Genomic DNA, 41,530 nt, shown 5'->3' with positions numbered 1-41,530 from the left:
AGCTGATTTGTAATCAGCAGGTCGTGGGTTCGAGTCCCTCCATCGGCTCAAAAGTCTCCCCTTAAAGGGAGACTTTTTTGTTTTCAAATACTTTGTGTACTAAATGCTCTTCTAACTGCTTTTTATTTTTTACTTTTAGATAACCTAAATCTAACTTATATAGAAAGGTTATTATTAAAAATACGCTGAAGTATGTTTTTGAGAGTTCAAGCAGATTGGTTTATCTATTTGGAGATAGTATATTTTATTATAGCTATTGCTGTGGCTGTACGCATTATCTATGATACAGACTCTATCTCGAAGACATTAGCTTATCTGTTGTTAGTTTTCTTTGTGCCTATCTTTGGTATTTTATTTTATTTTTCTTTTGGGATCAATTATCGACGAAGAAAGATGTATTCTAAGAAGCTTAAGGTAAATGATGAGTATAGCACTAAATTAACAAAACGTCTAAATGACATTCACCTAGATCAGAGACAACAAGGAAACCCTATTGTACAAAGGAATCGTTCTTTCATTAAGATGTTGTCTAGTGCGACTATGGGAGAAGGTCCATTATTAGTGGATAATAAAGCCGAAATATTAGAGAATGGAGAAGAGTTCTTTCCAAGACTAATAGAAGACTTAAAAGCAGCTAAAAGTACGATTCATATCGAGTATTATATTTATGAGAATAATGATATCGGTAAGGAGATAGAAAGTATCCTGATCAATAAAGTAAAGGAGGGGGTTAAGGTACGTTTTATCTATGATGACTTTGGGTGTAAAAGCATTCGAAAGAATATTGTCCGCAATCTTCGTGCGAATGGAGTCGAAGCCTATCCCTTTAATAAGATTATTCTATTAGCTTTTGCTAACCGTATGAATTATCGAAATCACCGCAAAATAGTGGTGATAGATGGAACGATAGCTTATACAGGGGGGATAAATATCTCTGATCGCTACGATAACCGTAAGAAAGATTCTAATCAGTATTTTTGGAGGGATACGCATATTAGAATAAAAGGTTCGGGAGCTTATGGGTTACAATATATCTTTTTGGCAGATTGGAATTTCTGTAGTAAGCAAGACTTAGCCTTTGATGAGAAGTATTTTCCTATTCATGATAATGATGAGATAGGAGTGCCGTTACAGGTTATTTCGTCTGGACCTGACTCAGATGTACCTTCTATTCTATATAGTGTCTTAAAAGCGATACAAACTGCTGAAAAAGAGATCTGCATCACTACGCCATATTATATACCTGACGAATCATTACAACTAGCTATCAAAATGGCTGCATTAAGTGGTAAGCGCGTTAGAATGATACTGCCTGGAATTACAGATTCTAATATCGTGAAATGGGCTTCGGAGTCCTATTTTCAAGAGTTATTAGAGTTTGGTGTAGAGATTTATTTATATAAGAAAGGATTTATCCACGCGAAGACCTTTGTTACAGATGCAGGAGTGAGTTCTATAGGTACATGTAATTTAGATCATCGTAGCTTTGACTTGAATTTCGAGGTGAATGTTGTGGTTTATGATGAAGCGTTTGCACGTAAAATGAAAAAAATGTTTGATAGAGATTGTAGAGATTCTATTAAACTAGAGTTACACAGGTGGAATAAGAGATCTTGGAAACAACGTCTTAAAAACAGTTTTATTCGTTTGTTCTCTCCTTTATTATAGCATGTGTAGACATCAAATAAAGTGAGTAATGAAGGATAAGTAAACTTTAAATAAGGATACTATGAATTTACATTTGACATTTGATAAATATATAACACATCAACATCCCTTTGAGAATGATTATGAAGGGAAAGTAATCACCACATTAATAGAATCAAGAGGAAATAAGAAAGAGCATAAGCAGACTATTCTGTATATACACGGATTTTGTGATTACTTCTTTCAGATACACTTGATGGATTATTTTAATGAGCATGGAGTAAACTTCTATGCAATAGATTTGCGTAAGTATGGTCGTTCGTTATTGCCTCATCAGCATCCGAATTATTGTAAGTCGATGCGAGAGTACTTTCCTGATATTGATTATGGAATAGAGTATATTCTAAAGGAAAATAGAGATACCCAACTATTTTTATTAGGGCATAGTACTGGGGGACTATTAGCAACGTATTATGCTATGTTTGGGTTGTTAAAAGAAAGGTTATCAGGACTAATATTAAATTCTCCTTTCTTTGATTTTAATGTACCTTTCTATGTAAAGCCTTTTATGGGGAGTGTTGCTAGGAGTAAAGTGAGTAAGGATATCTTTGCTAATGCAGAGCAGATGCCTGAGTTATATGGTAAGACATTGCATAAAGATCATGAAGGAGAATGGGAGTACAAGAAAGAGTGGAAACCAATAAATCCTTTTGCTGTATACTATAGTTGGATATTAGCAGTGCAACATACACAGGAGTTAATTCAGGAGGTAGTATTGCATGAAGACTTTCCTATTCTACTAATGTATAGCGATAAGTCTGGAAGTACTTCAAAATGGACTGCTATTTCTATGACATCAGATATCGTCTTGAATGTAAAAGATATTGAGAAGATAGGTAGTAAGATAGGACATCGTGTAGAGAAAGCTGTAATAGAGGATGGAATGCATGACTTATTTCTCTCGAAAAAAGAAGTTAGAAATAAAGCAATGTTTAGTGTATTACAGTTCTTAGAGAAGCACAGATAGATATTAAAAGTAAAAAGCTGTTACCATTTAAGGTAACAGCTTTTTTAGCAATAATTGAAAAAAGTTGTTGTTGATTGGTTGGTAGGGGAGCTTTTTAGAATAATCCTCCAGCACCTCCACTTTCTTTTGTATTCGAATCTCTGTTCTTTCTTTGTAATGCACGTCCTTTTCCTCCTCCGAACATATAGTTTACTCCGATGTAAACTGATCTACTTTCCCATGTAAATTGTCCATTAGAAGCATAAGGGTACTGAGAACTGTATTTGAACTTCATAGTATTGAAGATATCATTGAATCTTGCACTGATACTTAATTTGTTTTCAAGTAAAGAGTATCTAGCTCCAGCATCTATTTTATACATCTCTTTAGAGTCCATTGTGATACCATCTACGGGACCTCTATAGAATCCGAATAAGTTAAATCTTAAGTTTTTAGTCGCTTTGAAGTTACTGTTTAAACGAGCATTGAATGCACTAGCAGTAATATCGCGTTCGATAAAATCCATTTGATTTGTCGTACTGTTTAACTGAGATACAAAACCAGTCTGTTTAATACTAGAGAAATCAATACCAGGTTGCATATCCCACCATGGAGTTAATTTGATATTAGCAGAAAGTTCAAATCCATAAGCATCATTAGACTTATAGTTATCAAAAGTCATTAATAAAGCATTTGGGTTATCATTGTCTGGGTCATCGTAGATAACGTGGTTGATTTCTTTATTGATCTTTCTATAGTACACTCCAGCAGTCACACTACTTTTGTTATTAAACATTCTTGTGTAATTTAATTCTACAGAGTTCGTAAACTGTGGTTTTAATTCAGGATTACCTACCATTGTCATTAATGGAGTAGAGAATTGTCTAACAGGGTTAGTCTGAGAAATACTAGGTCTATCTACACGTCTACTATAACTTAAGTTGAACATATCATTATCTGTCATAGAATACCCTAAGTATACAGACGGATATAAGGTAACGTAATCATCTTTAAAAGTAGTTGTTCCTCCTAATTTAGATTCTACTTTATAGCTTTCTAATCTTGTTCCTACTTGGTAGTTAAACTTACCATAAGTTTGACCAAAAGTTACATAAGCAGAGAAGATATCTTGGTTGTATTCATTGTTAATCTTTTTATTCTTCTCAGGAATCAAAGGATTATTAGAATCAAAGTTGTTATCCGCTCTAGAGATTCTAGCTTCAGCTCCTACTTCTAGTTTAGTATGATCGTTTAAAGGATTCACATAATCAATGTTGATTGTTGTTAAATCACTTTTATCATTGTTTCTATCTTGATAAACTTGGTTAGGATTTTTACCTATAATCGTATTGTAATCTCCGTCATTCGTAGATTTGTTACGACTAAAGTTTCCTTCGATATCTAAAGTATGACCTTTTTTCTCAAATAGATGTTTATAAGCTAAGTTATACGCACTATATCTATTATCTCCATCATAAACAGTTTTTTGGAAGATATCTTCGAATAAGTTCTTAGGATATGTAGTCGCGTTATCCATATCTGTTGTTCTATCATTTGTACTTTGGTTAGTATAGAATGACAATGTATTGTTATCGTTGATATAATAATCCATACCTACTTTATAGAAGTAGTTCTTGTTCTTATTATTCATACGAATCTCTGTAGGAGACATAATATCCGTACGTAGCATATCTCCGTCATTTTTATATTTTCCATACGAGTAGCTACCATTAGCGAAGAAGTTTAACTTACCTTGTCTATAGTTAGCATTGATAGAGTTAGTATTCTTAACAGTATGAGCAAATGTAACTCCTGTGTCTACAGAACCATTAAAGCCGTCCATTGTATTTTTGTGTAACACGATATTGATAATACCTGACATTCCTTCAGGATTATACTTAGCACTTGGGTTAGTGATTAACTCAATGCTCTTAATAGAAGTAGAAGGAATTTGTTTTAATACCTGTTCAGAAGACATATTAGTAGGACGCCCATCGATAAGGATACGTACATTCTCATTTCCTCTTAGAGATATCTTACCATCTTTATCTACATTTACAGAAGGAATATTATTCATAATCTCACCAGCAGTAGCACCAGCAGTAGTTAAGTCTTTACCTACATTGATTACTTTTCTATCTATCTTTTGTTCTATTGTAGATGATTCAGCGATAATATTAACTCCTTCTAAAGTTGTCGCCTCAGGAGATAAGTTAATCGTACCGAAGTTATAAGTAGCCTCAGTTAACTCAAATTCTTTAGTATATGTTTGGTAACCGATAAACTGTACTTCTAAAGTATATTTTTTTTGAGGAACAGTTAATTCGAATTTTCCATTGTCATCAGACATAGCACCTGTTACAATAGTCTCTCCATCTTTAATAGAGACAGTTGCATAAGGAACGGATTGATTAATTGATTTGTCAAAAATCGCTCCTGTGATTTTTCCTTTTTGTTGCGCATAAATAGAGCAAACCATGGTAAGGAAAAGGATAACACTTAATTTGAATTTCATAATAGTTCTTTCGTTAAGTTTATTTCTAATAATTGATTAAGGTTTATATAATAGTCATACTTTTGAGTAAATTGTTACAACAAAAAATGTTTGATTTTATATAAAATTTTTATTTTTATTTGTAATTTATTGATATTCAGTTTTTTATTTTGCTATTTAAAATTATTATAAATGAGATATACAGTGTTTTGTGGTTCTAGTTCAGGTACTAAGGATATTTATTATGAACAAGCTTTTACATTAGGAGAACAATTAGCTAAACATCATATCGGGCTTGTATACGGAGGCGCTAAAGTGGGATTAATGGGAGCAGTAGCTGATGGTGTTCTTAAAGGAAATGGTGAAGTTATCGGTGTATTACCTAGTTTTTTGGCAGATGTAGAGTTAGGCCATAAGGGATTAACAGAGTTAATTATGGTTGAAACTATGCATGAACGCAAAGCTAAAATGGACGAATTATCTGATGGTGTAATCACAATGCCTGGTGGATATGGTACCTTAGAAGAATTCTTTGAAATGCTAACATGGGCTCAATTAGGATTACACAAAAAGCCTGTAGCCTTATTAAACATAGATGGATTCTATAATCCTCTATTAGAAATGATAGATACGATGGTAGTTATGGGGTTCTTAAAAGAGATTAATAAAGATATGATTGTGGTAGCTGATGAGGTAGAAGAGCTTTTAGAAAAGATGAAAGCTTATGAAGCGCCTAAAGAAGGTAAATGGATTCAAAAATAAATAATATGAATAAAGCCTCATTAATAGATAATTTTGAACGCAAAGGCGTTACATTAACACAACAAGAGAAGGAATTAATACTTTCTTCTTTTCAGACTGTTTATGTAAAGAAGAAAGACTATCTATTAACAGCAGGTGCTGTATGTGACTTCGAAGCCTTTGTAGTACAAGGATGTTTTAAAGAATACTGTTTGGACGAAAAAGGAGAAGAACACATCATACATTTTTCTATAGAAGATTGGTGGTTAGCAGATTTAGAAAGTTATAATTATGAACGACCATCTAAGATATTTATACAAGCATTAGAAGATAGTGAAGTATTACTCATAAAGAAAGAACGCAAAGAAGCGCTCTATGATGAAATACCTGTCTTAGAAAAGATCTATAGAAGAATGACTCAACAAGAGTGTATCGCTCTTCAGCGACGTATTGTAAATAAGTTGTCAATGGATGCTACTGCAGAGTATGAAGACTTTTGTAAGCGTTATCCGTCCTTGGTACAGCGTCTAACTAATATTCAGATAGCTTCTTATCTAGGTATTTCCCAAGAGTTTTTGAGTAAAATACGCAGTAAGAAAAAATAATAATTATTGAACTAGTTCAATGTTTTTGATCTTAGAGCAATTTAATTTTGCTTTAAAATTATAGAATAATGAACAACAAAATAATAATAGCTTCATTGGCAATAGCCTTGTCAGCAGGAGCATGTCAGTCAAAAACAGAGAAAGAATCTACTCCATCAGAAATAGCAGAAAGTACTAGTGCTAGCCACACTAGTACCTTAATTGGGCATAAAGCAGAAATACAGTTCCCAGAGATGAAAGCTACTATTGAGTATACGAGTACAGATACCTTACACTGGAGTACAGTAGGGGAGAATGGAGCAGTAAATGAAGGCGATGAGAAAATGAACTACAAAGCACTTGGCGAGGACTTACACTTTCTGAACTGGATAGAACAAGATGGCTTTACAGTTAGTCAAATCATCAATACGAAGACAGGAGAAGTAACTGCTTTTTGGTCTTATAACGGAGCTGATCACAAACGTGAAAGTCAGTTTGTAACAGGAACTTTTAGAGTAATTGATTAAAGAAATCAATTATTAACAGATGTTTTGGACATCAATGCCCTTTACGTAGTTCTATTTTTTGTATTTTAGAGCTTTCGAAAAGGAAAATATGATGGAAAAACAAAATAACAACATTGCAATCTTAGTGGATGGGGACAATGCTCAAGCTAAGTTGTTGGATAAGATTTTAGAAGAAGTTTCTAAATATGGGAAGGTGACTGTCCGTCGTATTTATGGAGATTGGACAACACCGCAAATGAATAGCTGGAAGGAATTACTAAATGACTTGTCATTTTCGCCTATACAGAAGTTTAATTATACTAGTGGAAAGAACTCTACAGATAGTTCTCTAATCATAGATGCTATGGATATTCTGCATGCTAAGATGGTAGATGGATTCTGTATCGTATCTAGTGATAGTGACTATACTGGTTTAGCTAAGCGTATCAGAGAAGAAGGTATCTTTGTGATGGGAGTAGGAGAGAAGAAGACTCCGAATGCTTTCGTTCAGTCATGTGAGATATTTACTTATTGTGAGACCTTAATGCCTAAAGCAACTACAGCAGTTAAAGAAGCGAATGGTAATGCTAAAAAGGTAGAGACCACAGATGATGACGATACTAAATCATTGACTAAAAAAGAGTATAGACTGATAGATAAAGCGTTCGATATGTCTGTAGATGAAGAGGTAGAAGCTTATATCGCTACAGTAGGAGGTAACCTTCGTAAGCTTAATCCAAGTTTTGATGCGAGAGACTATGGTTTTAGAAACTTGACAGAGCTTTTCAAACATCTAAAGACATACGATGTAATTAACAATAATGTTAAGGGGTTAAATCATCCCTTAGTAAAGAAAAAATAACCTTCGGGTTATTTTTTTTGCTCATAAACGAATGGTATGGTCTATAAACTTTAAATTGCAAATGGTCAAATATTGACTATAACAAAAAATACTAACTCAATACAATTTATATTATGACTATACAAGAATTAGAGGGTATTCGCAAGCAATTCGAGTACTATAGAATGATCGTAGATAAAACGGTTTTAGTTCTATCCCAAGATGAATTAAATCAAAAGGTCAATGTAGAGAGTAACTCTATAGCGATGTTAATGCGTCATATTACGGGTAATCTGCTTTCTCGTTTTACTAACTTTTTTACTGAAGATGGAGAGAAGCCATGGAGAAACAGAGATGATGAGTTCACAGATGGGATTTATGACAGACATGAACTTATAACGAATTGGGACAAGGCATGGAATGTTCTCTTCAGTACCATAGATAGTATTAATGAAGAGAACATTAATACAGTAGTAAAAATCAGAAACCAAGACCATACGGTAGCAGAAGCTTTATATCGACAGTTAGCACATTACCCTTACCATATAGGGCAGATCGTATTTATCGGAAAGATGATACGCAATGAAGAGTGGAAGTCTTTAACCATTCCTAAAAATAAATCAAAAGAATACAATCAAGATAAATTTGAAAATCCTAATTCAGAGACTCATTTTGTAGATGATTATCTAAAGAAGTAAGAGATAATTTTTTAGATTCCTAATTTTGAATGAGAATTAGTAGAGTCGTTCAGTGCAATATTTTATATATTTGTCAAAAGACGGTAAAAAACTACAATATGAAATTAAATACAATGGCCTGTATCGTATTGGCTTCCGCTATGTTATTATCATGTGGAGACAAGAAAGAGACAGAAAAAGGAGCAAGCGAAGTGACTACAACAGAAAAGTTTGATTACAGTGTGGATCAGTTTGGAGATATCGAAGTATTGAGATATCAAGTACCTGGATGGGACGATCTAACATTAAAAGAAAAAGAATTAGTGTATTATCTAAGTCAGGCAGGGTATGCTGGACGTGATATTATCTGGGATCAGAATTATAAACACAATTTGACTATTCGTAAAGCATTAGAGAATATTTACGAAAACTATAAAGGAGACAAAGAGTCAGAGGATTGGAAAGAATTCGTGACGTATGTGAAGAGAGTATGGTTCTCTAATGGTATTCACCACCATTATTCTAACGAAAAGATAAAACCTGGATTCTCTCAAGCTTATTTCTCTATTTTATTAAAAGAGACTAACACTACATTAGATCAGAATGTAGCGAATGTACTATTTAATAATGTAGATAGTAAAAAAGTAAATCTTGATTTAGCGAAAGGTCTTGTAAAAGGATCTGCAGTCAACTTCTATGGAGAAGGGATTACAGAAGATGAGATAGAGGCATTCTATAATGCGATGAAGAGTCCAGACCCACACCGTCCATTATCTACAGGACTAAACTCTAAAGTAGTAAAAGAGAATGGTAAGTTAGTAGAGAAAGTATGGAAGAGTGGTGGAATGTATGGAGCAGCTATTGATCAAATCATCTTTTGGTTAGAAAAAGCTGTTACAGTTGCAGAGAACCAAGAGCAAGCAGATGCGCTTAAGTTATTAATCAAATATTACCAAACTGGAGATCTTCAACTTTGGGATGATTATAACGTTGCATGGGTGAAAGCTACTAAAGGAAACATTGATTACAACAGTGGATTTATCGAAGTATATGCAGACCCATTAGGACATAAAGGATCTTACGAAAGCGTTGTTCAAATCAACGACTTTGATATGTCTAAGAAGATGGCTGTTCTTTCTAAAGAAGCTCAGTGGTTCGAGGATAACTCTCCATTAATGGCAGAGCATAAAAAGAAAAATGTAACAGGAGTATCGTATAAGACAGTGATCGTAGCGTCTGAGTCTGGTGATGCATCGCCAAGTACACCTATCGGAGTGAATTTACCGAATGCGGACTGGATTAGAGCAGAGCACGGTTCTAAGTCTATCTCTTTAGGTAATATTATCGATGCATATAATCATGCAGGTGGTTCGGATAAATTAAAAGAGTTCGTTCACGATGAGGAAGAATTACAATTAGAGGAGAAATATGGTGAGTTAGCAGATAAGCTACACACAGCTCTTCACGAGGTAATCGGACATGCATCTGGACAAATCAACAAAGGAGTAGGACAACCAAAAGAAACATTGAAGAGTTATGCTTCTACATTAGAAGAAGGACGTGCTGACTTAGTGGGTCTATTCTATTTATACAATCCTAAGTTACAAGAGTTAGGATTAGTTGACGATTGGAAGTCAGTAGGTAAAGCAGCTTATGATGGATATATTCGTAACGGATTAATGACGCAGTTAGTGCGCTTAGAGCCAGGTGCTGATATCGAAGAAGCTCATATGCGTAACCGTCAATGGGTGAGTGCTTGGGTATTCGAAAAAGGGAAAAAAGATAATGTAATTGAGAAAGTAGTTCGCGATGGTAAGACATATTATAATATTACGGATTATGATAAATTACACGATCTATTCGGACAACTTTTAAAAGAGACTCAACGTATCAAATCTGAAGGTGATTATAAAGCAGGACAAGCGTTAGTAGAGACTTATGGTGTGAAAGTAGATCAAGCTATCCACAAAGAAGTTTTAGAGCGTAATGCTAAGTTTAACTCTGCTCCATATAGAGGATTTGTAAACCCATACATTGTACCAGTGAAGAATGATAAAGGAGAGGTGACTGATTATGCAATCGAACAACCTAAATCATTTGAAGAACAAATGTTGCGTTATGCTAAAGAATATGGTTTCTTACCACTTGTAAACTAATTACAAGAAGATTATACAAGAAAGTCGGTTTGTTATAAACCGACTTTTTTTATTTTTTGACTATAATGATATCTCCCATACACATCTCTATAGGACGATTATGAGGAGTATATTCTACCCAATCCACAGGATCACTACTTTCACAGTCTATCATCAGGTGATAATAAGACATACCATGAGTGGTATCAGGTAGAGCGTGTATATCATAGTGATTAACCGTGTCTAACTGATGATCTTCTACCATCGTTAGCCAAGAGATAGACTTGTCTAATTGGGCTATTAGGTATTGATTAGTAGTATCACCTTGTTTTAGCTCTACGATTATGTCTTGTTTCTGTTTTTGTAGTAGAGAGATAATATCTTTCATAGACGATAGGATATAGGTTATAGCGTGAATGTATGTTGTATAAATTCAGTCGGGCGTTGTCCCATCAGTTTAGTGAATACATTACTGTAAGACTGGGCACTGTTATATCCTACGAGTAACGCTATCTCATTGATAGTATATTGTCCTTCACTTAGCAGTTCTATAGACTTGATGATACGTGCCATCTGTATATATTTAGCGATACTGATACCTGTTTCTTTCTTGAACTGACGTTCTAAAGTACGAATACTCATAAAAGACAGTTGAGCTAACTCATCTATAGTGATAGTAGATCGATAATGTTTATGTATATAAGCAGTTACTTCTAGCAGTGCATTGGTACGTGGTACGGGAGTGATAAGAGGTACAGCATTTTGTACAAAAGAAGGTAATTCTAATAAGATAGCTCTTAAGAACGTCTGTTCACTCTCCTCATATTCCATATTCATAGACCATTTCTCAGTGTACATAATCATTTCTCTTAATACACTAGGTATAGAGAATAGGTATAACTCATCATAAAACGGAGGTAAGTCATCCACATCGAAGTATAGTGTATGTAGAGAGATATGCTCAGACGCATGCGTAGTCTTATGTGGCATATTGGATGGGATATAGGCCACGTGATTCTGAGGTAATAAGAATTGGCAAGACTCTACGTGTAGATGTTGATATCCTGATTCTACATAGACGAGTTGAGCTTTCTTATGATGGTGAAACTCATTGTTGTGCTTCCAAAGCTCAGCATGCCAAGAAAAACCTTTCTTTCCAACTTGATCGACTAATTGTGATGTATCCATTCTTGTCGTTTTAGTTATGATTTATGGCGAATATAAACATTTATAATCATTTAATTTTGCACCTAGAAATAACAATGTGTAAATAATAAATTAAATAACAATGGAAAATAAGATAGAAGAGATATCTAAAATGAAGAAATTACTGATGTTGTTAGGTATCATATTTATTGCTTCTAATCTAAGAGCTCCACTTACATCTGTAGGTCCTGTTATATCAGAGATAAGTAAATCACTAGCTCTGTCTAACACTACAGCAGGATTAGTAACGACGATACCCTTAATGGCATTCGGATTCTTATCTAGTATGGTGCCAAAGATCTCACGTAGATACGGTATGGAGCTTGTATTATTAGGATCATTAATTCTATTGAGTATAGGATTAGTCATTAGACCTTATGGTAGTTTAGTTACTTTGTTTTTAGGAGCTGCCTTAGTAGGGATAGCGATTACAGTAGGTAATGTATTGATGCCAGCTTATATCAAAAGTAATTATCAGAAGAATGTAGGGACCATGATGGGAATATATTCAGTAGCTATGAACCTAACAGCAGCGTTAGCAGCAGGGTTTAGTATTAGCTTGGGTAAATTCACAGAGATGGGATGGAAAGGTTCGATAGGAGTATGGTTAGTACTGAGTATCGCGACTATATTGATTTGGCTTCCTCAAGTAAAAAAGAAACAAGCAATCGAAGGAAGTAATAGAGGCTTCACAGAAGATAAAAAAGTAAATATGTACTCATCTAAGCTAGCATGGGCAGTTACAGTATTTATGGGAGTACAGTCTCTACTGTTCTACTGTTTAGCAGCATGGTTACCTAAAGTGGCTATCACATGGGGTATACCTAAAGAAGATGCAGGATGGTTATTGTCTTATATGCAGTTCGCACAGTTGCCTATGACATTCATCGGAGCTATTATAGCGAGTAAGTTATCTAATCAGAAACTGCTAGCTATCGGTACAGGAGTATTGTTTGCTATTGGTATAGCAGGTTTATTGATCTTTAAGGTAAATATGATCGCACTATGGTGTGTATTAATTGGTACAGCGAGTGGATTAGCCTTTAGTTTATCGATGCTATTCTTCGTATTGCGTACAAGTAGCACTACCCAAGCAGCAGAATTATCAGGTATGGCACAGTCTATCGGATACCTAATCGCAGCATGTGGTCCACCAGTATTTGGAGCATTATTCGATGTGACACAGTCTTGGTCTATGTCCTTGATATTTTTATTAGTTATGTCTATTACTTTGATTGTATCAGGAGGTATCGCAGGTAAGAACGACTGGGTGAAATAAACCTTTATCAGCTAAAGAACTTTCTGTATAACCATAGTAATCCTGTGCCTACTACAGATACAATAATCATAGAGGTAATCGGCATAAAGAATGAAAAACCTGGGCGCTGGATACGGATATCACCAGGCAATTTGCCAAACCAATCCAGATTAAACGAAGTGAACTGTATCAAGATACCTATGATGACGATGATACAACCGATAAAGATGACTGTTTTTCCCATAAGAGTAAAGGTATAAAAATACATGCACTTCCCTTTAGGAAACTATTTAATTATTGTTAAGGAGACAGGTATTAGGGTGTTTTAATAGTATCTTTGAGTATAGAGTTATTGAGGTAACTCCTCATTTAAAAAGATAAGATATGAAAGTAGAGATATGGTCGGACATTATGTGTCCGTTTTGTTACGTCGGAAAGAAGAATTTTGAGAATGCATTGGTACAGTTGCCTTTCGCAGATAAGATAGAAGTAGAGTGGAAGAGTTTTCAGCTAGATCCAGACTTACCAGTAGAAGGGTTAGATATGTCTACTAAAGAATACCTAGCTAAACGCAAAGGTATGCCAGAGCAACAGATACAAGGAATGCTAGAGAACTTAAAACAAGCAGGACAGGCAGTTGGAATTGATTTTAAACAAGACCAGTCTATTCCTGTAAATACAATCAGAGCTCATCGTTTTATACACTTTGCACAACTACAAGGGAAAGGGAATGAGGCTAAAGAAGTAGTGTTTAAAGCTTATTTTACAGATGGAAAAAATGTAGGTGATATTGAGGTGTTAGCTGCTTTAGGTACTGAAATAGGACTGAGTGCTGAGGAAATCAAAACATTCTTAGCTACTGATGGACAACTAGAAGAAGTGAATGCAGATATTACAGAAGCACGTGCTCTAGGAATATCAGGAGTGCCATTCTTCGTATTAGATAGAAAATACGGTGTATCAGGAGCTCAACCTACAGAGTCTTTTGTAGAAGCACTGACACAAGCATTCCAAGAAAGCCAACCTAAATTCGAAATGAAAGGTGGTAGTGATGCAGCAGCATGTGGCCCAGAAGGATGCGAGATATAAGTACCTATAGTTGATTTATAAATATGAACAGCCCATTTATACAGTGTATGAATGGGCTGTTTTGTATTATATGGGTAGAGAATTACGCTAGTTGGCATGGAACACAAAACTGAGTATGAATGTCTTTTTACTGCCATTTTAGATAGGGTGGTCGGCATGTGGTCGGCTAGTGATGGGCATTTGGTCGGCTTAAAAGTGCCAAAAATAGCCCATCACTATCCTATCACAAGGTTAGCAATATGGAATCACGTGGAAGAAAGTCGCTATAATTCTTTTGTATCATCGGTTTTGAGACAAAAAAAATGAGGAAGCTAATCCTAAAATAGACTGAGAAACCTCTATATAGTTAGTATCTTTGAGGCACTAGAAAACAAAGAAAGATACATGGGATTGAAGATTCTACATACAGCCGACTGGCACTTAGGGAAGAGATTAGATAACTTTAACCGCCTAGACGAACAGCGTATAGTGCTAGACGAAATCTGCGAGATAGCAGAACGCGAAGCAGTGGATGTAGTCTTAGTAGCAGGAGATTTATTTGATACGTTTAACCCTCCAGTAGAAGCTGTAGAATTATTTTATAAAACACTTAAACGCTTAGCGAAGAACGGAGAGAGACCTGTCATCGCTATAGCTGGTAACCACGATAGCCCTGAGCGTATAGACGCACCAGATCCGTTAGCACGAGAGTGCGGGATTATCTTAGTCGGACTGCCTCATGCTGAGGTTACTCCTTTTGAGATCGAAAATCAGTTTAAAATATCGAAGTCAACAAATGGTTTTTTTGAATTGAGATTAGATCGATTTAAACAACCGATACGCATATTACACACTCCTTATGCGAATGAGGTAAGGCTAAAGAAAGCATTAGACACAGAAGATAAAGGAGCAGCTCTTAATGAGGTGTTAGGAGAGAGTTGGCAAGCTTTAGCAGATAAGTATTGTAAGACTAAAGGGGTGAATCTATTGATCTCGCATCTGTATATGATGAACCGAAATGGAGAGTTATTAGAAGAACCTGATGGAGAGAAGCCTCTGAAGGTAGGTAATGCAGATATTATATACAGTGACATTATTCCAGAGCAAGTGCAGTACACGGCACTTGGGCATTTACATAGAGCACATCAGGTGGGGGTAGAAGATAGACCTGTGGTTTATTCGGGGAGCCCATTGAGTTATAGTTTTAGTGAAGCAGGTCAGCAGAAGTATGTGATGATCTTAGAGGCAGAAGCGGGCAAACCTATTACCTATACGAAGGTGGCACTAGAGAGTGGAAGACAACTGTCACGAGTGAAGTTTAATAGTGTAGATGATGCTGTGGAGTGGTTAGTAGCAAATCCGTATCATCTAGTGGAGTTAACCATAGTAAGTGATACCTTCTTAAATGGAGATGATATCAAGAGGTTATACACTGCGCATGATGGTATTATTACGATTATCCCACAAGTAACATTGGGGGATAAAGGAGAACAAGCGAATGTAAAACAGGTGAACTTAGAGCAAGATATGCAAGGACTGTTTAGAGATTACTTTAAACAGCGCAATAAGGGGCAAGAGCCTAATGAGGAGTTGATGGATTTGTTTAACGAGATTTTAGATTAGAGCAGTATGATACCAATTAAGTTAACGATAGAAGGACTGTATTCTTATCAAGAAAAACAAGTTATTGACTTCACCAGTCTGATAGAAGCAGGGTTATTCGGTATATTCGGTAAGGTCGGATCGGGAAAGTCTTCTATTTTGGAAGCTATTTCTTTTGGGCTTTATGGAGAGACAGAGCGTATGAACTCTCGCGATAACCGTGCATATAATATGATGAACCTAAAGTCTGACCGTTCGGTAATAGACTTTGAGTTTTATAATTTTAAGGATGAGAAATACCGCATCTATAGAGAGTTTAGAAGAAACTCTAAGCGCTTCGATGATGTAAAGAGAGGTGAGGCAACACTGTATAAAGATGAAGATGGTATCTGGGTACCTCAGAAAGAGTTGAATATACAGGAAGTAGTGGGGCTGAGCTATGAGAACTTTAAGCGCACTATCATTATTCCTCAAGGGAAATTCAGAGAGTTTATAGAATTAGGAGGGAAGGACAGAACGAAGATGATGCAAGAGATATTCGGCTTAGACCGTTTTGATCTCGCTGATAAGACTAAACGATTATATAGCTCGACTAAGGAGAGTCTGAATTTAGTAGAAGGAGAGCTAAAGAGCTTTAGCCAAGTCACAACGGAGCAGATAGCAGAGCAGAAGGCTCTACACCTACAGGAGACGGAGAAGTTTAATGTGCTAAGTAAGACTTTTAAGGAAGAGAACGACAGTTATCAAAAGGTCAAAGCAGTGAAGGATGACTTCGAAGCCTTGGCAATAAAGAAAGTAGAGTTAGGTTCATTAGAAGTGAAGTTACCTGAAATAACTGCTCAAAAGAATGAATTGTCTCAGTATGAGCAACTAGATAAAGCATTCTCTACTGTACTGTTAGAACAACAAAAGACAGCAGATAAGGCAGTGAATCGAGAGGCTCGATTAGCTATATTAACAAAAGAAACTACAGAGCTACAAAGCCAGTTTAAGAAAGTGACAGATGAGCTCAAAGTAGCAGAACAACAGTATGCAGGTTTAGAACACCTCAAAGCAGAGTTGTATGAGTTGAATTTGATCAAAGAAATCAAGAAAGCTAATCTCGCTAAGGAGGCCTTATTAGAGCGTTATCACAAAGGAAAGTCTTTTGTAGTAGATGCTGAGAAGGCATTAGAAGGGAGCAAACTTGCTTTAGCACAAAAGGAGATAGAACTAAATACTGCCAAAACAGCTAGAGTAGATACAACGATGCTGATGGCTATAGAGGCATGGTTCGGTCAGCAATCTTTTATTCACAAAGGGATTCAAGATGTGCAACAGCATATGAATGCACTACAGACAGAGTTACAAATAGTAGAAAAGGATATCTTAGGTCTAAAGTTAAAGGATATCAATCATTGGGAACAAGAGATAGAGAAGTATAGAAATCACTTTGAACAAGAGATTAATACGATAGAAGTAGAGTTGCGCAATCATAGAGTAGCACAACAGTTAGTACAGTACGCTAATGAGCTTCACGAGGGGCAACCTTGTCCTTTATGTGGTTCTGCACATCACCCTCATATTCTTCAGGGAGACGATGTGTCTTCTGCTATACAGCAGTGTGAACTTCGTCTAAGTGATATAAAGGATAAACAAGAGCGCTTAAAGAAGTATGAAAGAAAAGCTACTGGTCTTTTTGATAAGAAGAAACTCTTAACAACACAATGGCAAGAAAGCCAGCAGAGAGAACAACACTTCCAACAGGAGTTAGTCTCTCATCAGCAGAACTTTGTTTGGACTGTGATAGAAAAGGGGAATGAAGCACAGTTTATTGAGTTAAAACAAAGAGCTGAGTTAGCGAATAAGCAAGTAGAATCTCTGGAAGCACAGTTTGCTACAGTAGGAAAAGAAGTAGAACAGCACAGAGGACATGTAGATAAGTTTACCAAAGAACTAAATGCGATAGAAGTAGAAGGTGCAAGTCTAGAGAGTGAGATCAAGTCTAAGAGTACACAGATTATAAGATTGCAGATAGAGACCTATCTAAGTTTAGAGGAGACTTTATTAGTACAACAAGTACAACAACGAGAAGCTAATGTAACCTTAGTAGAACAACGCTATAAAGATCTAACGAACCAATATCAGATGATGTCTCCTAAGTTGGCAAGCTTACAGACAGAGAGCAATAGTGTACAGGTAGAATTAAATGAACTGAAAGTAGCTGTTGATCAGTTTAACGAGCAGATTAAAGCTTTATTAGTCAATCATCAAGTACAATCTGTAGAGGAAGTGCGTAGTGTGTTGGATAAGCAGATTAATGTTGTAGAACGTAGAGAACAAATACAAGCATTCGAAGTACAACTAGAGGTAGTCCGTAATGCAGTGAGTACTTTAGAAGTGAAGTTAGAAGGTGTTTCTTTTGATCAAGAGAAGTTTGCTAAACAGCAAGAAGTAATAACGAAGTTAGAACTACAGGTCAAAGAAGCGACAGAGGCTGTGGCTAAATTGGCAGGAGAAATAGACCGTTTAGAAAAAGACTATGCGAAGAAGCAGAACTTACAGAAGCAGTATGATGCAATAGAAAAACGAGTGAAGAATCTGAATACACTATTGACGATGTTTAGTGGAGCTGGTTTTGTAAACTATGTGTCAGCTATCTATTTAAAGAACTTATGCGATATGGCGAATGCTCGTTTCCATCGATTGACGAATAACCAATTGAGCTTACAGTTAAATGAAGCGAATGAGTTTGAGATCATAGATTATTTGAACAATGGGAAAGCGAGAAGTGTGAAGACCTTATCAGGAGGACAGAGTTTTCAGGTGTCTTTATCTCTAGCGTTAGCATTAGCAGAGAGTGTACAGAGTCTGTCTAAGTCAGATAGAAACTTCTTCTTTATAGATGAGGGGTTCGGTACGCAGGATAGTGAGTCAGTTAATATTGTATTCGAGACGTTGAGCAATCTGCATAAAGAGAATAGGATAGTAGGTATTATCTCTCACGTAGACGAACTACAAGAGCGTATCCCTATGTCTCTATCCGTTGTAAAAGATGAAGAACGAGGTAGTGAAGTAGTGATAAATTATTAGTAAATCTTATTAGATACTACAGCCCAGTCAGCGATGATTGGGCTTTTTTATGGTATAGTTTTAGTGGCTTAATACATTGATTTATAGTTTGTATTGTTTTTAAGTAACTTTTAAATTACCTTTGAAGTGTTAAAATAAATTAATAGCACCATGAAAGAAAATAGAGATGTGAAGACTTGGTCACAAGTAAAAGATGAGGTGTTTGGTGTAGTTGGCGAACCGAAAAGAGATGAGATAGAGAGAGAAGTAGAGACTTTTAAAGTAGGATTATTGCTTAGAAAGGCAAGAGAAGAGAAAAAACTAACTCAAGCAGAACTAGCTAGTTTAGTGAATAAGAAGAGAGAATATATCTCTCGAGTAGAAAATAATGGAAGTAATATGACATTAAAGACGTTATATGATATTGTAGAAAAAGGATTAGGCGGAAAGGTGACAATATCCATTGAACTATAAATATACAGCCCAGTCAGCGATGATTGGGCTTTTTGTTTATTTTGATGAGGTAGATTCGATAACTATAAATCTACTCAGTAGAGAGATAGCTAACCCAAAAAAGGCTACTATAGCAAAGGCGGTCTTAAGAGAAGAGTGCTGTGCAATAAACCCTATAACTGGTGGCCCTAAAAAGAAACCGATAAAACCGATACTAGTAATTAACGTTAAGGCCTGCTGAGGTGGCATTGTTTTAGTATGTCCTGCTAAGTTATAACACATGGGTACTACTGCGGATACACCTAAACCTACAATCATAAAAGAGATAATAGTAGTATATACTCCAGGAAATAATACTGAGGCTCCTAATCCTATAAAAAGGAGGATACCACAGAAGAGTAAAGTTCTCTGCTCTCCAAATCGCCTTACTGTGAAGTCTGATATAAAACGACCACTAGCCATCGCAAACATATAAGCGGTCAGCCCATACCCGATAAGCTGTATAGGAGCATGCGTAACATGCTTCATATATTCACTTGACCAATCTGTCATCATTCCTTCTGCTACCATAGCGAAGAAAGCTAATAGCCCTAAAAGGACTAAGTTCTTATCAGGTAATTGAAAGCCTTTCTTTTCTGTTAGTATAGGATTATCACTAGTAGTGTCGTTCGTCTCAGGAATAAGGTATTTAAAAAGTAGAAGAGAAATAATAATCCCTACGGTAGAGTAATAGATAAAATGTTCTAAAGGTGGGACATAGCTACTGATCATTTCTGCGCCTAACCATGAAGCAACAAAGCCTCCTATACTCCAAGTGCCATGTAAAGAGCCTATGATTTGCCCTTTATATAGTTTAGAGACCTTAATAGCCTGTGTATTGATAGAAATATTAGTGATATTACTAATCGCTCCAAATAAGACTAAGTTTACTTTTAATTGCCATAATACCTCCCAATATCCAATACCTACTAACAGTACTAAATAAGTTAATAGAAAGAGTAGAGTTGCTTTTTTACTGCCTAATTTCTCTATTATTCTACCAGCTATAGGAAGAGTTATTAAAGTTCCTATAGAGATGTATAATAAGACAAATCCCCAAGCAGAGTCATTTACTCCGAAAGCTTCTTTAATAGTAGGAATACGCGATGCCCATGAGGCAGATATCCCTCCAAAGATGAAGAATAGTGCAGTAACGGCTATGCGGGCTAAGTGTTTTGACATAAGGTTTTAGATTGAAGGCAGTAAATGTATAAATAAAAAAACGGTCTGTTGTTTAGACAGACCGTTTAGGTGATTATTATTTTTTGATTGCTTTAGCAATGCTTTCTAAGTTTTGGTTGAAGTCCATCAGCTGACCTAATACTTGAGCCACTTGATTGTCTTTACCTGCCATACCTAATTTGTTTTGTTTAACAAAGATATCTTTAATATCCTCCCAACGTTTGCGCTCTACATCTGTCAGTCGGTTAGCTAGTTCTTTTAGTTTAAGTAAGTTTGCTTCTGTATCAGATGTCAAGGTCTGTGATTCGTTCTCATAGTGTGTTAAGATTAACTCATCTATTTCACTATCGTTCATCAGTGGAACTATCCTACTCATCATCTTATTCATATCACGGTAAGAACCTTGTAGCTTAAAGGCAGGCTCTGTTCTATAAGCATTGTCCATACTTGCACTTAAGATATATTGCTGATTTACCTTTAGTACAATATCTCTTACTGTGATTGATTTCTTTAATACAGCAGTAAACTCTTCTATCTCCTGCCCACTAAAGTTCCCTTCTAATGATAAAGATTCTTCTGATTTTGTTTCGATGTGGTTAATCAGTTTATAGAAATCATCTAAAGAGTTACTACTTAACTTTTGTAAATAGGTATTCTCAGCAATAGCGTTTTCTAATAAACTTAGCTTAAACAAATGCTCTGTACTACCAATCACATCTCCTAAGTTATAGGTGTCAGCACGGTTAGCTAACATATCAGGTATCTGAAACTTCTCTCCTGATTCTGTGTATGGGTTACCTGCCATAATGATACAGAATCGCTTACCTCTTAAGTCATAAGTCTTACTCTCTCCTTCGAAGATACCATCCATCTTACGCTGTCCATCGGCTAGAGATATAAACTTCTGTAGAAATTCAGAACTACAGTGCTGTATATCGTCTAAGTACAGCATTACGTTGTCCGCCATCTCAAAAGATAAGTTTATTTTCTTTAGTTCTTCTCTTGCACCAGAAGTCTTAGCTTCTGTAGGGTCAATAGAGGTAATAGAGTGTCCAATAGTAGGTCCGTTAATCTTAACGAAGTGAAGACCTAAAGCATTGGCTAAGTATTCCATTAGAGTAGTCTTACCATATCCAGGAGGCGATACTAATAATAACATTCCCATACGTGCTGTACGTTTGTTATCACCATAAACTCCTATCTGTTTGGCTAAGTTGTTTCCAATTAAAGGAAAGTAAACTTCATTAATCAGTTTATTACGAACAAAAGAAGTCAGTACACGAGGTTTCAGTTCGTTTACTTTTAATGATTTCTTGTATTCGCTTAGTAACATATCTTTAGTAGCAATAAAGTCTGTAAACATAGGGACACGCTCAGTCTCGAATACTTCAAGCTTGTGCATATATTCGTGATAGTCTAATGTATAAGTATCTTGTACTATTAAAGTGTGGTTTCCTTTTAAGTTGTTTAAGACTATAGTGTCAGTACTCTCTTTTAAAGTATAGTTATATTGCTTTTCAAATAACAATAAACAACATGCTTCATCAATATACTTTTTATATATAGCAGCTTTAGGTTCATTATCTATATAAGAATACAACCAGTTCTGTATTAAATAAAAAGCATCTAATGTAGATAAGGTAGTATCGTTAATATCATTCTCAAAGGTTACACTAGCATTCTTTTGTTGTAAGAAAGTAACAAACTGTTTCTTTAATAGAGAAGCTTGTTCTGCTTTTGTAAAGAATACTCCTGATGAGAACTCTTCAAAAATATAATGTGCTATGTCTTTCTTGTATGTTAATTCACGCAATGGAGATTGCCATTGTGTATATAACTCCTCTAATTGACTAATTATATATTGATAGTTAGTACTGTTAGGGAATACCTTTTGTACAGCGGCAGCACTATTGATATTCTTCAATAAAGATTCTCTTACTTCCGCTTCTAATTTATACCAGAATACTTGTGCCGAAACACGAACAGCAGGAGCATACGTCAATATTCCTAATTCTGCTTTTAGTTTCAGTAAGGCTTGTGTAATCTCTAATCCGTCAAAGTCGTGTACTCCTTTTAGATATCCTTCAGAGTAGTTCTGTTCTGTTCTAAACTTAACTGCTTCATTAATATCTAATGAAGGATTAGTACGTAGTTCTTGTATTATTTGATAAGCTAAGTACTCTGCTCTATATACTTCGTTGTTTTCAGAGATGATGTCTTGATTCCATATCTCCTTATAGGCATAGATCTTATCATTATGAATAGGATAAGTAAAGCTAGTACCTGTTAAGTGATAATACAGAATATCATTACGTCTAACGATAGTAAGGTCTAATGGCTGTTTGTTGACTAAGAATTTATGAGTACCTAAACTGATTACATTTTCTCCATCAGCGAATAGGTCTTGTTTATCTCTCAGTGTACGCAGTGCATCTTCTTGACTCGTCTTAACGCTGTTCTCTAAATTCTCAGCTTTAGATACATCTCCTAAGTCATTTAATTCAATAACTAATTGACGTACCTTATCGACCATAAGGTCAGTAGAGAAAAAAGCAAGTATCTCCTCTTTCGTTTTGAAAGAAGAAGACTTATTCTCTATATTTTTTAATATACGTAGACCTATCTGTTCTAACGAACTTGTACGTCTATTGATCTGTTCAACTAATTGAGTCTTGCGCGTATCAAAAGCTTTAGAAACTTCTTCTCGCTTATCGGCTATCTTTAAGATGAAATCATCGAAGTCAGCAAACTTACTCTCCAGTTCTTCTACTTGAACACTTACTTTAGAATGGTATTCGTCACATTTCTCAGGAGAATTAGATAATTCTAAGAAGTTGATAATACTTTGGTCAAGTAAGGTTAATTGAGCATGAAACTCAGCTATAGACTCATTCGTACGTAGAGAGTCTATCTTTCTCTTCAGTTGAGAGCGCACCTCATTAAGCGAAGCAAATATTACAGATATCTTCTCTATAATCTTTGTCGCTTGAGTAGTGTCTTCTATTTTTAAACTGTTCAGAATGTCTATCAGCAGTTCTAATTCAGCTGATATTGCTTTACAGTTTTCATCTATTGCATTAGCATCGATTACCTTGACTACCTCATTTACTTTAGCCTTTTGATCTACTACTTTTTGCTCATAAGGAACGAGTGCTTGTTCTTTTAGTAAGAAAGCGATTGTTTTATCAGATAGTGATTCATTGGTCTTACCCAATTGCTCTTGATAATTCTCTAAGATAGATAAGTCAACATATTTAGTCTGACGAGTACTGATGACTTCACCTAATAGCTTTCTGTTTTCAGCTAATAGATGTACTAATCCTTCCAGCGTATCACCTTTAGCATTCTTAACATTAAAGAGCTGTTTATCTACTTTTGCTTTTAAGTCAGTTAATAGACCAGCGGCTCTCTTGCGTTGCTCTTGTACTTTTTCAAACTCATCTATAGCAGTATTAGCAATACTTCTAATCTGTTCTAAAGGTTCGTCTAAGCTTTTAGTTTCTTTGGTTCTTATCCAGAAGTAGGAATCTATAATGTCATTTGCTTTCTTAGCTATATCACCATACAGTCCTTCATACGAATCTTCTTTATCGATGAGGTGGATGATCTCTTGACATTCAGCCATCGCTTTTACGATGTCCTTATTCCCTATTTTGTATAAGTGATTCTCTTTTTGTTCCTTATTCTCTATTAATGTAGCAGCATAAGGAGTTTCCCATATCTGTACTACGTGATGTCTTACTGCTTCATTCTCTGAGCGAAAGTAGATTAACTTACCATCGTTAAACAAAGTGAAACCACTACATACGATAGGAGTTTCTACTTGTTGTTTGATGATGTTATAAGACATCAAGGTATAGATATTGTTCTCTGCTTGATAGAATAGATATAAGTAGTCCTCCCCATTATGAGAAGGAATAGTTCTTACAAACTCTAAATTGTGAACACTGTTATCAAATATTTTATAATCTCCATTCTGTAAGTAGTATCCATTAGAGAATAAGATACCTTGTCCATCAGGAAGTAGAATACCTGTCTCGTTTAAAGCAGGTACATTGATAACTTGTTTTGTTCTATTATTAAAGATAAAAGCACGGAAATCCTCTTGGTAAGGTTTAATGCGTATAGCGATAAAGTTACCTAAGTCAGCGTAGAAGTAATCAGCATCATCTAACTGCTGATCGGCATTCTTTACAGGTTCAGAGTATATTCCTTGTCCATTATCTGTGTTGTCTTCTATTTTAAAAGTAATATCACCACCTACTGCTTCTATAAATACCTTGTCTTGTATAGATACGTGAGGGTGTACTCCTAAGCGTCTGTTCTCAAGATTAGTCTTAATCCAATTGAACTCAAACTGAGGACTCTTTACTACTTCGTGAATGCTACGGTCATCCTGATAAATCAATTGATTATCTTTGATTAACCACTTAAATGCTTTTAAGTTATCTGCATTCTTACTTGTTTGGAATACCATATAGAGGTAATTCTCTGTCTTCTTAAATCTGCTGAAGATAGAGTCTCTATAGTATTTATATAAGTTTTTATAATCACTGATGAAGTTCTCATCATAGATAAAATCTAAAGGTTGAGGTAAGAACTGATCATTTTCAAAGCGGTATATACTAAATACATCACTTAACTGAATATCAGTCTTTAGCCCAAAGTGTACGTTATAGGCAAAAATACAAGTTGTATCAAAGGCAATAATACCTCTAGCAGTACAGTTGTTTTCTGTCGTAATACGTTGATTAGCGATAAGTTTTAGATCAACAGAAGTAAAGATTTCTTTACGATCGTCATTCAGTGCATTTAATCGTTGGATTAAATCGCTCTTCTGACTTTGTAGTCTCTTCTGTATAATCTCATAAGTGTTAGAATCTAATGATTCTATATTTTGGTTTTCTAATTCAGCCATATATAAAGGATACTTTGTATTAGAACGATAAGACTAATACGTAGGTAAATTAAAAATAGAGTAGGGGTAAATAGGAGAAAAATCACTCTTCTCTACAGAGAAGAGTGATTAGTATACATTAAGATAACTTTCTATTCCCTATACCGAAACTCTGAACAGCATCAGCTATATTGCTAAGTAAGCCCATATTGTCCTCAGTTGCGTTTTGTTGCATCTTAAGTACTAATGATGCAATACTAAGATTCTTTAAATCTTCAGTTGTGATATTAAACTGACTTGCATAGTGCTTAATATTATTAAATAACTCACCTTGACTGATAGTAGAACCATCACCTAATAAAGCAAGTTTAATATCTTGAGCATTCTGACTCTTATCGATTAATTGGTCAAATCCTTTTGCACGACTTACTTGGTTGATAATGTTTTCGAAGAACATTGTTTCTCCACCTACGATATCAATCTTAGCAGTCTGAAGTGCAGAAGATAATACGTTAGCTTGTGATTGAGCAATATCTTTTTGGATTGTGATAGCAGCCAATTCCACTTCTTTTTCTTTCTGAAGTTGAAGTTTGAACTCTTCGTGTTCTTTACCAACACCATCCATTTGTTTCATAGCATTTGCTTTCTCTTTTAATCCTTCAGCATCAGCTATTGCTTTTTCTTTCATCACTTCAGCTTCCGCTAATCCTTCTTTTCTCTTCGCTTCTGCTTTCGCTTCGATACCAGCTGCCTCAGCAGTTGCTATACGTTGTATTTTAGCAGCATCTACGATACTTTGTTGTTCTACAGCCTCTGCTTTTGCTTTGATTACTTCTGCCTCAGCTAATCCGATAGTAGCATCTTCACGAGCTTTTGCATCTGCCAATATCTTACGTGCCTCAGCTTGTTTAATAGAAGCTTCTTTCTCTGCTTCTGCTTCGATCAGCATTTGTTGAGAGATTTGCTCTTGAGCAGATTTTTTAGCTTCTGCTTCTTTCACTGTTCTGATTAAGTTCTCTTCTGCTTGTCTACTTGCTTGAGTGATACCTACTTGTTTCTCTCTTTCTACAGCGCGAAGTGCTTCAACGTCTTTGATATTTTGTTGTTCTTCCACAACACCTTTTTCAAGCTGTACTCTTTCGCGAATAACATCTTGTATCGTCTTTTTTTCTTCCTCAACAGCACGCTCTTTATTAATCTGAGCTAGTGTTACGATACGTTCTCTTTCTGTTTGTTCTAACGCTCTGTCTTTTTCTACTCTTTCTGTTTCTACAGCATCAGTACGCTCTTTATTTTTAGCAGCGATGATTACTTGACGTAGTTTATTCTCTTCTAATACAGCCAGACTCTCTTCTGTAGAGATGCGTACACTCTCAGATTTAAGACGTTCTTCTTCGCGTACCTTTTGAATCTCAGCTTCTTCACGAGCGCGGATATTATCCACTTCTCTGCGTTGTTTCTCTTCTTTTTCTGATAACTGTCTTTCAAGTTCTAAGATAGCTTCACGAGCTTCTACGTCTTGCTTCTTGATTACCTTTTGCTCATCTCTACGGATAAGGTTAGCATTGATGTTTTGTAATGCAGTAAGTTCAGTAATCTTTTTAATACCTTCAGAGTCAAGAATGTTCTGAGGATCTAAGTAAGAGATATTTGTTTGTTCTAAGTAGTCGATAGCACAGTCATCTAAGATGTACCCGTTTAAGTCTCTACCTATGATATTAATAATCTCTTCTCTAAACTCTCTACGAGCTTCGTATAATTCGATAAATTCAAATTTCTTACCTACTGTTTTTAAAGCTTCAGAAAACTTCGCTTCGAATATATTTCTTAGCGTTTCTACATCACTTGCACGCTCACAACCTAATGTTTGTGCCACATTAATTACGTCTTCTATAGACTTGTTAACTCTAATAAAGAAAGCTACTTTAATATCTGCACGAATATTGTCTTTACAAATAAGACCTTCGTTTTGCATTCTATCGATTTGTAGTTTTTTTACAGAGATATCCATAATCTCCATTTTATGGAATACAGGGATCACATAAATACCTTTGTTAAAAGCTACTTTAGTCCCTCCAACCCCAGTTCTTACTATAGATTTACCTTGTGGTATCTTCTTATAGAAAGATGCAAGTATTGCAAAAAATAATAATACTAATAGAAAAAGTGCGCCTATAATAATAGCTATTAATGTCCCTAGACCAAACTCACCCATAGATTTTAGTGTTTATAGTTAATAATTAATGTATTCTTCTTACTTGGAAGATATTTTCTTTATCACATTTTTTAATGATAATGACTTTCTCTCCATATTTTATTTGGTTACCATCTGTACTCTGTACCAATATCTTGATTGGATCTTGATCGATGACTACCTCCATATTTCCTTGTTTATCTGCAGTGATACTTGATAACATAACACCTTCTTTTCCGATAAAGTCTATTGCCTTCTCACCGTGATAACCAGTGTTCTTTAAAAACTTAACTAGTGGAAGTGTAGCATAGTGTGTTAAGATAATCGCTATAAAAGAAAGTGGAATTAATATCACAACAGACCAAAAGCCTAGATTCACTACTTTAGGAATTGTAGTAGTTAATAATGTACCTGCCCAAGTAAAGAATTTAAAGATGGTTAATACAATCATGAAAGGGATCTTCCCTACATTCATAAACTCAAGTATCTGCATAAAGATACTTGGCTGACGTACATCTACATGATCTGCTACATCCACTTCTTTGTCATGAGTAATGTCTACATGACTTTGTTGTAAGTCAAAGTCTGTATCTACATCAGCATCAATGTCTATGTCAACATCTATTTCAGGATTGACATCCATATCAATATCAAAACCATCAAAACCTCCTAATAAAGCCGAGAATATCCAATAGATAAAGGTTATCCCCATTAATACACTCATAATAGCGTTCGGAAGTGGATTGAATAAATGATGAATTATTTCTGTCATTTATGAGTAAGGTATTATATTAATATGTGTTTAAAATTTACCAAATATAACTTAATTTTAAGAAAGTGTTCTGCTTTATTTTGACAATATTATAACATGAACGAACAATTTATCCTTTTAGGATACCTCTTTTGAGAAATAGGACTTGGATACATTTGTTTTTAAGATTTCAAATAGGATATAAAGAACTTTATGAGTAATTATTGCTCTACTTTATTAAAAGGAATATGTTGCATTAAAGGACATTGTAGTTCCAACTCCTCTAGTATAATCAGCGTGAATACCTCTGTATTGGCTTACTGGTGGGTAGTAGGTTTTATTGAATAGATTGTCTATACCAAGAGAGAGTGACCAATGGTCGTTAGGTTTATAATTAGCATTAAGGTTAAATAGATTAACTTCACTTATGGGACCTTGTCCGTTTTTATATTTTCCATTGTTATTTGGGCTGAAGTGTTTTCTATTTCCTGTATTTATCCAAAATAAGGATAGAGTAGCCTTATTGAATGGAGTATATGTAATAAATGCAGTTGCTTTATTAGGCGGTATTCTATCTTCTCCTAGATATTCTAAGATGCCTTTTTTATTCTCTGTTTTTCCTTCTATAGTGGTGAAAGTACCACCCATTTTTAAGCTCTTCATTACTCTAGCCTCTAAAGCTATTTCGAAACCTTTAATCTTTTCAGGTTCTCTACTAGGCATCAGATATCCTCCGACATCTATAAGGTTAATACCATATTTAGAAGTGCTGATATAATATGAGGTTTGTAGTGAGAAAATGCTGTATTTACTAGAGAAACCTATTTCGTAATTATTAGTAATCACAGGGGAAGTCTCTAAATTATTCAGCGTATTAGCATCTGCTCTTCTCAATATTTTTCCTACTTCATTGAGGGAAAAACCTTGTGAGTAACTGATAAATGGATTGAAGTAATCATATTTAGTGTATCGGATACCTGCGTTAAATACTGTTGCCCTATAAGTTAGTTTACCTCCATTGACAGCTATAGAGCCTTCGTTATTAGGGCCTGTTGATATAGTGGTGTAATCATTGATTTTTACATTCGAATTTTCATAACGAATCCCTCCTTTAAAGATAAAGTCATCTAATATATCTATCTTTAACTGTGCATAAGGGGCTATGCTTAGCATTTTCATTTGGGGAGTTAATATTCTACCATCTGTGAGGTCTTGCATAGTCATATCACTGAGTAGATCAAAACCATAAGTAATTTCAATAGGAGTATTATAAAGCGTAAAAGGAGTATTAAAGTTAGTTCTCATTCCTTTCTTTTTTGATATTATCCTAGTTTGACCTGGACCATACCAGACGGTTCCTTTCGGTACATAACGATTCATCGATTGAAAGGAAGTGATGTAAGCACTAATGTCTAATCGGGTATTAGCATAAAGTGCATCGTTAGTATAGGTCAGCATAGCATTGTGATTGTATGGTGTACCTACTGGTTTTCCACCTTCACTACCTCTTATGCCTATAGCAGGCTCTTGTCCATAACGTCCTGGTTTAGTTTTGTACTTCTCATCTTGTACGGTAGTGTAATAATTGTAGAGTAGTTGTAATGATGAGGAATCGTTGAGCTGATAAGATAGTTTTGTAAAGATGTTTCGCTCATAAGAATTAGACAGACCACCTAGTTGCCCTAGTGGTAAGCCTTCACCATCTCTTTGTAAGCCATTGTATTTAAGATGCCCACCTATAGCGTAGCTGAAGTTATTTATTCTACCAGAGAAGTACTGTCCTATTTGATAGTCTAAGGTTCCACTACTGTGATAAGGGTTAAAGGTAGTACCTATTTTAGTTTGCCCACTTAGTGGTTTGTTGCCTACATCTTTTCTAGTAATATAATTGATAATACCACCCGCAGATCCATTGCCATAGATAGACGTTGCTCCTTTTATTACTTCTATTTTTTCGATAACATAAGGATCTAGAGAACGTATACTCCGGGCTCCATTCATTAAAGGGAGAGATTGTGGAATACCATCTATTAAAACTAGAAGAGGTCTTCCTCTCAGTGTCTGCCCTGTATTGGCTACTTTATTAGTAGCTGTAGCGAGTCCAGGTACTGTATTACCTAAGATATAGCTGATATTACTATTAATATCACTCTGTGTTTCTATTTCTTGTTTGGTAAGTATCGTTACAGAAGAGGGGACTGTAGAGATGTGTTCTGGTTTTCGGCCAGCAGTAATGATAATTTCATTTATAGTCTCAGGATTAACAGTAAGTGTAATTGTAAAGTTGTTAATCGTATCTTTTTGTAACTCAAGTGTCATATAGTAATCAGCGTAATCAAAGGCTTTTAACCTTAAGTCAACAGTAGAGGAATAAGTGTCTGCTAGGGAGAATACACCAGTATCATCAGTGATACCTACATTTTGATTATTTATCTCTACAACTACATTAGGAACAGCATGACCAGAAGAGTTTTTTACTCGAAGATTTAAATGCTGTGCTTGTGAGAGTATTGATAATGAATAGAATAGTGTGATGTACAGTTTCTCTTTTCGGGAGGATAGTAATTTCATAGTGTATTTATTTAGAATTATTCTAAACAAATTTATACAAAAGCATCACTTTATTTAAAAAAATAGGCCGTAAAATGAAAGGGATATGTAGTTAAAGTTTTGAATAGTAGCTATTTAATTTTGATTATTTCACAGTTGTTATAAAATGAATAGGGCCACCTTTATAAGGCGACCCTACTGTTATAGTATATGGTATCAGTGATTAGCTCAATCCTTCAACCAATCCATCCACTAAGTCAATTCTTAGTGCTTGTGGTGATTTTGGCAATCCAGGCATACGCATAATATCTCCTGCTATAGCCACGATGAACTCAGAACCTCTATTGATCACTAAATCATTGATTACAATGTCAAAATCTTTAGCTACACCGTATGCTGTTGCGTCTGCAGAGAATGAATATTGTGTTTTGGCAATACATACTGGATATTGATCCATATCTGTGTTTTTTAGTTGGGCTAATTTCTTTTTAGCAGCAGAGGAGAACTCTACTTTATTAGCTCCATATATCTTCTTAGTGATATTCTCTATTTTTACAGCTATTGTTTCACTGTCTTGATAAGGGAACTGAAGAGGTTTACTTGGGTTGTTTGCTATTGTGTTTACAACTACTTCAGCTAGGGCTTTAGCGCCTTCACCACCTTCTACGAATGCATTGTTAATCGCAAATCCAATGTGGTTATCCTTACAGTATTGTTCTACGATTTGTAGTTCCTCTGCATCATCAGTTGCATATTTATTGAAAGCAACTACTATGCTTTGTCCATAAGATTTAATATTCTCTACATGCTTAGCTAAGTTCTCTAAGCCTTTGCGGATGCCATCTGTATTTTTAGCTTTAATATCTTCGATAGCTACACCACCGTGCATTTTTAATCCTTGTGCAGTAGCTACTACCACTGTCAGTTTTGGTTGTAAACCAGATTTACGACACTTGATATCAAAGAATTTTTCGGCACCTAAGTCTGCACCAAAACCTGCTTCAGTGATGACATAGTCTCCATAGCTCATAGCCATTTTAGTAGCGATAACAGAGTTACATCCATGTGCAATATTAGCGAATGGTCCACCGTGAATAAAGGCAGCAGTGTTTTCCGTAGTTTGTACTAAGTTAGGATTAAGTGCATCTTTTAATAGTACCGTAATAGCTCCAGCTACACCTAGATCTTTTACTGTAAACATACTTCCGTCATAGCGATATCCTAATAAGATATTTTCGATTCTGCGTCTAAGATCTTCTATGTCTGTCGCCAGACACATAATAGCCATAATCTCAGAGGCTGGAGTAATGTCAAATCCTGATTCTTGTGGTACTCCATTAGCACTACCTCTTAGCCCAGTGTTGATATAGCGCAAGCTACGGTCATTCACATCCAATACTCTTTTCCACAATATTTCTTTAATTCCGTTTTCATTAGCTCTATTCTGATAGATATAGTTATCAAATAAAGCGCTTATCGTATTATGAGCTGATGTGATAGCGTGAAAATCTCCTGTGAAGTGTAGGTTGATATTCTCCATAGGCAATACCTGAGCATATCCACCTCCTGCAGCTCCACCTTTCATCCCAAAGCATGGACCTAATGAAGGCTCGCGTAGAGCTACTACAGCTTTCTTACCTATTTTATTTAACCCCAACGCTAGACCTATAGACACAGTGGTCTTACCGATACCTGCTTTAGTAGGAGTGATTGAAGTAACTAATATTAAATTTGACTTATTGATGTTCTCTGTATTCATAGCATCTAGAGGAACCTTAGCCATATACTTTCCGTAAGGGATAAGCTCTTCTTCATTTACACCGATAGAGTGTGCTACATCTTGTATTCTCTTTAACTCACATTCACGAGCAATTTCGATATCTGTTTTCATTTATAATGATAGTTTGTGTTATTGAAGAGTAAAGATAAGGTTTTTTGTAAGGGCAATTATCGCTATTGTGCTTAATTAAAGAAGGGATAGGTATTATGGCGAATTGTGTAATGAAAACCAAGATATATAAGTCGAAACCATAATTCTAGGATTCAATTTTTAGAAGCAATCTAAAAAATTAAGTGTTTTGTTAAATTCATATCTGTGTAGTGCAAATGGTTTAATTACTGAAGTGTTTTATTGTTTTTTATATCTAAATAATAACATATATCTTTACAACTTTAATAATATATTGTTTTATAAATGAAGACTGAAGCACAATTAATAGAAAGAAGTGGTAATAAATGCGAACTATGTGAGGCAACTGGACATTTAAATGTATATGAAGTACCACCTGCAGCAGCTAATGAAGCAGATAGAGAAATCTATATTTGTGATACTTGTTTAGAGCAAGTAGAGAAGAAAGCTGAATTAGATGCTAATCACTGGCAATGTCTTACTACATCAATGTGGAGTGAATTTCCAGCTGTACAAGTAGTAGCTTGGCGTATGCTGAACCGTTTCCGTAACGAAAGTTGGGCAGCAGATAGTTTAGAGATGATGTATTTAGACGATGAACTTTTAGAGTTTGCTAAACTTACAGGAGATCATACAGGGGATGGAAGTGTAGATCTTCATAAAGACTGTAATGGTAATGTATTAGTAGGAGGAGATACTGTGACATTAATTAAAGATCTTGATGTAAAAGGATCTACTATTAATGCTAAGATTGGTACTGCTGTTAGAAATATCCGTTTAGTACACGATAATACAGAACAAATCGAAGGAAAGATAGATGGTCAACAAATCGTTATCTTAACCAAGTTCGTAAAGAAACAAGCATAATTAGCATATACTGATATAACAGCCTCTTTGTTTTAGACTTAGAGGCTTTTTTATTGGCTTTTGGTAGCGGTGAGTCCGTAGTGAGCCCGTTATGAGTCCGTAGTGACTCCGTTAATTCTCGATAAATAACGCAGTCATTACTTAGGTGTTATAGTAAGGTAATGCTGATATTGCAAAGGAAATAGGTACGGTACTAGATGAAACTAGAAGCCTGAGAGGGGCTTGGTAATTATGTTGAGAGTATATTTTAGTAGCATGAGAGGATTAGAATAAACTTAACCAAATAGGAACACTAAATTCTTCTAATAGATGTGCAAGTTTAGTTTCTTTATAAGTTTCTCTTGTGAGCCACTTGGCTTCCGCTATTTCTGAAGCTACTTCTAGCGTTTGATGATTGATTATAATATGATAGATATGAGCTTTCACTATAGTATTCTTTTCATTCACAGCTTCTGTACTATGTGTACCCAGTAGGGTTAGTTCATTTGTGTTTACTGTTAAGTTTAGCTCTTCTTTTAACTCTCTTACTAAGGCTTGTTCAGGAGTTTCTCCTTTTTCGATTTTACCACCTGCCATCATATAATAGGTAGACGTTTTTTTGCGTACAGTCAGTAATCGGTTATCTTGATCTGTTATTAATGCTGATGCTAAATATAGAATAGTAGGAGTTGTCATATTAGACAGTTTTTTAAAATGTAAAGATAGTATTATTAAAAATAACTGTTCAATCATGTTTTGCGAAACTTTATCTTGAGTAAAACAGTACAAAAAGGTTAATTAAAGAAGAATAAGTACTAAAATTAAATGGTTAATATTTAAATAATTAGTCGTCCATTTAGTAAAGTTTATTACTTTTACCAACGAAATAAATGAATTACATATATCAATCGACTTAAATGATAAAAAAAATATAAGTTTGTTGTGGAAATATGTTTTTCAATAAAAAAATATTTTATCTTTATTCTATCAAAGTAATTACTAATATAGAATAAGATTTAGTGTATTACATTAGTTTTAATTTTTAAAATCCGTAAGCCTGATAAGAGGCGAAAATGAACATCACAATGGTAAAAGAAGAATTTACTGCATTATTTAAAGGGTATAAAGTACCTAATGAAATTAAAAGTTTATTGGAATTTCAGACATCTGAGAATATTCCATCTTATTATTCTAACGCTATCTATTTAATAGACGAGGATCCAGGAATCATCGAATCTATTTCAGAAGAAGAAGAATTTGTAAATTCGTTTGTTCCTTTTGCAGAGGCTAATAGTACTGGTAGTATTTTTGCTTTTTGGGTACAGGATAAAGCGGTAAAAAGTTTGGATAACTGTCCTATCGTTGTTTTTGGTGATGAAGGTGGAGTTTTTATCGTTGCTAAGAATATCAAAGAGCTATTACAGATATCAGCTTATGATGTGGAAGCAGTTGTGTTTATGGAAGAATTCTATTTCCCTGATAAAGAGGAACTGATAGAAGAAGGAGAATTCGATGCTGCAGAGTTCAATAAAGAATTCTTAGATTGGCTTCGTACTGATGCGAAATTAAAACCAATTCTTACAATAGAAGCTATAGATGAAGTGATTGCAAATGCACAAGATCAATTTGCTGATGAGTTAGAGCAATTTATAGCAAAGTTTGCATAAGTATAAAAGAAATAAGATAAGTATAATGAAAAGAGAGGAATTTCCTCTCTTTTTTGTTATAGATATGTTAATAAAAATAACTATCTTGCTCAACAAAATAAAAAAATATGGAATTTAATCAATTTGAAAATCAAGTTACAGAACAACGTGAGAAGCCTAATAACTATATGGGGCTGTCTATTACTTCTACAGTATTAGGTATGTGTTCTTTCTGGTGTATTGGGTTAATATTAGGTATTATCGCTATCGTAATGTCTAGTCAGTCTACTAGTAAATATAATAATGGTGAGTATGAGGCTTCTGTTAAAGCAGCTAGTACAGCGAAGAAATTAGCTTTAGTAGCTATTTTATTATTTGTAATCGCTATTGGTAAAGCTGTTTTTGATATTGTGAATGCAGGAGGTATTAATGCATACTTCGAAACAATTATGGAGCAAGTGAGAGCAGCTCAAAATATGTAATAGACTATAATGAAGAATTGGATACTTAGAATCATATTTCTAATAATTCCTCTTTTTGGATTATATTATTACTATCAGTTTTTTGGGAGTGGTGATAATGGTGGTCTATCGTGTATGTTCTATCGTGAGACAGGATGGTTATGCCCTGGATGTGGAGGACAGCGTGCCTTGCATGCATTACTACATGGACATTTTAGAGAGGCTATAGAATATAATGTAATGATATTAGTATACTTTCCTCTACTTGCTTTTTTATATATAGCATTAGTGGAAGTGTATATTGTAAAGAATGATAAGTTTTTGCAGAAATATGCTATTCCGAATTGGTTTGCCTATTCTTTTCTAGCACTTATTATTGTATTCTTTATAGTCAGAAATATATGGTAAAGTAAAAAGCCCCTTAGTTAATCTAAGGGGCTTTTGTATTTATAAGAAGATTAGGTTCTTATTTATCTTTAAAAGTGCGTAGTTCATTTTTATATACATAGTATATACTACTTGTGATAGGGTCTATTTCGTATAGAGGTCTATTGTTATCAATAGCTATTTTATCTACTTCTTTACCGTCTTTCTTTCTCACTTTGACTAGTTGTGTAGTTTCTCCTTCAGTACCTCTAGCGAATACATAAGCGTATTCAGCAGTTTGTTTAAGAGCATTAAATCTACTTTGTACCAATGGAGTGATAGTACTATTCAGGTCATTCATAAGGGACTGTTGAGTATTTAGTGTTTTTTGTGCTTTAGCACGATCTTTCTCACTGAATACATAGTCTTTGCTTTCTATTACTTGACCATTAGCATTGCGATAAGATACAGAATAGGTCGCACTTGTTATGGCTTGGTTTTTAGCATTCATAGCCCCCATATAAGCATTACCAGCTATAGACGCTGATTTTAGTAAACGTCTTCCTGCTTCTCCTGGTTCTTTATACGTGTTGTGGTATATAACATTTCCATCTTGACCAACTCCGATAACATCGTTTTGCCCAATGATACAGATTACACCATCGATGACTTCTAGACTAGTAATTAAATTGTTGTTATATATAGTTAATAGATGTTGTCATTAAAACTGTATGGAGTAAAGTTTTATTATGTTTTTTTTAACAGAATTGATTCAAAAAAATGATTGTATTATTTTTTATCTAAAATTTTACTATTTATCGAATAAAAGAGACGAAATAATAGGCTCTTATAGTTACAGTTTTTTTTATTATATTGAAATATGTTTAAAAAAAAGCTGTAGTTTGGAATATTATTGCTGAATATTTATTTATTCTTTTTTACTTTTACTTATTTGATATTGTTAATTATTGTCGTAGTTTTATATATTATTTAGATCAGTGTTGTGTTAAAGTGACTTTATTTGGCATTTTTTTGATTATATTTTTCTGTTTTAAAACAATGGCAAAATAAAAAATATAGAAGTTTAGTGCTCTGAGGTAAAAGTGTGAAAAAATAAAGTGATGTAGGGTATTGATATATTTTTAAGAGAAATTATTTTTAGGAAATAGGAGATTTTATTATTCGTTTTTTTAAAAAAAATAAGAAAAGGGAATGAAAGTTGTGGTGTGTAGTTTAGAACGATATGAGTTATCTATCTCTGATATAGAATAGAAGATTGGTTTAAAAAAGTAGAAGTTGATTAATTATAATTATAGTAACCATGAAAAAGGTATTTAGTTTAATGTTCGGTGTATTGTTAGCATTTCAAATGCAAGCTCAGACTAAAGGAGCTTCAAATACATCAAAGGATGAACCTCGTGTGATTATCCTTGCAACAGGAGGAACAATAGCAGGGTCAGGAGAGTCGGCAACGAAGGCAGCTTATACTGCAGGTAAAATTCCGATTGAGAATCTTCTAAATGCTGTACCTGAGATGCATAAGTTTGGCAAAGTTAAAGGGGAACAGATTGCTCAGATTGGTAGTCAAGATATGAATATTGAAACTTGGTTGAAATTAAGTAATCGTATTAATGAGATATTCGAGAAAGACGAGGCTGATGGAGTAGTGATCACTCATGGAACGGATACCCAAGAGGAGACTGCTTATTTTTTAGAATTGACTATTAATTCTAATAAGCCTGTGGTATTAGTGGGAGCGATGAGACCTGCGACAGCGATGAGTCAAGATGGGAATAGAAACTTATTAGATGCTGTGATGGTGGCTGCATCTCCTGAAAGTAAAGAAGCAGGGGTGGTGATTGCAATGAATGAAGCAGTATTTGCAGCTAGAGATGTCACAAAAACAGTGACAACTAATATGGCTACATTTCAATCTAGAAATTTTGGACCAATAGGATTGATCTTTGATGGGAAAGTGAGTTACTACTATAAAACATTGAGATCTCCAGAGAAGAAGTTTAATGTAAAGGGATTAACTAAACTTCCTCAGGTAGAAATCGTTTACGGTTATGCTGATGCTAGTCCTAGAGCAGTGACTGCTGCCAAAGAAGAAGGTGTAGCTGGTATAGTATACGCTGGTATGGGGAATGGTAACTTTAATGCTCCTGTAGGAGATGCTTTAATAGCAGCTGCAAAATCAGGTATTATAGTTTGTCGTTCAGCAAGAGCTGGAGCAGGTAGAGTGACTTTATTTAATGAGGTGGATGATAATGCGCTTGGTTTTGTGGTAGCAGATGATTTAAGTCCTCAGAAAGCTAGAATCTTATTAATGTTAGCACTTACTGAGACCAAAGATAGAGCTGTGATTCAAGATATGTTCTTCAAATATTAAAAGAGATAAGTTATAACCATTAATATAAGAGGAGCGCCTACTGAATGTATATACAGTGTAGCGCTCCTTTTATATAGAATCTATACTAAAGGTATAATTAAAATTTTGTGGCTATGTTACTATTACAGTTCTGCATCTTGATAGGAATGATTCTTATCGGATCGCAAATGAAAGGAATTGGTCTTGGTGTTATGGGAATGGTTGGCTTAAGTATATTCGTATTTGTATTCGGTATGCGTCCTGGCGACCCTCCTATAGATGTAATGCTTGTGATTATGGCAATTGTGTCTACAGCTGCTACACTTCAAGCCTGTGGTGGACTTGATTACTTAGTACAATTAGCGGAAAAAGTGATTCGAAGTAACCCTTCTAATATTGTGTTTATCGCACCATTTACGGTTTATTTCTTTTGCCTTTTTGCTGGTACAGCGCACTTACTATATTCTTTATTACCTATTATTTCTGAGGTAGCAGCTAAAAAGAGAATTAGACCTGAGCGCCCTTTAAGTATATCAGTTATCGCTTCTCACTTAGCTATAACAGGAAGTCCGATGAGTGCCGCGACAGCTGCTTTTGCAGGAGCTAGTATTTTAGCTTATCAAGGAGCTTTGATAGATATTATGAAGGTGTGTATACCAGCTTGTCTTATTGGTATTTTAATAGGTTGTTTATCTGTTCTTAAGAAAGGGAAAGAGTTAGAAGATGATCCTATATTTATTGAGAAGATGAGAGACCCTGAGTTTGCTAAAAGTCTTGATGCAGACGAGGTAGGAGAGAAAAAAGAGTTAAAAAAAGGAGCGAAGAGTTCTGTTGTTATATTTTCTATAGCAGTGTTATTAATTGTTCTAGCGGGTGCTTTTCCTCAATTACTTCCTGTGTTTGAACCTGGGGCTGTAAGCTTAGTGCTTAAGGCTAATGGAGAACTACAGATGGTAGCAGTGATAAGTATGATTACATTGACTGCGTCTGCTCTAATGATGATTACGACCAAGACAAGTGCTATAGCAGTGACAAAGGTTAGTCTCTTTAGTTCTATGGCTACTGCGGTAGTCTCTGTGTTTGGGGTAGTATGGATGAGCTCTACTTTTATGGCGCATAATGAGGTGGTGATAAAAGCATTTATGACCGATGTGGTTTCTGCATATCCGTGGACTTTTGCTATTGCTGTATTTATTTTAGGTGCCTTGATGTTTAGTCAAGCAGCTACAACTAAAACGATGATGCCTCTAGGGGTGTCTTTAGGATTGTCTAATCCAGCGTTGATTGCAATTTTCCCAGCAGTAAATGCGGATTTCGTATTACCAGGTTATCCAACATTGCTAGCAGCAATTAATTTTGATAGAACAGGAAGTACTAAAATCGGGAAGTTTGTAGTGAATCACAGTTTTATGATTCCAGGGTTAGTTGCTATAGGTGTTGCAGTAACAGCCGGTTTCTTATTAGGAGCTATATTATTATAAAAAATGAAGAATTAAATAAAAAAAATGAAAATGAAAAAGGCATTATTATTAATGACGATGTTTGTAAGTGCGGGAGCAATGGCTCAGGAACCGCAATCTTCTACAGACACAATAGTAAAACCTATTATCCCCGTCGAGAAAGTAGGATTGTTAAAAAATATAGACGTTCTATTTCATACTAGAGTAGGGTTTGAGAGTTATTTTGATAACGGAACTTTTACAAACTCTGAGTTTGATAATAATCAAGCACGTATTGAGATAAAGGGGAAAATACATGATCGAGTGTATTTTAGATTTAGGAATAGATATACTCAGAAATCTGAAATAGGAACTAAAGATCATATCGAAAGAGGGGTTGATATGGCATTTGTTGGAATTTACCTTGATCCTAAGACTAGATTAGACATTGGTAAGATGAGTACTGACTGGGGAGGATTTGAGTTTGATTTAAATCCAATCGAGATTTTACAGTATAATGATATATTGCAACATGCTGATAATTTCTTGACAGGAGTTGGGGTTACACATACTCTGGATAATGGGCATTCTTTTGGATTGCAAGTGCTAAATTCTAGAACACAGCATTTTGAAGACCAGTATCAGGATTTTGATATTACTAATATAGAAAAAGCAAAAATGCCTTTAGCTTTTGTTACGAATTGGAGAGGTAATTTCTTTGGTGGTAAGTTCCAAACAAATTATAGTTATAGTTACTTTCAAGAAGCCAAAAGTAAAGTGATGAACTATGTGTCCCTTGGTCATAAGTATCAAGATGATAAATTAACCATTATGTATGACTTCCAGTATAGCAAGGAAGATCTAGATCGTAAAGGGATGGTTAGTTATATGGTGAATAATACCTTAGCAGATGGTGTTAAAGGACATGTGAGTGAAAATGTAGCTTATATGGATAACTGGATTAAGGCAGATTACTTAGTTACTCCTAAGTTAAATTTATCATTAACATTGATGACTAGTAACGCTTATGGTAAGAATATAGAGAGTACTACAAGTGGTACAGATCGCTTGAGAACAAGTTATGGTTTTATACCAACAGTACAGTATATACCATTTAAGGATATTAATGTGAGGTTCTTTGTGTCTTATGTAGGAAGATATTACAATTACTCATCTTATGCTAAGAATAATTTAGGATTAGAAAATTATAATACAGGAAGATTGACAATAGGATTTGTTGCTCCTTTATTGATACTATAATAAATATGTCATAATAATAAGTATAAGCTCTAAGTCTACTGACTTAGAGCTTATCTTTTTTATAGGAGTAGCTCAATAGCGCCTTACTATATATACTAGAGCACAATATTAAATATATTTCGCCCTCTAGCGTTACGTATATATAGTATAGAGACGCCATAAGGTTATAACCTTTAAAAAAAGATAAAAAAACTTTTGCTCGTAAAAGGTAATATAATAGAGAGTTATGAAATACTTTTTAAAAACATTGAAAAAAAGGCAAAGATAAGTTTGGAAGTAAGAGAAAAGATACTACTTTTGCATCCGCATTAGAGAAGTAATAACGACTCTAGAGGCAGACGATCATAAAC

Annotated in this window: 32 protein-coding genes; 20 read left to right on the top strand and 12 right to left on the bottom strand. The window is 34.9% G+C overall.

Going from position 1 to position 41,530, the window contains the following annotated elements:
• Positions 1–192: 192 nt before the first annotated feature.
• Together cls and RT228_RS16615 are read left to right on the top strand one after the other, a co-directional pair.
• Positions 193–1,668 carry a cardiolipin synthase gene (cls, locus tag RT228_RS16620; RefSeq protein WP_006260202.1) on the top strand — a complete coding sequence of 492 codons (1,476 nt, stop codon included), beginning with the start codon at positions 193–195 and terminating at the stop codon, positions 1,666–1,668.
• A 61-nt stretch (positions 1,669–1,729) separates the two neighbouring features.
• Positions 1,730–2,674 carry an alpha/beta hydrolase gene (locus tag RT228_RS16615; RefSeq protein ID WP_006260201.1) on the top strand — a complete coding sequence of 315 codons (945 nt, stop codon included), beginning with the start codon at positions 1,730–1,732 and terminating at the stop codon, positions 2,672–2,674.
• A gap of 94 nt (positions 2,675–2,768) precedes the next feature.
• Here the strand turns inward: RT228_RS16615 and RT228_RS16610 are convergent, their stop codons facing one another.
• Positions 2,769–5,168, bottom strand: a complete 2,400-nt coding sequence (locus RT228_RS16610) for an outer membrane beta-barrel family protein (RefSeq protein ID WP_006260200.1) — start codon at positions 5,166–5,168, stop codon at positions 2,769–2,771.
• A 171-nt stretch (positions 5,169–5,339) separates the two neighbouring features.
• Here RT228_RS16610 and RT228_RS16605 point away from each other — a divergent pair, with 171 nt between their 5' ends.
• From RT228_RS16605 to RT228_RS16580, 6 genes are all read left to right on the top strand, one after another.
• A complete protein-coding gene (locus tag RT228_RS16605) occupies positions 5,340–5,909 on the top strand; it encodes a TIGR00730 family Rossman fold protein (protein ID WP_006260199.1) in 570 nt (189 codons plus the stop codon).
• A gap of 5 nt (positions 5,910–5,914) precedes the next feature.
• Positions 5,915–6,493 carry a Crp/Fnr family transcriptional regulator gene (locus tag RT228_RS16600; protein WP_006260198.1) on the top strand — a complete coding sequence of 193 codons (579 nt, stop codon included), beginning with the start codon at positions 5,915–5,917 and terminating at the stop codon, positions 6,491–6,493.
• A 68-nt stretch (positions 6,494–6,561) separates the two neighbouring features.
• Entirely contained in the window at positions 6,562–6,999 is a 438-nt protein-coding gene (locus RT228_RS16595; protein ID WP_006260197.1) for a MoaF-related domain-containing protein, read from the top strand.
• Positions 7,000–7,087: 88 nt separating this feature from the next.
• On the top strand, positions 7,088–7,840 hold the full coding sequence (locus RT228_RS16590; RefSeq protein WP_006260196.1) for an NYN domain-containing protein: 753 nt from the start codon (positions 7,088–7,090) through the stop codon (positions 7,838–7,840).
• Between the two features lie 113 nt (positions 7,841–7,953).
• Entirely contained in the window at positions 7,954–8,517 is a 564-nt protein-coding gene (locus RT228_RS16585; protein WP_006260195.1) for a DUF1572 family protein, read from the top strand.
• A gap of 98 nt (positions 8,518–8,615) precedes the next feature.
• Entirely contained in the window at positions 8,616–10,652 is a 2,037-nt protein-coding gene (locus tag RT228_RS16580; protein ID WP_006260194.1) for a dipeptidyl-peptidase 3 family protein, read from the top strand.
• Between the two features lie 49 nt (positions 10,653–10,701).
• On the opposite strand, the gene RT228_RS16575 is transcribed toward RT228_RS16580, so the two are convergent.
• Positions 10,702–11,019 (bottom strand): hypothetical protein, encoded by a 318-nt coding sequence (locus RT228_RS16575; protein WP_006260193.1) that lies wholly within the window; start codon positions 11,017–11,019, stop codon positions 10,702–10,704.
• A gap of 17 nt (positions 11,020–11,036) precedes the next feature.
• Positions 11,037–11,819, bottom strand: a complete 783-nt coding sequence (locus tag RT228_RS16570; protein ID WP_006260192.1) for an AraC family transcriptional regulator — start codon at positions 11,817–11,819, stop codon at positions 11,037–11,039.
• Positions 11,820–11,919: 100 nt separating this feature from the next.
• On the opposite strand from RT228_RS16570, the gene RT228_RS16565 reads away from it, so the two are divergent.
• Positions 11,920–13,116 (top strand): CynX/NimT family MFS transporter, encoded by a 1,197-nt coding sequence (locus tag RT228_RS16565; RefSeq protein ID WP_006260191.1) that lies wholly within the window; start codon positions 11,920–11,922, stop codon positions 13,114–13,116.
• A 7-nt stretch (positions 13,117–13,123) separates the two neighbouring features.
• Here RT228_RS16565 and RT228_RS16560 read toward each other — a convergent pair whose 3' ends face one another.
• Entirely contained in the window at positions 13,124–13,339 is a 216-nt protein-coding gene (locus RT228_RS16560) for a DUF2905 domain-containing protein (protein WP_041893663.1), read from the bottom strand.
• Positions 13,340–13,479: 140 nt separating this feature from the next.
• On the opposite strand from RT228_RS16560, the gene RT228_RS16555 reads away from it, so the two are divergent.
• From RT228_RS16555 to RT228_RS16540, 4 genes are all read left to right on the top strand, one after another.
• Complete coding sequence (locus tag RT228_RS16555) at positions 13,480–14,184, top strand: DsbA family oxidoreductase (RefSeq protein ID WP_006260189.1); 705 nt, start codon at positions 13,480–13,482, stop codon at positions 14,182–14,184.
• Between the two features lie 384 nt (positions 14,185–14,568).
• Entirely contained in the window at positions 14,569–15,786 is a 1,218-nt protein-coding gene (locus tag RT228_RS16550) for an exonuclease SbcCD subunit D (protein ID WP_006260188.1), read from the top strand.
• 6 nt (positions 15,787–15,792) lie between these two features.
• The gene (locus RT228_RS16545; RefSeq protein ID WP_006260187.1) at positions 15,793–18,837 is read left to right on the top strand and encodes an SbcC/MukB-like Walker B domain-containing protein; all 3,045 of its coding nucleotides are present in this window, start codon (positions 15,793–15,795) and stop codon (positions 18,835–18,837) included.
• A gap of 150 nt (positions 18,838–18,987) precedes the next feature.
• Complete coding sequence (locus RT228_RS16540; protein ID WP_006260186.1) at positions 18,988–19,290, top strand: helix-turn-helix transcriptional regulator; 303 nt, start codon at positions 18,988–18,990, stop codon at positions 19,288–19,290.
• Between the two features lie 36 nt (positions 19,291–19,326).
• On the opposite strand, the gene RT228_RS16535 is transcribed toward RT228_RS16540, so the two are convergent.
• From RT228_RS16535 to RT228_RS16510, 6 genes are all read right to left on the bottom strand, one after another.
• Entirely contained in the window at positions 19,327–20,490 is a 1,164-nt protein-coding gene (locus RT228_RS16535) for an MFS transporter (protein WP_006260185.1), read from the bottom strand.
• 76 nt (positions 20,491–20,566) lie between these two features.
• Positions 20,567–25,408, bottom strand: a complete 4,842-nt coding sequence (locus RT228_RS16530; protein ID WP_006260184.1) for a DNA repair ATPase — start codon at positions 25,406–25,408, stop codon at positions 20,567–20,569.
• A gap of 118 nt (positions 25,409–25,526) precedes the next feature.
• On the bottom strand, positions 25,527–27,602 hold the full coding sequence (locus RT228_RS16525) for a hypothetical protein (RefSeq protein ID WP_006260183.1): 2,076 nt from the start codon (positions 27,600–27,602) through the stop codon (positions 25,527–25,529).
• Between the two features lie 25 nt (positions 27,603–27,627).
• A complete protein-coding gene (locus RT228_RS16520; RefSeq protein ID WP_006260182.1) occupies positions 27,628–28,353 on the bottom strand; it encodes an OB-fold-containig protein in 726 nt (241 codons plus the stop codon).
• A gap of 216 nt (positions 28,354–28,569) precedes the next feature.
• Positions 28,570–30,903, bottom strand: a complete 2,334-nt coding sequence (locus RT228_RS16515) for a TonB-dependent receptor (RefSeq protein WP_006260181.1) — start codon at positions 30,901–30,903, stop codon at positions 28,570–28,572.
• A 202-nt stretch (positions 30,904–31,105) separates the two neighbouring features.
• On the bottom strand, positions 31,106–32,773 hold the full coding sequence (locus RT228_RS16510) for a formate--tetrahydrofolate ligase (RefSeq protein ID WP_006260180.1): 1,668 nt from the start codon (positions 32,771–32,773) through the stop codon (positions 31,106–31,108).
• 303 nt (positions 32,774–33,076) lie between these two features.
• On the opposite strand from RT228_RS16510, the gene RT228_RS16505 reads away from it, so the two are divergent.
• Complete coding sequence (locus RT228_RS16505; protein ID WP_006260179.1) at positions 33,077–33,658, top strand: PhnA domain-containing protein; 582 nt, start codon at positions 33,077–33,079, stop codon at positions 33,656–33,658.
• 264 nt (positions 33,659–33,922) lie between these two features.
• Here RT228_RS16505 and RT228_RS16500 read toward each other — a convergent pair whose 3' ends face one another.
• Positions 33,923–34,333, bottom strand: coding sequence for an NUDIX hydrolase (locus tag RT228_RS16500; RefSeq protein ID WP_006260178.1), 411 nt, complete (start codon positions 34,331–34,333; stop codon positions 33,923–33,925).
• A 389-nt stretch (positions 34,334–34,722) separates the two neighbouring features.
• Here RT228_RS16500 and RT228_RS16495 point away from each other — a divergent pair, with 389 nt between their 5' ends.
• The 3 genes from RT228_RS16495 to RT228_RS16485 all read left to right on the top strand — a co-directional run bounded on the left by RT228_RS16495 (position 34,723) and on the right by RT228_RS16485 (position 36,152).
• The gene (locus RT228_RS16495) at positions 34,723–35,304 is read left to right on the top strand and encodes a hypothetical protein (protein WP_006260177.1); all 582 of its coding nucleotides are present in this window, start codon (positions 34,723–34,725) and stop codon (positions 35,302–35,304) included.
• Positions 35,305–35,411: 107 nt separating this feature from the next.
• Positions 35,412–35,765, top strand: coding sequence for a CD225/dispanin family protein (locus RT228_RS16490; RefSeq protein ID WP_006260176.1), 354 nt, complete (start codon positions 35,412–35,414; stop codon positions 35,763–35,765).
• Between the two features lie 9 nt (positions 35,766–35,774).
• The gene (locus RT228_RS16485) at positions 35,775–36,152 is read left to right on the top strand and encodes a DUF2752 domain-containing protein (RefSeq protein ID WP_006260175.1); all 378 of its coding nucleotides are present in this window, start codon (positions 35,775–35,777) and stop codon (positions 36,150–36,152) included.
• 58 nt (positions 36,153–36,210) lie between these two features.
• Here RT228_RS16485 and RT228_RS16480 read toward each other — a convergent pair whose 3' ends face one another.
• Positions 36,211–36,621 carry a hypothetical protein gene (locus RT228_RS16480; protein WP_230456750.1) on the bottom strand — a complete coding sequence of 137 codons (411 nt, stop codon included), beginning with the start codon at positions 36,619–36,621 and terminating at the stop codon, positions 36,211–36,213.
• A gap of 810 nt (positions 36,622–37,431) precedes the next feature.
• Here RT228_RS16480 and RT228_RS16475 point away from each other — a divergent pair.
• From RT228_RS16475 to RT228_RS16465, 3 genes are all read left to right on the top strand, one after another.
• The gene (locus RT228_RS16475; RefSeq protein ID WP_006260173.1) at positions 37,432–38,502 is read left to right on the top strand and encodes a type II asparaginase; all 1,071 of its coding nucleotides are present in this window, start codon (positions 37,432–37,434) and stop codon (positions 38,500–38,502) included.
• Positions 38,503–38,615: 113 nt separating this feature from the next.
• On the top strand, positions 38,616–39,962 hold the full coding sequence (locus RT228_RS16470) for an anaerobic C4-dicarboxylate transporter family protein (RefSeq protein ID WP_006260172.1): 1,347 nt from the start codon (positions 38,616–38,618) through the stop codon (positions 39,960–39,962).
• Positions 39,963–39,992: 30 nt separating this feature from the next.
• The gene (locus tag RT228_RS16465) at positions 39,993–41,180 is read left to right on the top strand and encodes a porin (RefSeq protein ID WP_006260171.1); all 1,188 of its coding nucleotides are present in this window, start codon (positions 39,993–39,995) and stop codon (positions 41,178–41,180) included.
• The last annotated feature ends 350 nt before the right edge of the window (positions 41,181–41,530 follow it).

The sequence above is a fragment of the Myroides sp. genome (assembly GCF_032073645.1).
Lineage (GTDB): Bacteria > Bacteroidota > Bacteroidia > Flavobacteriales > Flavobacteriaceae > Flavobacterium > Flavobacterium odoratimimum.
Note: the sequence above shows the minus strand (reverse complement) of the source record. Positions and strands in the feature narration are given on the sequence as shown.

Excerpts from the sequence above, each read along its gene's own strand:
- cls (WP_006260202.1), top strand. The coding sequence starts at position 193 with ATGTTTTTGAGAGTTCAAGCAGATTGGTTTATCTATTTGGAGATAGTA.
- RT228_RS16615 (WP_006260201.1), top strand. The coding sequence starts at position 1,730 with ATGAATTTACATTTGACATTTGATAAATATATAACACATCAACATCCC.
- RT228_RS16610 (WP_006260200.1), bottom strand. The coding sequence starts at position 5,168 with ATGAAATTCAAATTAAGTGTTATCCTTTTCCTTACCATGGTTTGCTCT.
- RT228_RS16605 (WP_006260199.1), top strand. The coding sequence starts at position 5,340 with ATGAGATATACAGTGTTTTGTGGTTCTAGTTCAGGTACTAAGGATATT.
- RT228_RS16600 (WP_006260198.1), top strand. The coding sequence starts at position 5,915 with ATGAATAAAGCCTCATTAATAGATAATTTTGAACGCAAAGGCGTTACA.
- RT228_RS16595 (WP_006260197.1), top strand. The coding sequence starts at position 6,562 with ATGAACAACAAAATAATAATAGCTTCATTGGCAATAGCCTTGTCAGCA.
- RT228_RS16590 (WP_006260196.1), top strand. The coding sequence starts at position 7,088 with ATGATGGAAAAACAAAATAACAACATTGCAATCTTAGTGGATGGGGAC.
- RT228_RS16585 (WP_006260195.1), top strand. The coding sequence starts at position 7,954 with ATGACTATACAAGAATTAGAGGGTATTCGCAAGCAATTCGAGTACTAT.
- RT228_RS16580 (WP_006260194.1), top strand. The coding sequence starts at position 8,616 with ATGAAATTAAATACAATGGCCTGTATCGTATTGGCTTCCGCTATGTTA.
- RT228_RS16575 (WP_006260193.1), bottom strand. The coding sequence starts at position 11,019 with ATGAAAGATATTATCTCTCTACTACAAAAACAGAAACAAGACATAATC.
- RT228_RS16570 (WP_006260192.1), bottom strand. The coding sequence starts at position 11,819 with ATGGATACATCACAATTAGTCGATCAAGTTGGAAAGAAAGGTTTTTCT.
- RT228_RS16565 (WP_006260191.1), top strand. The coding sequence starts at position 11,920 with ATGGAAAATAAGATAGAAGAGATATCTAAAATGAAGAAATTACTGATG.
- RT228_RS16560 (WP_041893663.1), bottom strand. The coding sequence starts at position 13,339 with ATGGGAAAAACAGTCATCTTTATCGGTTGTATCATCGTCATCATAGGT.
- RT228_RS16555 (WP_006260189.1), top strand. The coding sequence starts at position 13,480 with ATGAAAGTAGAGATATGGTCGGACATTATGTGTCCGTTTTGTTACGTC.
- RT228_RS16550 (WP_006260188.1), top strand. The coding sequence starts at position 14,569 with ATGGGATTGAAGATTCTACATACAGCCGACTGGCACTTAGGGAAGAGA.
- RT228_RS16545 (WP_006260187.1), top strand. The coding sequence starts at position 15,793 with ATGATACCAATTAAGTTAACGATAGAAGGACTGTATTCTTATCAAGAA.
- RT228_RS16540 (WP_006260186.1), top strand. The coding sequence starts at position 18,988 with ATGAAAGAAAATAGAGATGTGAAGACTTGGTCACAAGTAAAAGATGAG.
- RT228_RS16535 (WP_006260185.1), bottom strand. The coding sequence starts at position 20,490 with ATGTCAAAACACTTAGCCCGCATAGCCGTTACTGCACTATTCTTCATC.
- RT228_RS16530 (WP_006260184.1), bottom strand. The coding sequence starts at position 25,408 with ATGGCTGAATTAGAAAACCAAAATATAGAATCATTAGATTCTAACACT.
- RT228_RS16525 (WP_006260183.1), bottom strand. The coding sequence starts at position 27,602 with ATGGGTGAGTTTGGTCTAGGGACATTAATAGCTATTATTATAGGCGCA.
- RT228_RS16520 (WP_006260182.1), bottom strand. The coding sequence starts at position 28,353 with ATGACAGAAATAATTCATCATTTATTCAATCCACTTCCGAACGCTATT.
- RT228_RS16515 (WP_006260181.1), bottom strand. The coding sequence starts at position 30,903 with ATGAAATTACTATCCTCCCGAAAAGAGAAACTGTACATCACACTATTC.
- RT228_RS16510 (WP_006260180.1), bottom strand. The coding sequence starts at position 32,773 with ATGAAAACAGATATCGAAATTGCTCGTGAATGTGAGTTAAAGAGAATA.
- RT228_RS16505 (WP_006260179.1), top strand. The coding sequence starts at position 33,077 with ATGAAGACTGAAGCACAATTAATAGAAAGAAGTGGTAATAAATGCGAA.
- RT228_RS16500 (WP_006260178.1), bottom strand. The coding sequence starts at position 34,333 with ATGACAACTCCTACTATTCTATATTTAGCATCAGCATTAATAACAGAT.
- RT228_RS16495 (WP_006260177.1), top strand. The coding sequence starts at position 34,723 with ATGGTAAAAGAAGAATTTACTGCATTATTTAAAGGGTATAAAGTACCT.
- RT228_RS16490 (WP_006260176.1), top strand. The coding sequence starts at position 35,412 with ATGGAATTTAATCAATTTGAAAATCAAGTTACAGAACAACGTGAGAAG.
- RT228_RS16485 (WP_006260175.1), top strand. The coding sequence starts at position 35,775 with ATGAAGAATTGGATACTTAGAATCATATTTCTAATAATTCCTCTTTTT.
- RT228_RS16480 (WP_230456750.1), bottom strand. The coding sequence starts at position 36,621 with ATGAATGCTAAAAACCAAGCCATAACAAGTGCGACCTATTCTGTATCT.
- RT228_RS16475 (WP_006260173.1), top strand. The coding sequence starts at position 37,432 with ATGAAAAAGGTATTTAGTTTAATGTTCGGTGTATTGTTAGCATTTCAA.
- RT228_RS16470 (WP_006260172.1), top strand. The coding sequence starts at position 38,616 with ATGTTACTATTACAGTTCTGCATCTTGATAGGAATGATTCTTATCGGA.
- RT228_RS16465 (WP_006260171.1), top strand. The coding sequence starts at position 39,993 with ATGAAAAAGGCATTATTATTAATGACGATGTTTGTAAGTGCGGGAGCA.